Annotated in this window: 52 protein-coding genes (1 of these 52 running past the window's edge); 32 read left to right on the top strand and 20 right to left on the bottom strand. The window is 59.2% G+C overall.

Annotation, left to right across the window (positions count from 1 at the left end; all coding sequences use genetic code 11):
• Window positions 1–2,920, top strand: the 3' portion of a protein-coding gene (locus IE123_RS13830; RefSeq protein ID WP_189519275.1) for a multidrug efflux RND transporter permease subunit. Its footprint begins 203 nt before the window's first position; only the last 2,920 of its 3,123 coding nucleotides appear in the window; its start codon lies off the left edge, out of view; its stop codon occupies window positions 2,918–2,920.
• Window positions 2,917–5,979, top strand: coding sequence for an efflux RND transporter permease subunit (locus tag IE123_RS13825; protein ID WP_189519273.1), 3,063 nt, complete (start codon window positions 2,917–2,919; stop codon window positions 5,977–5,979). Before IE123_RS13830 ends, IE123_RS13825 begins: the two co-directional genes overlap by 4 nt.
• A 69-nt stretch (window positions 5,980–6,048) precedes the next feature.
• Here IE123_RS13825 and IE123_RS13820 read toward each other — a convergent pair whose 3' ends face one another.
• A complete protein-coding gene (locus tag IE123_RS13820) occupies window positions 6,049–6,621 on the bottom strand; it encodes a hypothetical protein (RefSeq protein WP_189519271.1) in 573 nt (190 codons plus the stop codon).
• 205 nt (window positions 6,622–6,826) lie between these two features.
• On the opposite strand from IE123_RS13820, the gene ugpB reads away from it, so the two are divergent.
• The 5 genes from ugpB (at window position 6,827) to IE123_RS13795 (ending at window position 11,864) form a co-directional block, all read left to right on the top strand.
• Window positions 6,827–8,158 carry a sn-glycerol-3-phosphate ABC transporter substrate-binding protein UgpB gene (gene ugpB / locus IE123_RS13815; protein WP_189519269.1) on the top strand — a complete coding sequence of 444 codons (1,332 nt, stop codon included), beginning with the start codon at window positions 6,827–6,829 and terminating at the stop codon, window positions 8,156–8,158.
• Window positions 8,159–8,234: 76 nt separating this feature from the next.
• Window positions 8,235–9,113 (top strand): sn-glycerol-3-phosphate ABC transporter permease UgpA, encoded by an 879-nt coding sequence (ugpA, locus tag IE123_RS13810; RefSeq protein ID WP_189519267.1) that lies wholly within the window; start codon window positions 8,235–8,237, stop codon window positions 9,111–9,113.
• Between the two features lie 41 nt (window positions 9,114–9,154).
• Complete coding sequence (ugpE, locus tag IE123_RS13805; RefSeq protein ID WP_189519265.1) at window positions 9,155–10,000, top strand: sn-glycerol-3-phosphate ABC transporter permease UgpE; 846 nt, start codon at window positions 9,155–9,157, stop codon at window positions 9,998–10,000.
• Window position 10,001: 1 nt separating this feature from the next.
• Window positions 10,002–11,096, top strand: a complete 1,095-nt coding sequence (locus IE123_RS13800) for an ABC transporter ATP-binding protein (RefSeq protein WP_189519263.1) — start codon at window positions 10,002–10,004, stop codon at window positions 11,094–11,096.
• Between the two features lie 3 nt (window positions 11,097–11,099).
• Window positions 11,100–11,864, top strand: a complete 765-nt coding sequence (locus IE123_RS13795) for a glycerophosphodiester phosphodiesterase family protein (RefSeq protein WP_189519262.1) — start codon at window positions 11,100–11,102, stop codon at window positions 11,862–11,864.
• A gap of 92 nt (window positions 11,865–11,956) precedes the next feature.
• On the opposite strand, the gene trpC is transcribed toward IE123_RS13795, so the two are convergent.
• The 5 genes from trpC to IE123_RS13770 form a co-directional block, all read right to left on the bottom strand.
• Entirely contained in the window at window positions 11,957–12,757 is an 801-nt protein-coding gene (gene trpC / locus IE123_RS13790; protein ID WP_189519260.1) for an indole-3-glycerol phosphate synthase TrpC, read from the bottom strand.
• A gap of 64 nt (window positions 12,758–12,821) precedes the next feature.
• A complete protein-coding gene (gene trpD, locus IE123_RS13785; protein ID WP_189519258.1) occupies window positions 12,822–13,850 on the bottom strand; it encodes an anthranilate phosphoribosyltransferase in 1,029 nt (342 codons plus the stop codon).
• A 77-nt stretch (window positions 13,851–13,927) separates the two neighbouring features.
• Window positions 13,928–14,548: an anthranilate synthase component II gene (locus IE123_RS13780; protein WP_189519257.1), complete on the bottom strand. Its 621-nt coding sequence runs from the start codon at window positions 14,546–14,548 to the stop codon at window positions 13,928–13,930.
• A gap of 102 nt (window positions 14,549–14,650) precedes the next feature.
• Window positions 14,651–16,138 carry an anthranilate synthase component I gene (trpE, locus tag IE123_RS13775; protein ID WP_189519802.1) on the bottom strand — a complete coding sequence of 496 codons (1,488 nt, stop codon included), beginning with the start codon at window positions 16,136–16,138 and terminating at the stop codon, window positions 14,651–14,653.
• 194 nt (window positions 16,139–16,332) lie between these two features.
• Window positions 16,333–17,001 (bottom strand): phosphoglycolate phosphatase, encoded by a 669-nt coding sequence (locus tag IE123_RS13770; protein WP_308430229.1) that lies wholly within the window; start codon window positions 16,999–17,001, stop codon window positions 16,333–16,335.
• A gap of 224 nt (window positions 17,002–17,225) precedes the next feature.
• Between IE123_RS13770 and IE123_RS13765 the strand changes: the two genes are divergently transcribed.
• The 3 genes from IE123_RS13765 to IE123_RS13755 all read left to right on the top strand — a co-directional run bounded on the left by IE123_RS13765 (window position 17,226) and on the right by IE123_RS13755 (window position 20,578).
• Window positions 17,226–18,524 carry an NAD(P)/FAD-dependent oxidoreductase gene (locus IE123_RS13765; RefSeq protein WP_189519255.1) on the top strand — a complete coding sequence of 433 codons (1,299 nt, stop codon included), beginning with the start codon at window positions 17,226–17,228 and terminating at the stop codon, window positions 18,522–18,524.
• Between the two features lie 260 nt (window positions 18,525–18,784).
• On the top strand, window positions 18,785–19,537 hold the full coding sequence (locus IE123_RS13760; RefSeq protein ID WP_189519253.1) for a sugar phosphate isomerase/epimerase family protein: 753 nt from the start codon (window positions 18,785–18,787) through the stop codon (window positions 19,535–19,537).
• Between the two features lie 51 nt (window positions 19,538–19,588).
• A complete protein-coding gene (locus IE123_RS13755) occupies window positions 19,589–20,578 on the top strand; it encodes a 2-hydroxyacid dehydrogenase (protein WP_189519251.1) in 990 nt (329 codons plus the stop codon).
• A gap of 124 nt (window positions 20,579–20,702) precedes the next feature.
• Here the strand turns inward: IE123_RS13755 and IE123_RS13750 are convergent, their stop codons facing one another.
• The 6 genes from IE123_RS13750 to IE123_RS13725 form a co-directional block, all read right to left on the bottom strand.
• Window positions 20,703–22,469, bottom strand: coding sequence for a GMC family oxidoreductase (locus IE123_RS13750; protein WP_189519249.1), 1,767 nt, complete (start codon window positions 22,467–22,469; stop codon window positions 20,703–20,705).
• Window positions 22,470–22,553: 84 nt separating this feature from the next.
• Window positions 22,554–23,933 (bottom strand): c-type cytochrome, encoded by a 1,380-nt coding sequence (locus tag IE123_RS13745; RefSeq protein ID WP_229819777.1) that lies wholly within the window; start codon window positions 23,931–23,933, stop codon window positions 22,554–22,556.
• 44 nt (window positions 23,934–23,977) lie between these two features.
• Window positions 23,978–24,700 carry a gluconate 2-dehydrogenase subunit 3 family protein gene (locus IE123_RS13740; protein ID WP_189519247.1) on the bottom strand — a complete coding sequence of 241 codons (723 nt, stop codon included), beginning with the start codon at window positions 24,698–24,700 and terminating at the stop codon, window positions 23,978–23,980.
• Between the two features lie 240 nt (window positions 24,701–24,940).
• Complete coding sequence (locus IE123_RS13735; RefSeq protein ID WP_189519245.1) at window positions 24,941–25,252, bottom strand: GIY-YIG nuclease family protein; 312 nt, start codon at window positions 25,250–25,252, stop codon at window positions 24,941–24,943.
• Window positions 25,236–25,931 carry a ribulose-phosphate 3-epimerase gene (rpe, locus tag IE123_RS13730; protein ID WP_189519243.1) on the bottom strand — a complete coding sequence of 232 codons (696 nt, stop codon included), beginning with the start codon at window positions 25,929–25,931 and terminating at the stop codon, window positions 25,236–25,238. The genes IE123_RS13735 and rpe overlap by 17 nt, the downstream gene beginning before the upstream one ends.
• 144 nt (window positions 25,932–26,075) lie before the next feature.
• Entirely contained in the window at window positions 26,076–26,252 is a 177-nt protein-coding gene (locus tag IE123_RS13725) for a hypothetical protein (RefSeq protein WP_115853517.1), read from the bottom strand.
• Window positions 26,253–26,430: 178 nt separating this feature from the next.
• Between IE123_RS13725 and ggt the strand changes: the two genes are divergently transcribed.
• From ggt to IE123_RS13700, 5 genes are all read left to right on the top strand, one after another.
• Window positions 26,431–28,158: a gamma-glutamyltransferase gene (gene ggt / locus IE123_RS13720; protein ID WP_189519241.1), complete on the top strand. Its 1,728-nt coding sequence runs from the start codon at window positions 26,431–26,433 to the stop codon at window positions 28,156–28,158.
• A gap of 180 nt (window positions 28,159–28,338) precedes the next feature.
• Window positions 28,339–29,358: a thiosulfate ABC transporter substrate-binding protein CysP gene (cysP, locus tag IE123_RS13715; RefSeq protein WP_189519239.1), complete on the top strand. Its 1,020-nt coding sequence runs from the start codon at window positions 28,339–28,341 to the stop codon at window positions 29,356–29,358.
• Window positions 29,358–30,194 (top strand): sulfate ABC transporter permease subunit CysT, encoded by an 837-nt coding sequence (gene cysT / locus IE123_RS13710; RefSeq protein WP_189519237.1) that lies wholly within the window; start codon window positions 29,358–29,360, stop codon window positions 30,192–30,194. Before cysP ends, cysT begins: the two co-directional genes overlap by 1 nt.
• Before the next feature lies 1 nt (window position 30,195).
• On the top strand, window positions 30,196–31,023 hold the full coding sequence (gene cysW, locus IE123_RS13705; protein WP_189519235.1) for a sulfate ABC transporter permease subunit CysW: 828 nt from the start codon (window positions 30,196–30,198) through the stop codon (window positions 31,021–31,023).
• A complete protein-coding gene (locus IE123_RS13700; protein ID WP_189519233.1) occupies window positions 31,020–32,078 on the top strand; it encodes a sulfate/molybdate ABC transporter ATP-binding protein in 1,059 nt (352 codons plus the stop codon). Before cysW ends, IE123_RS13700 begins: the two co-directional genes overlap by 4 nt.
• A gap of 101 nt (window positions 32,079–32,179) precedes the next feature.
• Here the strand turns inward: IE123_RS13700 and IE123_RS13695 are convergent, their stop codons facing one another.
• From IE123_RS13695 to IE123_RS13685, 3 genes are all read right to left on the bottom strand, one after another.
• On the bottom strand, window positions 32,180–32,854 hold the full coding sequence (locus IE123_RS13695; RefSeq protein WP_189519232.1) for a class I SAM-dependent methyltransferase: 675 nt from the start codon (window positions 32,852–32,854) through the stop codon (window positions 32,180–32,182).
• Window positions 32,855–32,856: 2 nt separating this feature from the next.
• Window positions 32,857–33,468 carry a TIGR04211 family SH3 domain-containing protein gene (locus tag IE123_RS13690; RefSeq protein ID WP_189519230.1) on the bottom strand — a complete coding sequence of 204 codons (612 nt, stop codon included), beginning with the start codon at window positions 33,466–33,468 and terminating at the stop codon, window positions 32,857–32,859.
• A 198-nt stretch (window positions 33,469–33,666) separates the two neighbouring features.
• Window positions 33,667–33,993 (bottom strand): DUF1820 family protein, encoded by a 327-nt coding sequence (locus tag IE123_RS13685; RefSeq protein WP_189519228.1) that lies wholly within the window; start codon window positions 33,991–33,993, stop codon window positions 33,667–33,669.
• 333 nt (window positions 33,994–34,326) lie between these two features.
• Here IE123_RS13685 and miaB point away from each other — a divergent pair, with 333 nt between their 5' ends.
• From miaB to IE123_RS13650, 7 genes are all read left to right on the top strand, one after another.
• Window positions 34,327–35,676 carry a tRNA (N6-isopentenyl adenosine(37)-C2)-methylthiotransferase MiaB gene (miaB, locus tag IE123_RS13680; protein WP_189519226.1) on the top strand — a complete coding sequence of 450 codons (1,350 nt, stop codon included), beginning with the start codon at window positions 34,327–34,329 and terminating at the stop codon, window positions 35,674–35,676.
• Window positions 35,677–35,821: 145 nt separating this feature from the next.
• A complete protein-coding gene (locus IE123_RS13675) occupies window positions 35,822–36,847 on the top strand; it encodes a PhoH family protein (protein ID WP_373295805.1) in 1,026 nt (341 codons plus the stop codon).
• Window positions 36,844–37,371 (top strand): rRNA maturation RNase YbeY, encoded by a 528-nt coding sequence (gene ybeY / locus IE123_RS13670; protein ID WP_189519222.1) that lies wholly within the window; start codon window positions 36,844–36,846, stop codon window positions 37,369–37,371. Before IE123_RS13675 ends, ybeY begins: the two co-directional genes overlap by 4 nt.
• Window positions 37,368–38,261, top strand: coding sequence for a CorC family transporter (locus tag IE123_RS13665; RefSeq protein WP_189519220.1), 894 nt, complete (start codon window positions 37,368–37,370; stop codon window positions 38,259–38,261). Before ybeY ends, IE123_RS13665 begins: the two co-directional genes overlap by 4 nt.
• 94 nt (window positions 38,262–38,355) lie before the next feature.
• Window positions 38,356–39,843 carry an apolipoprotein N-acyltransferase gene (gene lnt, locus IE123_RS13660; protein WP_189519218.1) on the top strand — a complete coding sequence of 496 codons (1,488 nt, stop codon included), beginning with the start codon at window positions 38,356–38,358 and terminating at the stop codon, window positions 39,841–39,843.
• A gap of 29 nt (window positions 39,844–39,872) precedes the next feature.
• Window positions 39,873–40,616 carry a YdcF family protein gene (locus tag IE123_RS13655; RefSeq protein WP_189519216.1) on the top strand — a complete coding sequence of 248 codons (744 nt, stop codon included), beginning with the start codon at window positions 39,873–39,875 and terminating at the stop codon, window positions 40,614–40,616.
• Window positions 40,617–40,761: 145 nt separating this feature from the next.
• Window positions 40,762–42,171, top strand: coding sequence for an MFS transporter (locus IE123_RS13650; RefSeq protein ID WP_189519213.1), 1,410 nt, complete (start codon window positions 40,762–40,764; stop codon window positions 42,169–42,171).
• A gap of 4 nt (window positions 42,172–42,175) precedes the next feature.
• Here IE123_RS13650 and IE123_RS13645 read toward each other — a convergent pair whose 3' ends face one another.
• Window positions 42,176–42,766, bottom strand: a complete 591-nt coding sequence (locus IE123_RS13645) for a zinc ribbon-containing protein (protein WP_189519211.1) — start codon at window positions 42,764–42,766, stop codon at window positions 42,176–42,178.
• Between the two features lie 260 nt (window positions 42,767–43,026).
• Between IE123_RS13645 and leuS the strand changes: the two genes are divergently transcribed.
• From leuS to IE123_RS13615, 6 genes are all read left to right on the top strand, one after another.
• Window positions 43,027–45,618 carry a leucine--tRNA ligase gene (leuS, locus tag IE123_RS13640; RefSeq protein WP_189519210.1) on the top strand — a complete coding sequence of 864 codons (2,592 nt, stop codon included), beginning with the start codon at window positions 43,027–43,029 and terminating at the stop codon, window positions 45,616–45,618.
• Between the two features lie 89 nt (window positions 45,619–45,707).
• Entirely contained in the window at window positions 45,708–46,253 is a 546-nt protein-coding gene (locus tag IE123_RS13635) for an LPS-assembly lipoprotein LptE (RefSeq protein ID WP_189519208.1), read from the top strand.
• 13 nt (window positions 46,254–46,266) lie between these two features.
• A complete protein-coding gene (gene holA, locus IE123_RS13630; RefSeq protein WP_189519207.1) occupies window positions 46,267–47,340 on the top strand; it encodes a DNA polymerase III subunit delta in 1,074 nt (357 codons plus the stop codon).
• 5 nt (window positions 47,341–47,345) lie between these two features.
• A complete protein-coding gene (locus IE123_RS13625) occupies window positions 47,346–48,449 on the top strand; it encodes a DUF5924 family protein (protein ID WP_189519206.1) in 1,104 nt (367 codons plus the stop codon).
• Window positions 48,450–48,538: 89 nt separating this feature from the next.
• Window positions 48,539–48,991 carry a transcriptional regulator SlyA gene (slyA, locus tag IE123_RS13620; protein ID WP_189519205.1) on the top strand — a complete coding sequence of 151 codons (453 nt, stop codon included), beginning with the start codon at window positions 48,539–48,541 and terminating at the stop codon, window positions 48,989–48,991.
• 144 nt (window positions 48,992–49,135) lie between these two features.
• A complete protein-coding gene (locus IE123_RS13615) occupies window positions 49,136–49,594 on the top strand; it encodes a universal stress protein (RefSeq protein WP_189519204.1) in 459 nt (152 codons plus the stop codon).
• Window positions 49,595–49,685: 91 nt separating this feature from the next.
• On the opposite strand, the gene IE123_RS13610 is transcribed toward IE123_RS13615, so the two are convergent.
• Window positions 49,686–51,599 (bottom strand): ATP-binding cassette domain-containing protein, encoded by a 1,914-nt coding sequence (locus IE123_RS13610; RefSeq protein ID WP_189519203.1) that lies wholly within the window; start codon window positions 51,597–51,599, stop codon window positions 49,686–49,688.
• A gap of 141 nt (window positions 51,600–51,740) precedes the next feature.
• Here IE123_RS13610 and IE123_RS13605 point away from each other — a divergent pair, with 141 nt between their 5' ends.
• Window positions 51,741–52,574, top strand: coding sequence for a TatD family hydrolase (locus tag IE123_RS13605; RefSeq protein WP_189519202.1), 834 nt, complete (start codon window positions 51,741–51,743; stop codon window positions 52,572–52,574).
• A gap of 22 nt (window positions 52,575–52,596) precedes the next feature.
• Entirely contained in the window at window positions 52,597–53,127 is a 531-nt protein-coding gene (locus IE123_RS13600; protein ID WP_189519200.1) for a hypothetical protein, read from the top strand.
• Window positions 53,128–53,145: 18 nt separating this feature from the next.
• Here the strand turns inward: IE123_RS13600 and IE123_RS13595 are convergent, their stop codons facing one another.
• Window positions 53,146–53,727: an elongation factor P hydroxylase gene (locus IE123_RS13595; RefSeq protein WP_229819776.1), complete on the bottom strand. Its 582-nt coding sequence runs from the start codon at window positions 53,725–53,727 to the stop codon at window positions 53,146–53,148.
• Window positions 53,728–53,876: 149 nt separating this feature from the next.
• Between IE123_RS13595 and IE123_RS13590 the strand changes: the two genes are divergently transcribed.
• The gene (locus IE123_RS13590) at window positions 53,877–55,253 is read left to right on the top strand and encodes an MATE family efflux transporter (RefSeq protein WP_189519795.1); all 1,377 of its coding nucleotides are present in this window, start codon (window positions 53,877–53,879) and stop codon (window positions 55,251–55,253) included.
• A 185-nt stretch (window positions 55,254–55,438) separates the two neighbouring features.
• Entirely contained in the window at window positions 55,439–56,131 is a 693-nt protein-coding gene (locus IE123_RS13585; protein ID WP_189519198.1) for a hypothetical protein, read from the top strand.
• Here IE123_RS13585 and tusA read toward each other — a convergent pair.
• Window positions 56,128–56,385 (bottom strand): sulfurtransferase TusA, encoded by a 258-nt coding sequence (tusA, locus tag IE123_RS13580; RefSeq protein ID WP_229819775.1) that lies wholly within the window; start codon window positions 56,383–56,385, stop codon window positions 56,128–56,130. The two genes, IE123_RS13585 and tusA, sit on opposite strands and share 4 nt — an antisense overlap.
• A 47-nt stretch (window positions 56,386–56,432) precedes the next feature.
• A complete protein-coding gene (rlmM, locus tag IE123_RS13575; RefSeq protein WP_189519189.1) occupies window positions 56,433–57,515 on the bottom strand; it encodes a 23S rRNA (cytidine(2498)-2'-O)-methyltransferase RlmM in 1,083 nt (360 codons plus the stop codon).
• Between the last annotated feature and the right edge of the window lie 156 nt (window positions 57,516–57,671).

Below are 57,671 nucleotides of genomic sequence, written 5' to 3'. Positions count from 1 at the left end.
GGACCAGCTCGGACAGATATCGGGGCTTGAGGACATGCGCTCCACCAGCACCGGTGGCGCGTCACTGATTACGCTGCGTTTCGGCCTCGACAGCAATCTGGGCGTGGCCGAACAGGATGTGCAGGCGGCTCTCAACCAGGCCAGCAACCTGCTGCCGGGTGATCTGCCCATGCCGCCCAGCTACAGCAAGGTCAATCCGGCAGACACTCCCGTCATGACACTGGCCGTGCGCTCGGGCAATCTGCCGCTGACGCGCGTCTATGATCTGGTCGATACCCGACTGGCACAGCGGCTGTCCCAGATCAGCGGTGTGGGGCTGGTGTCATTGTCAGGCGGTCATGAACCCGCCATTCGCATCGACGGCGACGCCCGCCGCATGGCGGCCCACGGTCTGGACATGGAAGCCGTGCGCAATGCCATTACGGCGGCCAACGTCAATCAGCCCAAGGGCACCCTGTACGGCCCCTACCGCGCGCTGACCATCGATGCCAACGATCAGCTCACCTCACCCGAGCAGTACCGTGACCTGATCGTCAAGTACGACAACGACATGCCGCTGCGCCTGCGTGATATCGCAATGGTGCACGAGGGCTCGGAAAATGCCTGGCTGACTGCCTGGGCCGACCGCGACCCGGCGCTGATCATCAGCGTTCAGCGCCAGCCCGGTGCCAACGTCACCAGCGTGGTCGACGCCATTCGACAACAGCTGCCCGAGCTGCAGGCGAGCCTGCCCGAGAGCGTGGATATTTCGATTCTAAGCGATCGTACCCAGACCATTCGCGCCTCGGTCGAGGATACCCAGTTCGAACTGGTGCTGGCCGTCGGGCTGGTCATCCTCATTACCTTTCTTTTTCTGCGCAACATCCCGGCCACCATCATCCCGAGTCTGGCCGTGCCCATGTCGCTGATCGGTACCTTCGGCGTCATGCATCTGGCAGGCTTCAGCCTCAACAACCTCACCTTGATGGCCCTGACCATTGCGACCGGCTTTGTCATCGATGACGCCATCGTGGTGCTGGAAAATATCATCCGCCATCTGGAAAAGGGCGAGAAACCAGTCGAGGCGGCCCTCAAGGGCGCCAAACAGATCTTTTTCACCATCATCTCCCTGACCGTGTCGCTGGTGGCAGTGCTGATTCCGCTGCTGTTCATGCAGGACGTGGTCGGGCGTCTGTTCCGCGAGTTCGCCATCACGCTGGCCGTGGCGATCGTGATTTCGGCGTTCATTTCACTGACGCTCACACCCATGCTGTGCGCCAAAATGCTCAAGGCACGCGCGCCTGAAAAAGGTGCCGACAGCGATGATACCCAGGCCCATGCCGAGAGCTACGCCGGACTTTTCGGCCGACTCCTGCGTCTTTATGACCGCGGACTTCAGTGGGTGCTGGCCCATCAGGGCCTGACACTTGGGGTGGCCGTCATTACCTTTGGCGTTACGGCACTTTTGTATCTGGCCATTCCCAAGGGGCTTTTTCCGCAGCAGGATACCGGCGCCATTCGTGGCATCAGCGAGGCGGATCAATCGATCTCCTTTGAGGCGATGGCCCGTCATCAGCAGGCGCTGGCAGAGATCATCCTGAACGACCCGGCGGTGGAGAGTCTCTCCTCGACCATCGGTGTGAATGAAGACAACAGCACGCTCAACACCGGACGCTTTCAGATCAACCTCAAGCCACTGGGTGAGCGCGATGGCGCCCAGGAGGTCATTGCGCGCCTCAATGGAAAGACCCGGGCCGTGGCCGGCATGCAACTTTACCTGCAGCCGCTGCAGGACCTGACGCTGGATGACAACGTCAGCCGCTATCAGTATCAGATGTCGGTAACCAACAACAATGCTGATCTCCTGGCGCACGACGTGGATGCCCTGCTCCATCAGATAGGTCAGTCACCGGCCATTTCGGGTGTGGCCTCGGATCTGCAAAATCGCGGTCTGCAGCTTTACCTGGATATCGATCGCGACCGTGCCAGCCGGCTGGGCATCAGCGTCAGCGATATCGATGCCACGCTCTACAACGCTTTTGGCCAGCGTCTGATCTCGACCATCTTCACCCAGTCCAACCAGTACCGGGTGGTGATGAATGTTGCCGATGAAGCGCAGCGCGGCCCCTCGGCGCTGGACCGTCTCTATATCGCCACCGACAGCGGTGACATGGTGCCCCTGACCTCGCTGGTCAGCGTCGAGCAGCGCTACACGGACTTGTCGCTCTCCCGCCAGAACCGGATTGCCGCGGCCAATGTCTCCTTTGATGTGGCACCGGGCTACTCGCTGTCACAGGCCTTTGATGCCATTGATGAGGCCAGTGAACAGGCAGGACTGGATCAGGATACGCAGCGCGCCTATCAGGGCGCCGCGCTGGGCTTTGCCGGCTCCACGGCCAACACGCTGTTGCTGATTCTGGCCGCCGTGGTGGTGATGTATATCGTGCTGGGCGTGCTCTATGAGAGCTACATCCATCCGCTGACCATCCTTTCCACCCTGCCCTCGGCGGCCATCGGCGCGCTGCTGGCGCTGATGATCACCGGCAATGACCTGGGCATGGTGGGCATCATCGGCATTATTTTGCTGATCGGGATCGTCAAGAAAAACGCCATCATGATGATCGACTTTGCCCTCGACGGTCAGCGCCATATGGGGCTCACCCCTTATGAGGCGATCTATCGAGCGGCACTGTTGCGCTTTCGACCCATCATGATGACCACCTTTGCCGCACTCTTTGGTGCCATTCCGCTGATGCTCGCCAGCGGCTTCGGCTCGGAGCTGCGCCAGCCGCTGGGGCTGGCCATGGTCGGCGGGCTGCTGGTCAGTCAGCTTCTGACGCTCTTTACCACACCGGTCATCTATCTGTTCTTTGATCGCCTGTCCGGCCGGTTCGGTCTTCGATCCGACGACGCCACCGTCGCCGATGGGCACGCGTCATGAGTCTGTCCTCGCCCTTTATTCAGCGCCCGATCGCCACCTCGCTTCTGACCCTGGCGATCATTCTGGGCGGGCTGCTCTCCTACGCGCGCCTGCCGGTAGCGCCGCTGCCGGCGGTGTCGTTCCCGACCATTCTCGTCACGGCCAGTCTGTCAGGCGCCAACCCGGAGACCATGGCCTCAACGGTGGCGACGCCGCTGGAGCGCTCGCTGGGCCAGATTGCCGGGATCACCCAGATGACCTCGTCAAGCTCGGAGAGCTCGACCAGTGTCATCATCCAGTTCGAGCTGGAAAAGGACATCAACGAGGCCGCCCGGGAGGTACAGGCGGCCATCAACCGGGCCGAGGCGTTATTGCCCAGCGCCATGACCAGCTCGCCCCGGCTTCGAAAGCTCAACCCGGCCGACTCGCCGATCATGCTGCTGTCGCTGACCAGTGCCGAGATCGACAAAGGCACGCTCTACAACCTGGCCGATCAGGACATTGCCCCGCGTATTGCGCAGGTCGAGGGCGTCTCGCGCGTCAGCGTCGGCGGCAGTTCATCGCCAGCGGTACGTATCACCCTCAACCCGCGCAAGCTTGAAAATGCCGGCATCGGACTGAACCAGGTCCGCGATGCCATCAATGCTGCCAACAGCAATCAGCCAACCGGCTTTACCGAAGACGACCGCTATCGATGGAGCCTTTATACCGACTCGCAGATGTTCGAGGCGCAGGGCTATCGCGACCTGATCATCGCTCGTGACGGTGATCACGTCATGCGGCTGGGCGATGTGGCTCTGGTGGAAAAAAGCGTCGAGGACATCTACAACGTCGGCTTTTATAACCGCCAGCCGGCAGTAGTCATCGTGGTCAGCCCGGCCAGCAACGCCAACGTGATCGAGACCATCGCGCGTATCAAGGAGCGCCTGCCCGGTATCCATGCGGCACTGCCCGCCAGCGCCGATCTGCACACGGTGCTTGACCGCTCTCCGGGTATCAGCGCCTCGCTGCATGAAACCCAGATTACCCTGATCCTGGCCGTGATTCTGGTGGTGATGGTCGTGTTTGTCTTTCTGCGCAATCCACGCGCCACGCTGATCCCGAGCGCCGTCATCCCGGTGTCGCTGCTGGGTACCTTCATGGTGATGTATCTGCTGGGCTACTCGCTCAACACGCTGTCGCTGATGGCGCTGATCATTGCCATCGGCTTTGTGGTCGATGACGCCATCGTGGTGGTGGAAAACATCGCCAGACACATTGAAGCCGGCATGAATGTACGCCAGGCCGCCCTGCTGGGCGCACGGGAAGTGGGCTTCACGGTGCTCTCGATGAGCGTGTCGCTGGTTGCCGTGTTCGTGCCGCTGCTGTTTCTGGGCGGATTTATCGGGCGGCTCTTTCACGAGTTTGCCGTCACGCTGGCCACGGCCGTCATGGTATCGCTGCTGGTATCGCTGACGCTGACACCGATGCTGTGTTCGCGCTGGCTAAAGGGTGCCCTGCATGAGCGAGCGCCGGGCAGGCTTCAGCGCCTTGTCGAGCGCGGTGGTCAGCGCATTCTGACCGGCTATGAACGCACGCTGGACATCGCCCTGCGCCATCGGCGCCTGACGCTTTTGTCACTGGTGGCGGTGATCGTGCTCAACGGTTTTTTGTATGTGCACATCGACAAGGGACTCGTGCCCGATCAGGATACCGGGCGGCTGATCGGTGCCGTGCGCGGTGATCAAAGCATCTCGTTTGACGCCATGTCAGCCAAGCTGGAAACCGCACGGGATCGTCTGCTGGCCGATGACGCCGTGGACAGCGTACTGGGCTTTCTGGGCGGCAGCGGCCCGGGCGGTGGCGGTGCGAATTCGGCCACCCTCTTTGTATCGTTGAAGCCGGACCGCCAGGGCGATACCAATGCCAACGGTAACCGCCTGTCTGCCCTGATGAGCGATATCCCCGGGGTCCAGGTGTTCATGCGCGGGCTACAGGATCTGCGCATGGGCGGTCGCTCCTCAAGCAACAGCCAGTACGAGCTGACGCTGAAAAGCGATGATCTCTCGCTACTGCGTGAATGGTCACCGCGCGTGGCCGAGGTTATGCGTGATATTCCCGAGATTACCGGCGTGGACACCGACAGTCGCAGTGGCGGACAGGCCATCAGGCTGGTGGTGGATCGCGATACGGCCGCACGCCTTGGCGTGAGCATGCGCGATATCGATACCCTTCTGGGCAACGCCTTTGCCCAGGGGCAGATTTCAAGCGTCTATGAAGGCACGAACCAGTACTACGTGGTACTGGAAGTCGCCCAGCAGTGGCAGCGCTCGGCCAGAGCGCTGGAGATGATGCATATCGTCAACAATGACGGCAGTCCGGTGCCACTATCGGCCTTCAGTCATTACGAGCGCAGCACCAGCCCGGTCAGCGTCAGCCACCAGGGACAGTTTGCTGCCACCACGGTATCGTTCAATTTAAGCGACGGGGTCTCGCTTTCCGAGGCCACCGATATCATCAGTGACCGACTGGATCGTCTGCACCTGCCCACCGATGTGCAAGCCGATTTCGAAGGCAGTGCTGCCAGCTTTCAAAGCGGCGTCGAAGCCATGCCCTGGCTGATACTCGCTGCACTGGTGACGGTCTATCTGGTGCTGGGGATTTTATATGAAAGCTACATCCATCCGCTGACGATTCTCTCCACCCTGCCCTCCGGCGGTATCGGGGCCCTGCTGGCGCTGATGTGGCTGGACAAGCCGTTCACCCTGATTGCCCTGATCGGCATCATCCTGCTGATTGGCGTGGTCAAGAAAAACGCCATCATGCTGGTGGATTTCGCCCTGAGTGCCGAGCGTGAGCGCGGTCTTTCCTCGCAGGCCGCCATCCGCGAGGCGGCGCTGGTACGCTTTCGCCCCATCATGATGACCACCATTGCCGCCATTCTGGGCGCCCTGCCGCTGATGTTCGGCACGGATGAAAACGCCGCACTGCGCGCACCGCTGGGCATTTCCATCGTGGGCGGCCTGATCGTCAGTCAGATCCTGACGCTCTACACCACCCCGGTGGTCTATCTCTATCTGGATCGCCTGCGGCGACGCTGACCATCAAAGCCCCTGTCACCACAAAAAACCCCGACCAGTGTCGGGTTTTTTGATGGTGGCCGTATCTCATCAGGTCAGGGTATTGAAGTGCTCAAGCCCTTCGGCAAAGCGTGTCTTGTAGCGCTCGAAAAGTCTGGGGTCACGCTTGAAGGCACGCAGTACGGCGTCCTTCTGAAAATCCACCACTTCCGGCGCCTCATCCAGCGAGGCAACGCCGGAGCGGGCATTAAAGCCGGTGCGCAGGTCACTATCCACGTGGCGATACCAGCGCTCAAGGCCGAACGTGGTGAAAAAGGCTTCAAGTCTTGGGTCGGCCGTGCTGGTACGCATCGCGGTCGACTCACCCAGACGGGTCACCAGCCGACGACCAAACCCGCGTCCACGCTTTTTCTCCGGCGTGGCCAGAAGCCTGAGTTCAACGCCCCGACCCTCTACTTCGAGCGTCAACAGCGCCACCGAGCAGAGCCTTTTGTTGTCATCAAAAAGGGCCACGATACGCGCTGATTCCTGCTCCAGCAGTCGACTGATGCCGGCAAACTCCACCAGCGGTGTCAGTCCTGCCTCCCGCCCGAATACGCTGGCACAGAGCATGGCCAGACAGGCATCCCTGTCCTGTAATCCGGTGATATATGAAATCTTCAAAGCTGCGTCTGCCCGCCGTTCAAAAGCGCCATGATGCCATGTGCCTTTCCCTTCTGGCTAACCTCTTTGGTCAGCATGGCGGCCTTCGACCCTTGCCTGTCTGTCCTGTCACATGACTGACACATGTTCGCCACATGATTGCCATGCCCGACTTTCAGCATGTCGGCGCAGCAGAGCCTTCCATAACGAAAATACGGAGCACAACATGGTCAAGGGTTACAGGGGCATTGCAGGGGTGGCAGCACTGTCCACGCTGGCGCTGGGCGCAACATCGGCCAGCGCTGCTACCGATATTGTCTGGTGGCATGCCATGGAGGGCGGGCTGGGTGACAAGGTCAACGAGATCGCTGAAGGCTTTAATCAATCGCAGTCCGACTATGTGGTCAAACCCGTTTACAAGGGTACCTACAGCGAAAACATGACCTCGACCATTGCCGCTTTCCGTGCCGGTAATGCCCCTGCCATTACCCAGGTCTATGAAGTCGGCACGGCCACCATGATGAACGCCCGTGGCGCCATCTATCCGGTGTACGAGCTCATGGCCGACACCGACCAGCCCTTTGATCCCGCCAGCTACCTACCAGCCGTTACCGGCTATTACAGCACCACCGATGGCGAGATGCTGTCGCTGCCGTTCAACTCCTCGACCCCGGTGGTCTACTACAACCGCGATCTGTTTGAAAAGGCAGGGCTTGATCCCGACGCCCCGCCCACTACCTGGGAAGAGGTGGCCCAGGCAGGCAAAAGGATCGTCGACAGCGGTGCGGCCAGCTGTGGCTTTACCACCACCTGGCCCAGCTGGATTCAGCTTGAAAACTTCGCCGCCCGTCATGACATCCCCTTTGCCAGCGAACAAAACGGCTTTGGCGGGCCGGCCGCGCGGCTGACCTTCAACGACAGCAAGGCCGTGGTCGCACACGTACAGGATCTGATCGACTGGCAGAAAAACGGCGTGTTTGGCTATGGCGGTCGTGAAGACCAGGCCTCACCACGCTTTTTCTCCGGGCGCTGCGCCATGCTGATGGCGTCCTCGGCCAGCTATGCCAGCGTGCGCGACAACACGGAAAACTTTGAATTCGGTGTGGCGCCCCTGCCCTGGGACCCCGAGGTCATCGATCAGCCGAAGAACTCGATCATCGGGGGTGCCTCGCTGTGGGTCCTCAAGGGTCAGGATGATGACGTCTATCAGGGCGTTGCCAGGTTCTTCAACTATCTCTCCTCACCGGAAGTGCAGGCTGACTGGCATCAATTCACCGGCTATCTGCCCATTACCGACAAGGCCTATGCCCTGACCCGCGAACAGCACTTCTACGAGGAAAATCCCGGCACCGAGATTGCCCTCAAACAGATGACCGAAGGCGAGCCGAGCGATAATTCACGCGGACTGCGCCTGGGCAACATGCCCCAGATTCGGGAAGTCATCGAAGAGGAGCTCGAGCGGGCCTTCAGCGGCGACAAGAGCGCCCAGCAGGCACTTGATAGCGCCGCCAAACGCGGTAACGAGCTGCTCGAGCAGTTCGAGCGCAGCGTGCGTTGACCTCTCTGCCCCGGCGACAGCGTCGTCGGGGCAGGCCTTTCTCTTTCCTGTGCCCTTCGGATAACCCTGTCACCCCATGTCCACGTTTCAACGTCATCGCGTCACGCCATGGGTGCTCATGGCGCCTCAGCTCATCATCGTACTGGTGTTCTTTTTCTGGCCGGCCATCACGGCCCTGCGACAGTCCTTTTATGTGCAGGATGCCTTCGGGCTGGGAGAAACCTTCGCCGGTCTTGCCAACTTTACGCGAGTACTCAGCTCTCAGAGCTACCACGAGGCCCTTTTCAATACAGCGATCTTCAGCGTCAGCGTGGCGCTGGGCGCGATGGCCATCGCGCTGTTGCTGGCCACCATGGCCGATCGCGTCCTGCGGGCCAGCCGCGCCTACCGCACACTGCTGATCTGGCCCTACGCCGTGGCACCGGCCGCCGCCGGGGTGCTGTGGATGTTCATGCTCGATCCGACCCTGGGCGTATTAAGCCGGGCACTGGAAGCACTGGGCGTTCACTGGGATTACAGGCTCAACGGCCACCAGGCCATGGCGCTGGTGATCATTGCCGCCATCTGGCAACAGATGAGCTACAACTTCGTGTTCTTTCTGGCCGGCCTGCAGGGCATCCCGGCCAGTCTGCTGGAGGCCGCCACCATTGATGGCGCCGGCCCCTGGCGGCGCTTCTGGACCATTACCTTTCCACTGCTCTCGCCTACCAGCTTCTTTTTGCTGGTCATGAACACGATCTACGCCTTTTTCGAAACCTTCGGCACCATCGACACTACCACCAGCGGTGGGCCGGGCGGCGCCACCCGCACGCTGGTCTACAAGCTTTATCAGGACGGCATCGTGGGGCTGGATCTGGGCGGCTCGGCAGCCCAGTCGGTACTGTTGATGCTGATGGTCGGCCTTTTGACTCTGGTGCAGTTTCGCTATGTCGAACGCCGCGTGCAGTACCACTGATTCCCTTTCCACCGCATTGATACCCGTCAGGAAGCCTTGCCATGCGCTATCACCGCCCGGGCCTTGATGTACTGGCTCATACCATCCTGATCATCGGGGCGCTGGTGTTCATGCTGCCCGTCATTCTGGCTGTGCTAGCCTCTACCCAGACGCCTGGCGCGCTTTTTTCCGGAACGCTGCCGCTCTGGTTCGGTGCCAGTGGTCTGGATCATTACCTCACGCTGTTAAGCGAGCCGGTGCGCGGCATCGGCGTGCCGGCCTGGCAGTTGATGCTCAACTCGCTGTTAATGGCGCTTGGCATTGCCATCGGCAAGCTGACCATTGCGATCCTTGCCGCCTACGCGCTGGTCTTTTTCCGCTTTCCGTTTCGTCGCTGCTGCTTCTGGCTGATCTTCATCACCCTGATGCTGCCCATCGAGGTGCGTATCGTGCCGACCTACGGCGTGGTCGCCGATCTCGGCCTGCTCAACAGCTACCCGGGGCTGGTACTGCCGCTGATCGCCAGCGCCACGGCGACCTTTCTCTTTCGTCAGTTTTTCATGACGCTGCCACCTGAGCTCATGGAAGCCGCACGAGTGGATGGCGCCGGGCCATGGCGCTTTTTTATCGACATTTTACTGCCGCTGTCCAAAACCAATATCGCGGCACTGTTTGTCATCATGTTCATCTACGGCTGGAACCAGTACCTGTGGCCGCTGGTAGCCATGAGCAGTGCCGATAACGCCACGCTGGTCATGAGCCTCAAGCGACTGACGATTTCCCAGGACGGCACGCCCCCCTGGCATCTGGCCACGGCCATGACGGTGCTGTCACTGCTGCCGCCGGTCGTGGTGATCGTGATCATGCAACGCTGGTTCATCAAGGGCCTGGTGGATACGGAGAAATAACATGGCAAGACTGGAACTCAGGCGTTTGCAAAAGCGCTACGCAGGTGGCGCCAATGTGCTTCATGACATTGAGCTGAGTATCAATGATGGCGAGATGATCGTGGTCGTGGGCCCGTCAGGCTGCGGCAAGTCGACACTTTTGCGCATGGTGGCAGGGCTTGAATCAATCAGCAGCGGTGAGCTTTTCATCGACGGTGACTGCGTCAACGGCCAGGAGCCGGCCGAGCGTGATATTGCCATGGTATTTCAAAACTATGCGCTCTACCCCCACATGAGCGTGTTCGACAACCTGGCCTACAGTCTTAAAAACCGCGGCACGCCGAAGGATGAGATCGCGCGGCGCGTTGACGAGACATCAAGGCTTCTGGGCATTGCGTCGCTGCTGGATCGCAAACCCCGCCAGCTCTCGGGCGGACAACGCCAGCGCGTGGCGATGGGCCGAGCCGTGATTCGAGAGCCGCGCGTCTTTTTGTTTGATGAGCCACTTTCCAACCTGGATGCCAGCCTGCGCGTGCAGATGCGCCAGGAAATTCGCGCCCTGCAGCAGCGCTTGAACATCACCTCGCTGTATGTGACCCATGATCAGACCGAAGCCATGACCATGGCCGACCGGCTGGTGGTCATGAATGCCGGACGCATCGAACAGATCGGTACGCCCATGGCACTGTTTCGAAAGCCTGCCACCCGCTTTGTTGCGGGCTTCATCGGCTCACCGGCCATGAACTTTCTGACCCTTGCCATCAATGCGCTGCCCGGCTGGCTGACCAAAGTGCCGGCAGAGACCACGGAGCCACTCAAGGGCGAACTGAGTGTGGGTATCAGACCCGAGCACATCATGCTCACGTCTTCAGGTAGCGGACACATGGATGCCCGGATCGAACTGGTAGAACCGCTGGGCTCGGAGAGTCTGGTCCATGTGCGTCCAAACGGACACGAGACGCGACTGGTGGTGCGACACGCCGGTACCGAGCTGCCTACGGCAGGCCAGCTGACCGGCCTGAACCTTCAGGGACCGTTTCATCTGTTTGATCGTCATGGACAACGACTGGCCACCCGGCCCAGACTTGCCGACACTACCTGTCCCATGGAGTCCTGATGCATGCAACTACCACGCTATATTGCCCACCGTGGCCTCTCAAAACACGCCCCTGAAAATACCCTGGCCGCCATTCAGGCCGCCGCCGATGCCGGCTGTGAGTGGATCGAACTTGACGTCCAGTGTCTGGGCGATGGCACCCCGGTCATCTGGCACGACGAAAGCGTCGATCGCTGCAGCGATGGCAAAGGGGCACTTGTCGACATGACGCGCGATCAGATCCGCCCGCTGGATGTCGGCAGCTGGTTCTCTTCCGAGTTTCGTGGTGAGCGCATGGCGCTGCTTGATGAAGCGCTATCGCTGGTCAGTGCGCTGGAGCTGGGTCTGAATCTGGAGCTCAAGCTCAATCCCGGTCATGACCCGGTCGAGCTTGCCAACATCGCGGTCCACCGCGCCCGTCAGGTACTGCCGCTTGATCGGCTTCTGGTATCCAGCTTTGACATGACCGCCCTTGAAAGCGCTCGGGCGCAGGATGAAGAACTGGCGCTGGGGCTTTTATATGAAGCCGTCCCGCGGCGCTGGGCCAGCGATGCCGAGCGGCTTCGCCCGGTCAGCATCCATGCCGACTGGACGCAGCTTGATCAGGAGCGTCTTATCGAGATCCAGCGCGCGGGGCTTGCCATGCTTTGCTACACGGTCAACGACCCCGAGCGCTTTGCCTCCTGGTGGGATCATGGCGTCAACGGTGTGTTTACCGACGACCCGGGGCTTTTTGATCCGCGCTATCAGCGCCAGGCACGCGGCGATAGACGCCGCAAGCCGCGCTGAAGGTCTGAAAGCCAGTATCTGAAAAAGGCCCTGAATGAATACTGCCAGCGCGTGGCTGGCAGTATTCAGTACCCCTGGTCGAGGGGTCTGGCTCAGGTGAAAAAGAGCTGGCGCAGGGCATCACCCGGATCCGGTTCGCGCATGAAGCGCTCACCGACCAGAAAGGCGTTGACATTACCCCGACGCATGCGCGCCACATCCTCGCGGGTGGCGATCCCTGACTCGGTGACCACGCGCACCCCTTCCGGCACCTTTTCCAGCAGCTCGAATGTGGTATCCAGCCGGGTCTCGAAGGTATGCAGATCCCGGTTGTTGATGCCCACCAGCGCCAGATCCAGCTTCAGGGCACGCTCAAGCTCTTCCTGGTTGTGCACCTCCACCAGTACATCCATGCCAAGCTCGATGGCGAGCGTGTTGAGTGTCTTCATCTGGCGATCATCGAGTGCGGCCACGATCAGCAGGATCGCATCCGCGCCCATGCTGCGCGCCTCATAGACCTGGTAGGGGGCGACAATAAAATCCTTGCGCAGCACCGGCAGCTGGCAGGCACCGCGGGCGGCGATCAGAAAGCGCTCGCTGCCCTGGAAATAGTCGGCATCCGTCAGCACGGACAGACACGCCGCGCCGCCGGCTTCATAGCGCTGGGCGATGGCGACCGGATCAAAGTCGGCGCGGATGATGCCCTTTGAAGGCGAGGCCTTCTTGATCTCGGCGATGACAGCCGGGTCACCATTGGTCAGGCGCTGATTGAGTGCAGCGGCAAACCCGCGGGTGGGCGGCGCCTGCTCGGCGCGAGCGCGCAACGTGTTTTCGCTGATACTGGCCGAGCGTTCGGCGATCTCTTCATGCTTGCGGGCAATGATTTGCGTCAGAATGGTAGGCAGCGTACTCATGCGATGTTCCCTGAAAATCGACCGGGCACGATGTTGTCTCATGCCCGGTCGTTATTATGATGATTCAGTCGTCGGCCTGAGCCAGTTGCGCAGAAAACTCTGCCAGTGCGTCCAGTTTTGCAAGACCGTGGCCCTTGTTGAGCGCGTCACGTACGGTCTGCACACCTTCCTTGATGGAGCTCGCCACATCGGCCACATAAAGGGCCGCGCCAGCGTTGTAGGCCACCATGTCAGCAGCCGCGCCTTCACCGCGCAATGCTGCCTTGACCAGTACCAGACTGGCCTCACTGCTGTCGGCACGAATCGCGTCCAGCGGCTGGCGCTCAAGCCCTGCATCCTCGGGCGTCACCACATACTCGTGGATCTCGCCATGATGCAGCTCGGCCACTTGAGTGGGTGAGGCAATGGAGAACTCATCAAGACCATCCTCGGCATGCACGACCAGCACGTGCTGGCTGCCCAGACGCCTGAGTACCGTGGCCATGGGGACCAGCAGGTCAGGACTGTAGACCCCGATGACCTGGCGTGTGGCGCCGGTCGGGTTGGTCAGGGGCCCGAGGATGTTGAACATGGTGCGTACGCCGAGTGCCTTGCGTACGGCCACGGCGTGGCGCATGGCCGTATGATGATTGGGGGCAAACATGAAACCGACCCCGATCTCCTCGATGCAGCGGGCAATCTGCTCGGAGGACAGCGCCAGCGATACGCCGGCCAGCGACAGCAGATCGGCGCTGCCGGAACTGCTGGAGACACCTCGCCCGCCGTGCTTGGCCACGCGCGCACCGCAGGCCGCGGCGGCAAAGCTTGCCGCGGTCGAGACATTGAAAAGCCCCGCGCCGTCGCCCCCGGTACCCACGATATCAACCACATGATCGGCATCGACGTGCACCGGATGCATCAGCTCGCGCATGACCATGACGGCGGCCGTAATTTCATCGACGGCCTCCCCCTTCATGGCAAGGCCGACCAGAAAGCCGCCCATCTGCACCGGATCTGCCTCACCGCACATGATGGTCGACATGACCGTTCGCATCTCGTCCAGACTGAGATCCTCACGGCGTGTAACGCGCGAAATGGCTTCCTTGAGCTCCATGAGTCTCTCTCCATGCCACAGGCAGCGGGCGCCACCTGCAAGGGTTTATCCCCTCAGGGGGACAACACGTTCAATGCTCAGGCCTCGACGGCTGCCCCCTGCGGGGCGTCCAGCGGCTGGCGCTTGAGGAAGTTGGCCAGCAGTTCATGACCCTGACGCGACAGAATCGACTCCGGGTGAAAGAGCACGCCTTCCATGTCCAGCTCCCGGTGGCGAATGCCCATGACGATACCGGGCGTCACGTCATCACTCACGGTTGTGGACGTAATCTCAAAACAATCAGGCAGCGTGTCACGCTCAAGAATCAGCGAATGATACCGCGTGACCTCCAGCGGATTTTCAAGCCCTTCAAACGCTCCCCGACCGTCGTGGTCGACCATGGACGTCTTGCCGTGCATGACCATGGGCGCCCGGACCACCTTGCCGCCATAGGCCTGGCCGATGGCCTGAAAGCCCAGACAGATACCAAAGATCGGCACCCGGCCGGCAAAATGGCGAATCAGCGCCAGCGAAATGCCGGCTTCACTGGGGCTGCAGGGCCCCGGTGAAATCATCAGATGGGTGAAGTCACGCTGCTCGATCTCTTCAATGGTCAGCGTGTCGTTGCGAACCGTCTCAACCACGGCCCCCAGCTCGCCCAGATACTGCACGATGTTGAAGGTGAAGCTGTCGTAGTTATCAATCATCAATACTTTCATGGCTTTCCATCCTCACGATGACCGGACTGTCGATACATCGACACAAAAATGATCCGGCCCTTATTCGGTGTTGACCTGTTGATTCCGAAGCGGAATCCGGCGCTATTCGAGGTTGTCCAGCCCGCGTTCTGCCATGGCAACGGCGCGGAACATGGCACGACGCTTGTTGAGCGTCTCCTGCCATTCATTGTCCGGATCGGAGTCGGCAACAATCCCGCCACCGGCCTGGACGTGAAGCTCTCCATTCTTGATCACGGCCGTGCGGATGGCGATGGCCATGTCCATGTTGTCCTGCCAGGAGAGATAGCCCACGGCGCCGGAATAGATGCCACGCTTGACCGGCTCGAGCTCATCGATGACTTCAAGTGCCCGCACCTTGGGCGCGCCGGACAGTGTGCCGGCCGGAAAAGTGGCACGCAGCACATCCATTGGCCCCATCGACGGGCGGATACGCCCGGTCACGTTGGAGACGATATGCATGACATGCGAGTAGCGCTCGATGGTCATCTTATCGGTCAGTTCGACCGTGCCGGGCTCGCTGATACGCCCCACGTCGTTACGGCCCAGATCGATCAGCATGACGTGTTCGGCAATTTCCTTGGGATCGGACAGCAGTTCCTGCTCGAGCGCCTGATCCTCCTCCTCGGTAGCGCCGCGATGGCGGGTGCCGGCAATCGGGCGCAGCGTGATCTCGTCATGATCCAGGCGTGCCAGAATCTCGGGCGAAGCCCCCACGACGTGATGATCGTCGAGATTGAAAAAGAACATGTAGGGGGAAGGGTTGAGACTTCGCAGCGCGCGATACAGATCCAGCGGCGGCGCCTGGTAGGCGATCGTCATGCGCTGGGAAGGCACACACTGCATCAGATCGCCGGCCGCGACGTACTCGCGGATGCGTGCCACGGCGTCCTTGTAGCCCTGCTCGGAGAAACTGGCAAAAAAGTCTTCCTCGGCAACGGCGTCGCGTCCGGTGCCGGGACTTGCGTTGGTGATCGGAGCGTGACGAAGCTGGTGCTCAAGCGTTGCCAGCCGCTCCTGCGCCTGCTCAAGTGCACGCGCCTCACCGGGATTGGCATGGACCAGCAGCGTGAGGCGTCCGGAAAGGTTGTCAAAGACCACCAGCTCGTCGGCCACCATCAGCAGAATATCGGGAACGTCGATCGGGTCGGGCTTTTCCACGCCGCGCAGACGCGGTTCGATCAGACGAATGGTGTCATAGCCAAAATAGCCGACCAGCCCGCCATCAAAGCGCATGGCACCGGAATTCTCCGGGGCTCGAAAGCGCTTTCGAAACTGTTCGATCCATTCAAGCGGGTCATCGACTTCGGTGGCGCCCTGAAGATAGTCGTCCACATAGTGGCGCACGGTGAAACCGCTGACCTCGATCCGCTCGCGACAGGGCAGGCCGATAATCGAGTAGCGTCCCCACTTCTCGCCACCGGTGACCGACTCGAGCAAAAAGCTCCAGGGCGCATCGGCAAGCTTGAGATAGGTCGACAGCGGGGTTTCAAGGTCAGCCAGTACTTCACGGGTGACCGGGATACGGTTATAGCCTTCGGCGGCGAGTTCGGCGAAGCGCTCGGATGTCATCATGTCGCAGATTCCTGTAGAGGGAGAAACGTTAATTCATTGCAGGGGGCTGGTATCACCAGCGCCAGCGCTTGACGTTTCTCATCAGTCCGCAGGCCTTTGCACTCAGTGACATGATTGTATCTCGCAAGCTGAAAATTCCTTCACACGAAGGGAGAAAAAGGGCGAGCAGCGCGCCGTGGCGCGCTTCAACCCTAAACGAGTTCTTCAAGTGAATCAAGAAGATGGTCGGGGTTCAGCGCCGCAATGGGCTCACCATGGTTGTAGCCATAGGTGACGGCCAGGCAACGAAATCCGGCCGCTCTGGCCGCCTGCACATCACTGCGTGAATCGCCGATCATCATGGCCCGTTCGGGCGCGATATCCAGCGCCCGGGCGATATGCAAAAGAGGCGCCGGATCAGGCTTTTTCTGCGCTAGGGCATCCCCGCCCAGCGTATGGGAGAAAAAGCCCTCAAGCCCCGTGGCTTCAAGAAGCGGCGCAATGAAGCGCGAAGGCTTGTTGGTGACCAGTGCCTGAGCGATGCCCCGCTCGCGCTGGGCCTCAAGACATGCCATGACGCCCGGGTAGCAGCGGGTATTTGACACCAGATGCCTTGCATAGAACTGCATGAAAAGCGCCAGCGCCTCATCGAGCTGTGCACTGTCAGGCCCTCGCGCGCCGGCGTGCACCAGAGCACGTTCGACCAGACGCCTTGAACCATTGCCGACCCACTCGCGCACCCGATCAATGCCGGCCGGCGCAAGCGCCATGGCTCTGAGCATGTCATCGATGGCCAGCGCCAGATCCGGCGCCGAATCAAGCAGGGTGCCGTCAAGGTCATAAGTAATCAGGTCAATATTGTGAAGTGCGTCATGCATCATCAGGACATCACCACGGGTGAATTCAGGTCACAATGACCCCATGTATAACGAAGCGCGGCAGACGAACATTGCCAGGATCGAAAACGGTGCAGCGCTGTCAGAGTATCGATGCCCAATAAGGGCATGTCACGGTCCGATGTGACCGGAAGCCTTCAGGCCGTGGTCCGGACAAAGGGCCCCGCCCTGAACGTTTCCCTTTTCATTTTATTTCCATGGAGCACTCAATGGCGATCCCTCGCATTGTTGTGGTCGGCGGTGGCGCCGGCGGTTTCGAGCTGATCACGCGTCTTGGGCGCAAGCTGGGCAAGTCAGGCAAGGCCGAGATCATTCTGGTCGATCGCAACCCCACGCACATCTGGAAGCCGCTACTGCACGAAGTGGCTGTCGGTGTCATGGACTCAAGCCTTGACGAGGTGTCCTATCAGGGGCATTCGGCCAATGCCGGCTATCGTTATCAGATCGGCACGCTGTGTGGCCTCGACCGTGAACACCGCCAGATTCGTCTGGCAGCCATTCACGATGACAAGGAACGTATCGTGCTGCCCGAGCGGCGACTGGATTATGACTACCTGGTGCTTTCGGTCGGCAGCGTGTCCAATGATTTCGGCACGCCGGGCGTGGCCGATCACTGCTACTTCCTGGACAGCGTCAGCCAGGCAGAGGCCTTTCGCAAGCAGATGCTCAATACCTTTCTGCGCTGCAGCAACCGCGAGGAACCGGACAAATCCGGCATGTCAGTGGCCATCGTGGGTGGTGGCGCCACAGGGGTGGAGCTTTCGGCAGAGCTTTTGAATGCCACGCAGATGCTCCATGGCTACGGCTTTAGCCGCATCAGCCGCCAGCAGCTCAAGATCCACCTGCTGGAAGCCGCGCCGCGTGTACTGCCCGCCCTGCCCGAGCGTATCAGCCGCTCGGTGCATCGCGAGCTTGAACGTCTCGGCGTGGAAATCCACACCGACACCCGCGTCACTCAGGCCGATGAGCAGGGCTTCGAGATTGCCGATGGATCACGTATTGATGCCGACCTGACGGTCTGGGCGGCCGGCGTTCGTGCGCCTTCCGTGCTGTCGGAGCTGGGGCTTTCCACCCAGCGCAATCATCAGATCATCGTCAAACAGAACATGCAGAGCGTGGATGACGAGCGCATATTCGCCCTCGGTGACTGCGCGGCCTGCCCGCAGCCGGGTGACAAGATGGTCCCACCGCGGGCGCAGGCCGCCCACCAGCAGGCCAGCACGCTTTACAAGAACCTGCGTGCCGCCATGGCCGGGCGCGAGCTGGCTGACTTCCACTACAAGGATATGGGATCACTGATCTCGCTGGCGCACTTTGACGCCGTGGGTAATCTGATGCGTGGTGCTTCTGCCCGTGGCGTGCTGGTCGAGGGCTGGCTGGCCAAGATCTTCTACGCCTCGCTGTATCGCATGCATCAGGCCGCCATCCATGGCTATACGCGCACCGGCGTTCGCATGCTGGTTGATCGCATCAATACGATCATTCGTCCCCGCCTCAAACTGCACTGACCCTCCTTTTCTGCCTCAGGGCCGCTTTTTACAGCGGCCCTTTTTATTGCCTGTTTTTACAGCAGTCCTTTTTGCCACCATCCTTTTGATGCGCCGATCAAAGGCACAGCAAGCCGCCTGCCAGCCACCACCTTCCCGGCGACCCCGTCTTCGCGCGACTCCACTACACTAAAAGGGGATGTGAGTATTTCCCCTACAGTGGTTTCCGGGGCCAGGCCCGCCGGGACCGTTTCCACACCAGGTGATGCAAGGAGCCTTTCATGGGCCCGGTAATGATCTGCACTTCTGCCTTTGGCGCCGATCTGGTCAAACGCCTTGGTCAGGCGGGTGTCCTTCAACACATCAGAGATGCTGGCGCACAGGGCGTCGAAATCCGTGAAGAGCTCCTGAGTGAGCACGACCTGCCGCTGAGTCAATTGCGGGTGGCCATCGAGCAGGCATCGCTGATTTGTGTCTACTCTGCCGCCACGCCGCTTTTTGATACTCAAAGCAGACTCAATGCCGCGGACACAGCCCAGGCGCTGACGCGCGCCAGTGAACTGGGGGCACAGTGGATCAAGTTCGGCCTTGGCCAGCTATGTGCTGAATGCATTGATGACGGCGCCGCCGCGCTCAAGTCTCGGCTGGCCGATAGTGCGATGCCGATTCTGATCGAAAACGATCAGACCTCCTGCGGTGGCGACCCGCTGATTCATGCGGCCCTGCATCGGGCGCTCGCGTCTTCCCTGTTCGGGACGACGCTGGATCTGGGCAACGGCTACTGGACGGATCATGACCTTTCCCAGGCCGCCAGCCGCCTGGGAGCAAAGGTACGTTATGTCCACTGCAAGGCCGTCGCGCATACCAATGGTGCCCCTCGGGCCTGCCCGCCGGATGAGACCACGCGCGCACACTGGGCCGCACTCTGGCATCATTTTCCGGCGTCCGTGCCTCGTGCGATCGAGTTTCCGCTTGATCATGACGACCCAAACGCTACTGCGCGCCATGTTGAACTTCTGCGCTCGCTTGCCTGAACTTGCGCGTGGCATCTTTAAACGGCACTACACCCCCGTACAGGAGAAATCATGTCCACGAAGAAAACGGTCATTGTCTATCAGCGCGCCCTGAAGCCTGACCTGCGAGAGAAGCTCGAGCGTGACTGCCACGTACTGGATTTTTCGCAGACGCAGAACCTGACCGAGGATGGCGAATTCAAAAAGGCGCTTTCTCAGGCACACGGCCTGATCGGCTCCAGCGTCAATCTCACTCCCGAACTGCTCGATCAGGCGCCGAATCTTGAAGTGGTCTCGAGCATTTCGGTCGGCGTGGACAACTACGACATCGACTATCTCAGCAAGCGTGGCATCGTACTATGCCATACGCCGGATGTGCTGACCGAGACCACCGCCGACACGGCTTTTCTGCTGATCTTGGCCAGCGCCCGACGCGCCGTGGAACTGGCGGAAATGGTGAAAAGGGGCGAATGGACCGGTGGGATTGCCGAGCCTCAGTTCGGGGTCGATGTACAGGGCAAGAAGCTCGGTATTGTCGGCATGGGTCGCATCGGTGCTGCCATTGCCCGGCGCGGGAAGTTCGGCTTCAACATGTCGGTGAGCTATCACAACCGCTCACGCCATGAGGATTTCGAACGCGAGCTGGATGCTGACTGGAAGGAGCTTGATGATCTGCTGCGTGACTCGGATTTTGTCTGCGTAACCGTACCGCTTTCCGATGCCACCCGTCAGATGTTTGGTCAGCGTGAGTTCGAACTGATGGGCAAGGACACCATCTTCGTCAATATTGCCCGCGGTGGTGTGGTGGATGAGCCGGCCATGATCGAGGCGCTGCAAAAGGGCACGATTCGCGCGGCAGGCCTGGATGTATTTACCACCGAGCCCCTGCCCAATGAGTCCCCGCTGGCGCACATGGACAATGTGGTCGCCCTGCCCCACATTGGCTCGGCCACCCATGAAACGCGCTATGCCATGGCAGAGCTTGCAGTGGATAATGCCCTGGCGGTACTCGAGGGAGACAAGCCGAAAGCCCCCTATAACTGGGACGCGCTTGATCGCTAAACGTCACGCGAGCTGTTATCAGCCATTACCGTGGCAGCGATAGCAACAGCCATAAAAAATCGCCGGCCATAAGGCCGGCGATTTTTTTCATCTCTTCATGCGAAGGATGCTGCTGTCATCCGTATCAGGCCGACATCAAAGGTCCCGGATTTTTCAGGTAATCCTCGCGGATCTTTTTGGCACACCAGTAGGTCAGTGCCCCGATCAGATCCGTCGGGTTGGCCTGGAAGTTCTGCGGGAAGGCGCTGCCGCTGGGCACAAACACGTTATGCACATCCCAGCTTTGCAGGTAGCGGTTGACCGCCGAGGTCGACGGGTCCGTACCCATGACCGCGCCGCCCACGTTGTGGGTCGAGACGTAGCTGGTGACCTTGAAGTGACTGCCTTCGAGCTGAAAGCTCTCATCCCGGTAGTCGGGCTTGAGAATGTCGGCAATCTCCCTGAGGCGGTCACGCATGAACATGGAAAGCTTCTGCTCGTTTTCCTTCCAGTCAAACGTCATGCGCAGCAGCGGCATGCCGTAGGGGTCCTTCCAGGTCGGATCGAGATCCAGCATGTTGGTGCGATAGGACATGACGCTGCCGGTCATCGACAGTTTCATGTGATGACCATAGTGCTTTTGCAGCGCCTCCTTGTACCCTACGCCCCACTTCGGCGTATTTTTGGGCAGCGGCATGCTGATCGGCGTACCGGTCGCCTGCGAGGAGTGCATCTTGGCGCCGCCAATGAAGCCGTGTTTGGCACTGTCAAAGTTGCCCGGCGAGAAGTCATTGAACATGCGCCCGGTAGCACCGGCCGTGGCAAACGGATTGAACTCGATGTCATCAAAATACATGCTGATGCCACCGCCGACCTGATAGGCGTAGTTACGCCCTACCACACCGGTACGAGAGATCGGGTCATAGGGCTTGCCGATCTTCGAGTTCAGCATCAAGCGCACGTTGTTGAGTGAGTAGGACGCCAGCACCACGATATCGGCCGGCTGGAATACCTCGTTGCCGTCACCATCGACATAGGTCACGCCAGTGGCTGTCTTGCCATCGGGAGCCAGTTCAACACGCGTCACGTTGGCATGGGTGCGATATTCAAAATTGCTGCGCCGCTTCAGGGCATCCAGAATGCAGGTCTGGGGCGACGCCTTGGAGTAGTTCAGGCAGCCATACTTCGAGCAGAAGCCGCAGTAGTTACACGGGCCCAGCTGCATGCCATACGGGTTGGTCCATGCCCGTGACACGTTGGCCGACGGGTTGGGAAACGGGTGATATCCCAGCTGACGAGCCGCCTTGTCGAACATGACAGTGTTCTGGGTATCCTGCAGTGCCGGCAGCGGATAGGGTTCGCTGCGCGGCCCCTCAAACGGATCGCCCCCTTCCTGAATCTCGCCGTTGAGATTGCCCGTGGTGCCGGACTGACCGCATACCTTCTCGAAAAAGGTGAAGTGCGGCTCCAGCTCGTCCCAGCTGACCCCGAAGTCCTGAATCTGCATGTCTTCCTGCAGCACGCCGGGCTCAAAGTTTTCATCAGCGAAGCTCTTGAGCGCCAGATCCGTCGGTGTCGGGCGGATCAACACGCCCGTCCAGTGCGCACCGGCACCGCCGACGCCATCACCAGGCAAGAACGCGCCCAGCTTACGCTGCGGCAGGGCCCGCTCATCAAGACCACGACGAATCGTGACCGCCGACTGCTTCGGCTTTTGCATCATCTTGTGACGATAGCCGTAGGCCAGCTCATCGGCCGGTTTGGGATAGGCAAAATCTTCATGCGTGCGGTCAGCGCCCCTTTCGAGCGCCAGAACGTTGAGACCGGCATCGGTCAGCTCCATCCCCATGATGGAACCACTCCAGCCCAAACCCACGATCACCGCATCGACAGGCGCTTTTTGAATCGCCATGTGTACTCCTGAAACCTTGAAACAGGAGATGGCCGCCCCGGGCGTATCACGCCCGCCGGACCATCTCCGTCATATTAAAATGATTTACTGATTGTGCTCGGGGCGGGTGCCGTTGCCATCGCCGCTGCGCTTTTTGAACTCTTCGCCGTCAATCACCGACGCGGGAGCCGTGCTGAAGCTACGCTCGTGGAGCTCATCACGTACCCTTGAGACTTCATCGGCCGTGACTTTACCCCCCTGGTTGCTCCAGCCCTGGCGTACAAAGGTCGCCAGATCAGCGACTTCTTCATCCGACAGACGCCAGGCAAAACCGGGCATGACCAGCTTCGACGGCATTTTCTCGGTCGAGGGCATTTCGGCGCCGGCCAGAATGGTATGAATAAGGCCGGTGGGATTGTCGGCATTGGCCAGCGAGTTGCCATCCAGCGCCGGGAACACGCGCGGCGCGCCCATGCCATCATTGAAGTGGCAGGCACTGCAGTTATCGAGATAGAGACGCTCGGCCGAACTCAGATCCTTTGCGGCATCCAGATGGGCCCGGGTATTGTCTTCTTCGCCCGTTTGCGCCACGTCAGCGTTGCTGCTCTCATTGGCCGGCAGGCTCTTGAGATAGACCGCAATGGCACGCAGATCCTCTTCACTCATGTGCGAGGTGCTGTTTTCAATGACGTCGGTCATTTCGCCGGACACCACGTTGCGCTCGTTACGACCGGTGGCCAGATATTCGACGATATCGTCTTCACTCCAGGTCACCATCCCGTGCGGACCATCACCCTTGCCACGCAGTGAGGGCGCCAGCCAGTCGTTGAGATCGGCACCGGAGAGGTAGTCATCACCGCTGTCATCAAGCGCCTTTTCCTGCTGGAAAATGCCGCGCGGAGTATGACAGCTGCCACAGTGCCCCAGCCCTTCGACCAGGTAAGCGCCACGGTTGATCTGTTCGCTGCGATCCGCCTTCGGCTCAAATACCTCGCCACCGGCAAACAGCCAGTTCCAGGCGGAAATGCCCCAGCGCTGATTGAAGGGGAAGGAAAGGCTCGTCTCTTCAGGCTGGTGCTGAACCGGCTCAACCCCTTTCATGAAGTAGACGTAAAGGGCGTGGATATCCTCATCGGATACCCTGGCGTAAGAGGGATAAGGCATGGCCGGATAGAGGTTGGCACCATCGGCGCGCTTGCCGTCGCGCAGCGCCGCGGCAAATTCCTCTTCGCTCCAGTCGCCAATACCGGTCTTTTTATCCGGCGTGATATTGGTGGAGTAGATCGTGCCGAATGGGCTTTCGATACCCAGCCCGCCTGCAAAGTCTTCACCATCGGGCGCGGTATGACAGGCTACGCAATCGCCTGCCCGGGCCAGATACGCGCCTCGCTCAATGGTCTCATCGTTATCGGCTGCGCTGCTGGTGGTGGCCATCATCAGCGTCCCGATGCCCGCCAGCACTGCCATCATTTCTTTTCTATTCACTTGCCTGTTCCTGTAGCGAATCAATACTGCAGCGACTCTGGGATTTAGCCGCGCTCACCGCTGAGACTGACGGGGCCAAGCGGATATTCAACGTCATGCTGATCCACCCAGTCACGGAAGCTGCCACGCGCACCGGGGAAGCCCACCATCTTCCAGGGTCCCATGTGACGGTTGCCGCCATAGATGGGATCGGCGAAATAACCTTCGTGCGTGTTCTGCAAAAGCCCGGAGAAGAAATCAGCGGCGGGCAGCCACTCTTCATCCATCGCTGCAAAATCGATATTGCCCTTTTCCAGATCGCTCAGTACCTGATCACGCGTTTGGGCATCAAGGGCGTCAAAGGATGCCCCGTGCGTCTGCTGGCACCAGCGCTGCGTCAGCGCGATACCGCGCTGATAGACTTCCCGGGGCGTATAGGGATACTGAAATCCCAGATCCGGAGAGCCGGCAACAAAGGGCCCTTCCATGTACCAGTCGGTGGCGTGACCGTAATCACCATCCAGCTGACGATCGATGAAGACAGGAACGTGGGCCTCAAGTGCGCCCGGTCCATTGCCTTGTGAAGGGATCAGGCGGTCACAGGCGGCCAGTATGAAGGCCCACTCGTCGTCGTTGAAAAACAGGGGGGAATAGTCGCTCAGCGCCGGCGCCTGTTCGGCGGCCTGGGCAGTCAGCGTTACGCCGCTGCCAAGGGTAATGGCGGGAATCATCGTCAGCGAACCACGAATGAAATCGCGGCGCTGTCTGTTCTGTATCCGGGAAGACATGTCAGGTTCCTACAGGGATTCTTGTCGCAATGGCGGCCTTGAGTATCAGACCCTTGTTTAAATTTGTTTACGGGTCATGTCTGGCTCACGGCTGAATGCGGTGATGTGTCGCAGCGCGCGCCACATTATCATTAATACGACAATAGTTTAAGTTTCGTTTCAATGACGATGTCGGTGAGCAGGGAACGGGGTCAGCTATCCGTTTGCCGCAAATACCCGGGGCAATGCCCTGTCGGGCTGTTACTCAATGGGGAGCCGGCCCTTTTCAATAATGGCCAGGCGCTGATGGCGGGAGAGTTTCTTGATACGGCGCTCAAGGCTGAGCGCACGGCCCTGGTCACCTACCTGACAGGAAAAACGCAGCTGCAGTGGCCCCTTGCCCCGCAGGGCTCTGGCACAGCGGGTGCCACCGCGCTGATGCTCGTTGAAACGGCGTGCCACATCGGTGGTCACGCCGGTATAAAGATGCCCCAGCCGGTTTTCAATGATGTACAGCGACCAGACTGGCGCCTCCACGTCGTCCGGCCCCTCCTGATCAGCGAGACAGGCCATCCAGTGGTTCCCTGAAGGCGCGCAGGATCGAGTCATAGTGATTCGGATCACTATCACTGCGCCTGGCAAAGATGGAAGAACCGGAGACGAAGGTATCGGCGCCGGCTTCGGCAATTTCGCCGATGTTGTCCGCATTGATACCGCCATCCACCTGCAGGCGAATGGGTTTGCCGGTGGCATTGATCATCGCGCGGGCCAGACGCAGCTTGTCCATCATGGCGGGAATGAAGGACTGCCCACCAAAACCTGGATTGACCGTCATCACCAGCAGCATCGACAGCTTGTCGAGCACGTGATCCAGCGTGGACAGCGGGGTGGCCGGATTAAGCGCCAGGCCTGCTGTCGCCCCGCCATCAATGATCAGCTGCAGCGAGCGGTCGATATGCAGACTGGCCTCGGGATGAAAGGTAATGTGATTGGCCCCGGCATCCAGAAAGGCACGAATCAGATCGTCTACCGGCGACACCATCAGGTGAACATCGATCTCCGCGGTCACGCCGTAATTGCGCAGCGCATGACACACGCCGGGCCCGAAGCTCAGGTTGGGCACATAGTGATTGTCCATGACATCGAAGTGGATCATGTCGGCGCCGCTGGCCAGCACATCGTCTACTTCCTGCCCCAGACGGGCGAAATCCGCCGATAGAATGGAAGGCGCAATCCTGAAGGGTTGTTGCACTGTAAACACCTCGTCAAACAAATTCGATATCCATCAGCGTACACCCCGATCACGTGGGGTAACAGAGTCGTGCCGAGTGATCGTTGAAGTCGTGGCACAAAAAAGGGCCGCATCATGGCGGCCCCGGATCAGGACGCTAAAAAATCAGTTTTCACACTCATAGCGTTTGACGGCGTCCAGCGCCTCTTCCTCGGTTTCATATTCACTGAGCAGGGTATCCTTATCAGGATTGACGCCGCGAACTTCATATACGGTTGTACCGCCGCCCTTGTCGACCTTCTTTACGCAGGCTGTGCGGGGGGTAGGCGTTTGATCAGGCATGGCAATAACCTCTGAGTGAACGTGCAGGAATCACTATAGTGCATGCCCGCCGCTAAGCGAGCCCTCTGCTGATTTACCGTCACTGACTGACTTTCGGAGACGACGCAGATCCTTTATTTCGCCATACTCATTCATCAGCACTAATGTAAAACCATAAACAATATAAAAGGGAATTCAAATGTCTGCACGCAAACCACCCATGCTGGCCGGGCTGCTGTGCCTGCTTTTGATGCTGACCTCACTGAGCGCCGCTGCTCAGGCGCCCATCATTGAAGGTGAGCGCTTCCATCCCGAGCCCGGACAGCGCGCCATGGTCGTTACCAGCCATACGCTGGCAAGCCGCGTGGGTCGCGACATTCTGCGTGAGGGTGGCAACGCCGTGGATGCTGCTGTCGCCATCGGCTTTGCACTCGCCGTGGTACAGCCACGCTCGGGCAATATTGGCGGCGGCGGTTTCATGGTGATCTCCGATGAGAAAAGCGGTGATGTGACGTCGATCGACTATCGGGAGACCGCCCCCGCCGGCGCCTTTGAAACCATGTTTCAGGATGACGAGGGCAATGTGATCGAAAAGGCCTCGCGCTTTTCGGCCAACGCCTCGGGGGTGCCCGGAACAGTCGCCGGCATGGCGATGGCGCTTGAGCGCTACGGTTCCATGCCGCTTGAACAGGTCATGGCACCGGCCATTCGTCTGGCCCATGACGGCTTTGCCATCCCGCAGCGCTTTGCCGACGGCCTCAACGACAGCCGCGAACAGCTGGAAAAAAACGACGGCACACGTCGATTGTTCTACAAGGCCGACGGCAGCGACTGGCGCGCAGGAGAGGTCTTCAAACAGCCCGAACTGGCAGCCACGCTGACCCGTATTGCCCAAAACGGGCCGCGCGAGTTTTACGAGGGTGAAACCGCTGACCACCTGATCGATACCATCCGGGCCTTTGATGGCATCATGACCCGGGAAGATTTGAAGAATTATCGGGCCGTTGAGCGCGCGCCGGTTCACGGTACCTATCGGGGTTACGACGTCTATGCGATGGCCCCGCCCTCTTCCGGCGGCGTGCATATCGTGCAGATTCTGAACATGCTGGAAAACGATGACCTGACCCGCATGGGCTTTGGCTCTGCCGCCACCATGCATCTAATGAGCGAGGCGATGCGTCGCGCCTACGCGGATCGCTCAAAGTACCTGGGTGATCCAGACTTCCTTGATGTACCGGTCGAGGCACTGACCTCAAAGGCGTATGCCCGCGAGCTTCGCGCGCAGATTTCAGCCGGTCGGGCGACACCGTCAGAGGCCATTGGCCCGGGAAACATCACCCCTTATGAGTCCAACGAGACCACCCACTATTCGGTGGCCGACGATTCGGGGCTGGCCGTCTCCAATACCTATACGCTCAATTTCAGTTATGGCTCCGGCATTGCCGTGGACAAGGCAGGCTTTCTGCTCAACAACGAAATGGATGACTTTTCGGCCAAGCCCGGCGTTCCCAATGCCTTTGGCCTGATCGGTGGCCAGGCCAATGCGGTAGGGCCCGGCAAGCGTATGCTCTCCTCCATGACACCCACCATCGTCAAGCGTGATGGTAAAAACCTTCTGGTCACCGGCAGCCCCGGCGGCTCACGTATTATCACCACCACCCTTGGTGTGATCAGCAACGTGATCGATCACGGCATGAACATCCAGTCGGCCGTCAGCGCGCCGCGTTTTCACGATCAGTGGCTGCCCGATGAGCTTCGCATCGAGGATGGCTTCAGTCCGGACACCCTGCGCCTGCTGGAAGGCATGGGCCACCACGTGGTTCAGCAATCGGCCATGGGCGCCAGCCAGTCGATACTGATCAACGAGGACGGCTTTCAGGGCGGCGCCGACCCGCGCCGGGAAACCTCCTCGGCAATGGGCCTCTGACTCGCTCGGCAGGAGAGGCATGGCCTCTCCTGCCGGCGTAATCCTGGCTCAGGTTTAAAGAACAAAATGGCATAACCAGCCTGATTGTCATTCCCACGAGTTTTGTTTAGCCTCTGCTCATTGCCAGACTCACTGGCTACAGATAAAAAATCCTGCCGATCAGATGCCGGGGAACACGATATGTTTTTACGCACGACCCTTTTGCGCCGTGTGGTGGCGACAGCTGCGCTAAGCATGGCACTGGGCAGCACACAGGCCTTCAGCGCCGATCGCGAGCTGCTCAACGCCTCCTACGATATCGCGCGCGAACTCTTTGCCGAGCTCAATCCGCAGTTCGTTGAGCACTGGCAGGAGGAACATGGGGAATCCGTTGAGGTCAAGCAGACCCACGCCGGCTCTTCGACCCAGGCACGCGCGATCCTGCAGGGACTGCGCGCAGATGTTGTCACCTTCAATCAGGTGACCGACGTCGACGTACTGGCACAGAAGGGGCAATTGATTCCCGACGACTGGCAGTCTCGCCTGCCCAATTACAGCTCGCCCTACTATTCGACCATGGCCTTTCTGGTCAGAAAGGACAATCCGAAGGATATCCACACCTGGGCGGATCTGGCCGGCGATGACGTGGCGCTGGTATTCCCCAACCCCAAGACCTCCGGCAACGGACGCTATACCTATCTGGCAGCCTGGGCCGCCAGCAATCACGACAACGGCAATGATGATGCCGCCACGCGTGATTACATGAAAAGGATGCTGGCCAATGTCGAAGTCTTCGACACCGGCGGTCGCGGTGCCACGACCACCTTTGCCGAGCGCGGCATCGGCGATGTGCTGATCACGTTTGAATCGGAAGCCAACAACATCCGCAACCAGTACGGCCCGGACGACTATGAGGTCGTCGTGCCGCCGGTGGATATCATGGCCGAGTTCCCGGTGACCTGGGTGGACAAAAACACTGCGCGCAACGGTACCGAGGATCTGGCGAAGGGCTATCTGGAGTACCTCTATTCGCCTGAAGCACAGCGCACGCTGGCGCAGTACTACTACCGCGTCAACGATGACGAGATCAGCAAGGAGTTTGCCGAGCGCTTCCCGCAGACCACGCTACTGCGTGTCGAAGACGCACTGGGGAGCTGGGAAGATGTGATGCAGACACATTTTGCCAACGGTGGTGAACTCGACCAGTTGCAGCGCCGTTAATGAGCACGCGTTCTGCCAGAGTACTGCCAGGGTTTTCGCTGTCACTTGGCGTGACCCTGCTGTTCGTCTCTCTGATCCTGCTGTTGCCGATGACCAGTCTCATCGGCCAGCTCTCTACGCTGTCATGGTCACAGTACTGGGCAGCCATTACCGACCCTCGCCTGATCGCAAGCTATAAGGTGACGCTGCTGGCAGCGCTGGCAGCCTCGCTTTTCAACGCGCTGTTCGGGCTTTTGATGGCCTGGGTGCTGGCACGCTACACGTTTCCCGGCAAGCGTATTCTCGATGCGCTGATGGATCTGCCCTTTGCCCTGCCCACGGCGGTGGCTGGCATTACGCTGGCCACGCTTTATTCACGCAATGGTGCGGTTGGCAGCCTGCTGGACCCGCTGGGGATCGAGGTGGCCTATACCTGGCTGGGCATTGCGCTGGCCATGGCCTTTACCAGCGTGCCCTTTGTCGTGCGCACCGTACAGCCGGTCCTTGAAGACCTGCCAGCGCAGGCCGATGAAGCAGCGCTCACGCTGGGGGCCAGCAATCTGTACGCCTTTCGACGGGTCATCCTGCCGCATATCTGGCCGGCCGTGGTCACCGGTACCGGGCTTTCCTTCGCCCGCTCGCTGGGCGAATTTGGCGCCGTCATATTCATTGCCGGCAACATGCCCTACCGCACCGAAGTGGTCTCCCTGATGATGGCCACACGTCTGGAAGAGTATGACTACGCAGGCGCCGCGGCCATTGCGTCGCTGGTGATGCTGGTGTCGCTATTGCTGCTGCTGGCCATCAATCTCTGGCAGGGACGTTTCTATCGCCGTCTGCATGGTGGGAGGCACTGACATGAAGCGCATTGGCGACGGTACCGGCACACGTCTGGGGCTGATCACGCTGGCCGTAATACTGACAACGCTGTTTCTGGTCATCCCGCTGGCCGGCATTTTCTATCAGGCCTTTGCCGAAGGTCTTGCGCCATTCTGGCAGAACCTGACCAGCAACTTCACTCGGGAAGCGATCGGCCTGACGCTGCTGATTGCACTGATGACCGTGCCGGTCAATCTGATATTTGGCATCTTTCTGGCCTGGCTGGTGACCCGCTTCACCTTCCCTGGTCGGCGCATTCTGCAGACATTGATCGATATACCCTTTGCGGTCTCGCCGGTAGTGGCCGGTCTGCTCTACCTGCTGCTGTATGGCCGCACCGGATGGCTGGGCAGCATCCTCTCCGAGCAGGACGTGCAGCTGATGTTTGCCTGGCCGGGCATGGTGCTGGTCACCATTTTCGTCACCTGTCCGTTTGTGGCGCGCGAGCTGATCCCGCTCATGCAGGCCCAGGGCAGTGCCGAGGAAGAGGCCGGTGTGACACTGGGCGCCAGCGGCTGGATGCTTTTTCGACGCATTACCCTGCCCAATATCCGCTGGGCGCTGGTCTACGGCGTGATTCTGACCAACGCCCGAGCCATCGGCGAGTTTGGCGCCGTCTCGGTCGTTTCGGGCAGCATTCGTGGCGAGACCATCAATCTGCCGCTGCAGGTGGAGCTTTTGTATCAGGATTACAACACGGTGGGCGCCTTCACCAGCGCGGCATTGCTGGCAGCTCTTGCCATCGTGACGCTGATGATCAAGGCCCTGCTTGAGTGGCATACCCATCGTCGGGAGAAAACAGCATGAGTATCAGCGTGACCGGTGTCTCCAGACGCTTTGGCAACACGACCGCCCTGCATCCGCTGTCGTTGGAGATTGCCAAGGGAGAGATGGTGGGGCTGCTGGGACCATCAGGCTCTGGCAAGACCACGCTTTTGCGCATCATTGCAGGTCTTGAGACACCCAACAGTGGCTCGATCCATTTTGGCGACCGCGACGTGACCCACGTGCACGTTCGAAAGCGCCGGGTCGGATTCGTCTTTCAGCACTACGCGCTTTTTCGGCACATGAGCGTATTTGAGAATGTGGCCTTTGGATTGCGCGCAAGGCCTTCCAGCGAACGCCTGTCCAACGCCGAGATTCATGACCGGGTGCATCATCTGCTTGAGCGTGTACGTCTTGAAGCACTGGCCAAACGTCTGCCGGCGCAGCTTTCCGGTGGACAGCAGCAGCGCGTGGCGCTGGCGCGCGCCCTGGCGGTCGAGCCCGAGGTGCTGCTGCTGGATGAACCCTTCGGGGCGCTGGATGCCAAGGTACGACTGGAACTGCGGCGCTGGCTCAGGCATCTGCACGAGGAATTCAACTTTACCAGCGTGTTTGTGACGCACGATCAGGAGGAGGCCCTTGAGCTTTCCGATCGGGTGGTGGTCATGAGCAACGGCCGCATCGAGCAGATCGACACGCCGCAGACGCTGTATCGCGCACCCGCCAACCGCTTTGTATTCTCGTTTCTGGGCGAAACCAACCGCTTTGCCGGTGAGTATCGTGAAGGTCGACTGCATCGGGATCAGGCATGGATACAGCTGGACAAGGCAGGCGCTCCGACCAGTGAGGTACTGTTACGCCCGCATGAGCTGATACTGACCACCGCACCGGATGCGCGGGCGCATTTGCCGGTGACCGTTGATGCGGTCTCGCCGGTAGGCAGCGATGTACGTATCGAACTGACTGCCGACTGGATGGATACACCCTGGCTTGCCAGCATCACCCATCACGACTTTGATCGACTCAGGCCCGAGCGCGGAGGCGCCTTCTTTGTCATTCCCGCCCGCTGGCACCAGTTCGCACCGGAAAACGCCTGAGCACTTTTGTTGCACGAAAGATCAACTCACCGGTCAGTCCATGCAAGGCCAACGCGCTTGTCGGCCTTGCATGCGTGGTCATGATCGATCGTTCGGGTAGATCAACATGACAGCGGGGTCTTGCGCCGCAGTCGCCAGGCAATATCGGTCATGCCGCGATCATCCGGCTGCTCGCCCAGCCTCTCCAGCACGAAGTTGGGGGCAAAAAGGCGCTGTATCTCCTCATCGGTGACCACATAGGGCGGCCCCTGATCACGGCGTTCATCACGCACCACCGAAATCAGGAGCCCTTCCACGCCAGGGCGACACAGCTCGGCCAGCCTGAGCGCATAGCGCTGACGAGCGGTCTCGGGTAGTGCAATCAGCGCAGCCCGGTCATAAAAGGCATCGATGGCTTCTCCCTGGTCTGCTTCCAGATGAAAGAAGTTGCCCACGTCGAGCGTTACCTCGGCACGTTTGGTCTGCGCCGGGCTCACGAATCGTTCAAACCCGGGTCGAGGGTCAGCCTGCGGCCGGGCCTCACCCTGTGCCTCAAACCAGCCCTGGACGGCCGCCTCTACCAGCTCGACGCCCAGTACGGGATGGCCGCGCTGAGCCAGCCAGTGAATATCGCCACTTTTCCCGCACAGCGGGAGCAGCACGCGAGCGTGGGATGCTATACCCAAAAGTGGCCAGTAACGTGCCAGCATGGGCTGGACGCTGTCGCTGTGAAAGCCGATGCGCCCTTCCCGCCAGCGGTCAAACCACTGCTCGCTACCCTGATCGGAAGAAGCCATGATCAGAACCAGCGATCACGCTTCTTGCGACGTCTTGGCAGATGCGGCACCAGCAATCCCAGCACCAGCCCGGCACCTGCCACGCTGCCACCGTAGACGAAGTAGCGCATCAAAAGATCTTCACGCTCGGTGTCGAGCCTTGCCTGGTACTCGCGCATTTTGGACTGCGCCTGAGTGAGCTGGGCATTGAGGTCATCATTGCTGGTCTGAAGTTCATTGACACGGGCCTGACTGCTTTCCAGCGATGTCTTCATGTCGGCCACCCGGCTGTTCCACTCATCATCAATGCCTTCAAGCCGCTGCGTCAGGGACTGCACGCGCTCCTGCATTTCAGGCACCTGTTCCTGCACGCTCTGCTCTGCCTGCAGGTCATCGCTGGGAATCCAGACACTGTCACCGCTTTCGGTACGAATACGGCTGTATTTGCCCTGGGTTTCAAGCTGTGTCACCCGCTGACCGGCATCCACCGTGCCCACGATACGATAACTGTCGGTGGGGCCACTTCGGACATAGGTCGACAGCGAATCGCTGACCCAGCGGGCTTCGTCAGCGTAAGCGGTGCTGACCCCGACACCCAGTAAAATACCGACGCAAAGTTTTCCAATTGTTTTCATGGGAAGTCATTGTTCGTTAAAAATTGATCGTCACATCATGGTGGCTGCGCCGGACGTACCCATTACCTGATCCCGATGAAATCGCTCATCCACAGTTTCTGTGGATAACCTACGGGACAACCTGATCACATGACGCATAAAGCGCCCGGCAGACAGGCCATGACACCATTTTGCTCAAAAAATGTTCAGCCAGAGACCCTACTCTTCGCGCGGCGGCCAGTGCATGGCGCCCGGAAAGGCAGTGACATTGCCTTCTGCCTTGACCGCTCTTGGAGCCCCTTCGTGCTCCACTTCGTCGATGCGGACAATGGCATTCATCGGCAGATAGCTGCGCGAGACGCCTTCAAAGGTACGACGCAGCTTTTCAGCACCGGGGTCGACCACCATTCTGGCGTCATCGCCAAACACCACGCCCTCGATCTCGATAAAGCCCCACAGCTCGCTCTGGAAGATATCGCGCGCGTAAAGCTCCCAGAGCTCGCCCTGCTGCAGAAAACTGATTCTATAAAGTGGCCTTGCCGCCATGTACGCTGAACCCTCATTCTATTGCGCCAGACCAAAGAAAGATCGCCGCGCCGCCGTCATGGGCCGCGACAAGCGCGGGAGTCTATCATAGGCTTTTGCACCGATGGCGCCCGTCATGACCGCGCTCACGCGTTGATACACAAAGACTATTTTTCACTACACAAGCGCATGCTGGCCTGTACCTGCGCCCTTGCGTATAATTTCGCCATCTCATGTCGCAGTGCGACACTTCACGGCACTCCTCTCGATGGTAGGGCGAAAGCACGGCAGGTTTTGTGCTGTCATCGCTGGATCATCGTCTGACACCCACTTTTTTATATGTACCCAAGGCCCATGACGAAGAAACTCTTCATCAAGACCCACGGCTGCCAGATGAACGAGTATGACTCGGCTCGCATGGCCGACCTGCTGGGCGAGTCCCATCAGATGGAACTGACGGACAACGAGCACGAGGCGGATGTCATCCTGCTCAATACCTGCTCGATTCGCGAGAAGGCGCAGGAAAAGGTGTTTCATCAGCTTGGCCGCTGGAAAAAGCTCAAGGCGGCCAACCCGAATCTGGTGATTGGCGTCGGTGGCTGCGTGGCGAGCCAGGAAGGCGACAACATTCAAAAGCGCGCCCCCCATGTTGACATGGTTTTTGGCCCGCAGACCCTGCATCGCCTGCCGGACATGATGGATAACCGCAACGAAAGCGGAAATCTGATTTCGGTGGTGGATGTCACCTTCCCCGAAATCGAGAAGTTCGACCGTCTGCCGGCGCCCAACTCCGATGGTGCCTCGTCGTTTGTGTCGATCATGGAAGGCTGCTCGAAGTATTGCAGCTTCTGCGTGGTGCCCTACACTCGTGGCGAGGAGATCTCACGCCCGTTCGAGGACGTGCTTGATGAAGTCGTCCACCTGGCCGAACAGGGTGTGCGCGAAATCAATCTGCTGGGCCAGAACGTCAATGCCTATCGCGGCATGGATGACAGCGGCGAAGAGATCGATCTGGCCGAAATGATTGCGGCCGTGGCCGCTGTGGATGGCATCGACCGTATCCGCTTTACCACGTCACACCCGGTGGAGTTTACCGACAGCCTGATCGAGGCCTTCGGCGAGATTCCCGAGCTGGTCAGCCATCTGCACCTGCCGGTGCAGTCGGGTTCCGATGCCATTCTCAAGGCGATGAAACGCGGTCACGGTCGCGAAGAGTATATTGCCAAGATGGAGCGCATTCGTGAAAAGCGCCCGGACATCAGTTTTTCCTCTGACTTCATTATCGGCTTTCCGGGTGAGACCGAGCAGGACTTTCTGGACACGATGGATCTGATCGAGCGCATCGGTTTTGATCATTCCTTCTCGTTTGTCTATTCCAAACGCCCCGGCACACCGGCTTCTGATCTGCCCGACGATACCCCGGAACTGGTCAAGAAACAGCGCCTGAAGATTCTTCAGGATCGCATCACCCAGAATGCGATCGGTATCTCGCGGCGCATGGTGGGTACGACCCAGCGCATTCTGGTCTCGGGCTTTTCACCCAGGGACCCGGGTGAGCTTTCCGGCCGCACCGAAAATAACCGCGTGGTCAACTTCCGCGCCGCCAATCCGATCGATCTGATTGGATACTTCGTCGATGTTGAAATCGTCGAAGCCTTCCCCAACTCTCTGCGTGGTGAGCTTGTCTCTTCACAGAAATACTGATGGGCAGATGCGCGTCTGATGTCATATCGCATGTACCGGACGGGCGCGCCATCGCGAGCACCATGACGCGATGGCGACTCTTCCTTTTCGATCGAACAATTGATGCTATTGTTCCCCTAAAGGATCAGATTCAGACTGCCTTCCAATGACGCAACGACCGGACCTAACATTGACCCAGAAAACCGCCAACGCGCATCGTATTCTTCAGCTGTCGCTGGAACCCAATGACCCCATGCGGCTGGCCAATCTCAGCGGTCAGCAGGATGAACATCTTCATCTGATCGAGCAGCGCCTTGAAGTCACGGTACGCAATCGTGGCAACGAGTTTCAGCTGGCCGGCAACGCAGCACGCGTCAAGGCCACTGCCAACGTGCTGGAGCATCTGTACCGCGAAACCCAGACGCAGACCCTGTCGCCGGAAATCGTGCATCTTTATCTGCAGGAATCGGGCCTTGAATCGATTGCCGAGGATGAAGAAGACGATCTGCCCCGCGAGGGCGTCATCCTGCGTACGCCGCGCGCCGTCATCAAGCCCCGCGGGCAGAATCAGCAGCAGTACGTTGAACACATCCGAAATCATGACATCAACTTCGGCATCGGTCCTGCCGGTACAGGCAAGACCTATCTGGCCGTTGCCGCCGCGGTTGAAGCGCTCAATCAGCAGGAGGTGCGCCGCATTCTGCTGGTGCGCCCGGCCGTTGAAGCCGGCGAAAAACTCGGATTTTTGCCGGGCGATCTGGCCCAGAAGATCGATCCCTATCTGCGTCCGCTGTACGACGCCCTTTACGAGATGCTCGGCTTTGAACAGGTCAACAAGCTGATCGAAAAGCAGGTGATCGAGATTGCGCCGCTGGCCTACATGCGCGGACGCACGCTCAACAACGCCTTTGTCATCCTCGATGAGAGCCAGAACACCACGCGCGAGCAGATGAAGATGTTTTTGACGCGTATTGGCTTTGGCTCCACCGCCGTGATTACCGGCGATGTAACGCAGGTCGATCTGCCGCGTGGCACGAATTCAGGTCTGATTCACGTGCTCAACGTGCTCAAGGATGTCAACGGCATCAGCATGACCCGTTTTGCCTCCAAGGATGTGGTTCGTCACCCGCTGGTCGCACGCATCATCGATGCCTACGAGGCGCACGAATCCGAAGAGGATCGCCACTCATGAGCGATGCTGTCTACGTCGACCGTCAGGTAGCGGTCGACTTTGACGCACTTCCCGAAGCACAGGCACTCGAGCACTGGTTTACTACAGTGCTTGAGCATTTTCCGGGAGAGTCCCGTCGCGAGATGACGGTACGTTTTGCCAGTGAAGCAGAAAGCCGTACGCTCAATCATGATTACCGCGGTCGCGACAAATCGACCAACGTGCTTTCCTTTCCCTTTGAGGCACCGCCGGGTGTTGCCCTTCCCCTGCTGGGTGATCTGGTGATCAGTCCTCACGTGGTCGAACGCGAGGCGCTTGAGCAACACAAGCGCCTCGAGGATCACTTCGTCCACATGATCGTGCATGGTACGCTGCATCTATTGGGTCTTGACCACATCGATGACGATGAGGCCGAGGCCATGGAACAGCTCGAGCGGGACATCCTGTCCACGCTGGGCATTTCTGATCCCTATGCTGTTATTTTTGAAGATGACACAAGGCATGACAGCCATCAGGTATCCGAGGAGAAGAGAACCGACGCATGAGCGATGACCGACCGGCAAGTCAGCCATCCCGATCCTGGCTTGACAGAATAATCGGCGCTTTTTCCGGCGATAACGAAGAGCCCAGCAGTCGCGATGAGCTGATCAGCTTTCTCAAGGAAGCTTCCACGCGATTGAGCCTCGATCAGGATGGTCTGACCATCATTGAAGGGGCCTTTGATATCAGCACCATGCAGGCACGTGAAGCCATGGTGCCCCGCTCCCAGATCGTGGCCATTCAGGCCGATCACTCTCCCGATCAATGCCTGCCCATCATTCGCGAGACCGCCCATTCACGCTATCCCGTCATTGATGACAATCTTGATGAGGTGGCGGGCGTATTGCTGGTCAAGGATATGCTGCCGCTCATTCTCCAGGACAGCGAGGAGCGACAGCGCTTCAAACTGCGCGATGTATTAAGACCGGCCCTGTTCATCCCTGAATCCAAGCGGCTCAACAATCTGCTGCGCGAGTTTCGCGATACGCGTAATCACATGGCCATTGTCGTTGACGAATACGGTGGCACGGCCGGCATCATCACCATCGAGGATATTCTCGAGCAGATCGTCGGTGATATCGAGGATGAGCACGATATCGATGAAGAAGACGATATTCGTGATCTGGGCAACGGCACCTATGCCGTCAAGGCCCTGACCCCCATTGATGATTTCAACGAGCGCTTTGAAACCAGCTTTTCCGACGAGGAGTTTGATACCGTTGGCGGTCTGGTCATGCAGCGCTTTGGGCATCTGCCGGCACGCAATGAATCCACCGAGCTTGATCACTGGCGCTTTACGGTCATGAATGCCGACAGCCGCCGCATTCGCTGGCTTCAGGCTGCGAGAACCGATACCAGGGCCGCCACGGCCGATGCCCATCAGCCTGATAACTGATACGTTTTTTCGGCAGGTCTGAACGGCCCCCTGCCTTGTGAACCCCGTCCCGGGCAGGCATGATCGCCTGCCCGTTTTTGTCAGAGGATGCAGCATGGCCTCCCTTCTACAGCGTCGCGGCGTCAGCTCGCTTCTGGCCCTGCTGGCCGGCGCACTCACTACACTGACCTTTGCCCCCTTTGGCCTCTGGTGGCTTGGCCCCGTGGCGCTGGCAGTGTTTTATGCCGTGCTACAGCAGACCAGCCTGCGTCAGGCGTTATGGCGTGGCTGGCTGTTCGGTGCTGGCATGTTTGGCAGCGGTGCCTCATGGGTCTATGTGTCGATTCATGACTATGGCAATACCGGCGGACCACTGGCTATCGTGCTGACGGTGCTTTTTATCGTGGCCATGGCGCTTTTCATGATGTTGCCTGCGCTGCTGTATCGCCTCTGCGCTGCTTCAAGGCTCGATGTTGTAGCCTTTGCCGGCGCCTGGGTGCTGGGTGAAGCCTTTCGCAGCTGGGCCTTTACCGGTTTTCCCTGGCTTTTTCTGGGCAGCGCCCATGTTGAGTCGCCGCTGGCCAGTCTGGCGCCGCTGGGCGGCGTCTATCTTGTGACACTGGCGGTGGCCCTGAGCGGCGCTCTGCTGGCAAAAATTCTTCTGGCTCGTGTCTGGTGGCTGCTCGCACCACTGGCAGCCGTGTGGTTGATTCCGCTGGCCCTGCCGACCCAGTGGGCCGGCCCTTCAGGCGATGAGGTGACAGTCTCGCTGGTGCAGGGCGACCTGGCCCAGCTCAGCAAGTGGACACCCGAGGGCCAGCGTGATGCTGCCAACACCTATTTTCGCCTGACTCGCGAGCAGGCGCTGGACAGTGATCTTGTCATTTGGCCGGAAACCGCGCTGCCCATGCTGGAGCAGCAGGCCATGCCCTTTTTACAGCGTGTACAGTCCACGCTGCCGGCAGATAGCACCCTGATGACGGGAATCATGCAGCGAGATCGTAACGGCATGTTCTACAACAGCATGATTTCGCTGGGCGAGCAGCCGGGGCAATATCGCAAGGCGCACCTGGTGCCCTTTGGCGAGTACCTGCCACTTGAATCACTACTGGGCGGGTTGCTGCAGATCTTCAATATTCCGATGGGCAACATCGGTGCCGGCGGTGATGACCAGCCACCGCTGCAGGCCCACGGTCTGCGTCTGGGTGTCGCCATCTGCTATGAAATCGTCTATCCCGAACTGGTGCGCGCGCGCGCCGAACAGGCCAACGCCCTGGTCACCATTTCCAACGATACCTGGTTTGGCCACTCCATCGGTCCCCTGCAGCACATGCAGATGGCACAGCTCAGGGCACTGGAGAATAACCGCTATCTGCTCCGGGCAACCAATAACGGCATGACGGCCATCGTCGCACCGGACGGGCACATCATGCGTCAGGCACCGCGCTTTGAACCGGCCGTTCTCAACGGCACCATCCGCCCGATGGAAGGCCTCACGCCCTTTACGCGCATGGGAAGCTGGCCGACGCTGCTCCTGGCACTGTTAATGTTGCTTCCCGGTGGTATCTTGCGCCTTCGCAGGCGTGATCCACACGCCCATTGATCCTTGATGCCCTGGCAGAGACCACGACCATGCTGACCCTTGTAAAGATGTACCTTCTGCCACCGGGCATCATTATTGTGGCGCTATTGTTTGCGCTCGTCGTCGTATGGCACTGGCGCCGACGCTGGGGACGACGCCTGGGCATCGGCGTGGTACTGGTTTTCTGGGCGCTCTCAACCTCACGCGTTGCCACCCTGCTGATGGATCCGCTGGAAAGCGAAGTGCCGATTGCCACGCAGGAGCAATGGCAGCAGGCGCAGGCCATCGTCATTCTCAGCGGCGGGCGTCTTTTCGGACAATCCCAGCTGGAAGGCTTTGATGACGTTACTCCCATGGCCATGCAGCGGCTGGTGGATGGGGCGCGAATCAAGCGCCAGATTGATCTGCCGGTATTGATGACGGGCGGCGGCGGACGGCGTGGTACACGACATTTGCCCGAGGCCGACCTGATGGCGCATCGCTTTGAAGAAAGCTTTGCCCTGCCCGTGAAATGGCGGGAAGTGCAAAGCCACAATACAGAACAGAACGCACTTTATAGCGCCCGAATACTACGCGAAGAAAACATCGATACCATTATTCTGGTGACCAGCGCCTGGCATATGCCCCGTGCTCGTCGTGCCTTTGAAAACGAAGGCCTTACCGTACTGGCCGCACCCACCGGGTTTACCGCCCGCGCAGGCTTTGGCCCACGCAGCTTCTCGCCTGACATGACCGCACTGGGTAACAGCTACTGGGCACTGCATGAATATATCGGACTGATCGTTGGTCGCTAGTCCCCTCTCCCGATAATGCTCAAGCCTCCCGGAGTCGCCCCTGACAATGTCGATGGCGCTCTGGTGAGGCGGGCCGACAAGGCTGATGGCAGACTGAATAGGCAGGTATTCTGCCCATGTTGATCCTCTGTTCAGGAACGCGATCATGTCCAATAACAATCATGTCGGCCCATCAAACAGCGGCGACCACCGCGCTTCGCTCTCGGCCCCCCTGTCGCCTGAAAGACGCAAGGCCATGCATCAGGTCATCATTGCGTCAGCCATCGGCAACTTCGTGGAATGGTTCGATTTTGCCGTCTACGGCTTTCTCGCCATCATCATTGCCCAGCATTTCTTTCCGCCGGGCGAGCCGGCGCTTGCCCTGCTACAGACCTTCGCGGTATTTGCCGTCTCCTTTGCGCTACGACCGATCGGCGGCCTATTTTTCGGCAAACTGGGGGATCGAATCGGGCGCAAGCGGGTGCTGGCCATCACCATCCTCATGATGGCCGGGGCCACGGCACTGATCGGGGTGCTGCCGACCTATGGCGCCATCGGATTTGCCGCACCGCTGCTGCTGGCGCTGGCACGCTGCATTCAGGGCTTCTCGGCAGGTGGCGAGTACGCCGGCGCCTGTACCTATGTACTCGAACATTCTCCTACCCATCAAAAGGCGCGCTATGGCAGCCTGATTCCGGTCTCTACCTTCCTGGCCTTTGCTTCGGCGGCCGGGCTGACCCTGCTGCTGGGCAGCATCATGTCGGAGGGCGCCATGCAGGCCTGGGGCTGGCGCATTCCGTTTCTGCTCGCAGCACCGCTGGGCCTGATCGGTCTATACATGCGCCTGCATCTGGAAGAGTCGCCCGCCTTCAAAACGCTGCAAAAGGCGCCCGAGACGCCGCATGCGACGGTCAGCGAAACGGTGAAGGCGCATGGTGCCACCATTGTCTGCCTCAGCGCCTTTATCTCCGCTACGGCGCTGTCGTTTTACATGTTCACGACCTATCTGGTGACCTATATGCAGGTCGCAGGCAACGCCACCATCACGACTGCCCTGCTGGCCAGCCTGGGGGCGCTGGTCTTTGCAGGGCTGTTTTGCCCGGTCATCGGGCGGCTATCGGATCGGATCGGGCGACGCAACACCATACGCGGTGCCTGTCTGTCCCTGATGGTGGCAGTCTTTCCGGCGTATTATCTGGCCGGCAGCGGTGAGCTGTGGCTTGCCATGCTGGGCGCGTCACTGCTGGCAGTCGGTGCGGTCATGTGTGGTGTGGTAACGGCGGTTCTGATGGCCGAGCAGTTCCCTACCCGGGTGCGCTATACGGCGTCGGCGCTGTGCTACAACGTGGCCTATACCATTTTTGGCGGTACCGCACCGCTGATCGCCACATGGCTGATCGATCTCACCGGCTACTCGCTGGCCCCCGCCTTCTATCTGATCGCCATCGCGGTACTGGCCTTCATTGGCGGTTCGCGCCTGCCGGAATCCGCTCATCGGGCACTGGATGATGATGAAGCAGGCTGGCATGACCAGGCCGTTGTCTCAAACCCAAAGGCAACGGCCATGCCGTCCTGAAAAATCAGTACCCCGCGCGCTGAAAATAACGATGGCCACACTGGTGGCAGGGCTCCAGCAGTTGGCGATAGTGCAGGATAACGGGATGCTCACAGTGAACGCATGCCATGCGTCCCGGTGCCACCACTTCGCCTTCGGTATAGTCAGCGCGCGCGGCTTCAAGCTCTTCCTCGAAACGCCGCTGATCAAGCGCAGTGCGATCAGCGACCGACAAAAGCCCCTGACGCAAACGGTCGGATAACATGCTCAGGTCAATGCCCAGAAAACCTGCCAGACTCTCCCCACCACTGACCAGATAGCGTCGAAAATCGCTGACATCGCGCTCCACCCAGGCGCGCAGAATGGCCAGCTCATCACGCGTGAACTCCTCGACTTCGGCTTCGAAGCTCAACGCTTCATCAAGCTCCTGCTGCATCCCCTCACGGGACAGTGAATCGCTGCGCTCATTAAACCGTGCCACGATGCGTTCATAAGCCTCTGACAAACGACCGGTGCCGTGTTCGTCAGGCGCCTGGCGGGAGGCCTCGGGTGTATCCCCTGAAAGGGTTGAAGACGAAGGATCGTTGTCCCTTGCGGGTTTGTCATGCTCTGTCATGGCCCAGCTCCTTGCGTGTGCGCCCGATGGTATAAACGTCACGGCTCGGGCCTACCTGTCACTGGCCGAGTCGGGTATCCTTGATCACCACCAGCGGCCGGATCGATGTCGTCATTTCAAGCATTGACGGCTCAGGGCGCGCTGTCCAGAACGGTGTTCATGCATCATGACGCGGTTCTGTTGCCTCGACTACCGGTCATTCGGCCCGCACACATTTTCAGGGCGTCGCTGCCCAACGCCAAGGCTTCAAGACGAACACGATGGACGCACAATACAACCCCTTCGAAATCGAACGCGCCGCCCAGCAATTCTGGGACAAAAACCGCTGCTTCAAGGCGGTTGAAGATGCCAACCGCGAAAAATATTACAGCCTGTGCATGTTTCCCTACCCCAGCGGTAAACTGCATATGGGGCATGTGCGCAACTACACCATCGGGGACGTCGTCTCCCGTTTTCAGCGTATGCAGGGCAAGAACGTTCTGCAGCCGATGGGCTGGGATGCCTTTGGCATGCCGGCTGAAAATGCCGCGATCAAGAATCATGTCGCGCCCGGTGACTGGACGTATCAGAACATTGACTACATGCGTGATCAGCTCAAGGCACTGGGATTTGCCTATGACTGGGACCGCGAGTTTGCGACCTGCGACAGCGACTATTACCGCTGGGAGCAATGGTTTTTTGCACGCCTGGTCGAGAAGGGGCTGGTGTACAAGAAAAGCTCCACGGTCAACTGGGACCCGGTCGACCAGACGGTCCTTGCCAACGAACAGGTCATCGACGGTCGTGGCTGGCGCTCGGGCGCGCTGGTGGAGCGTCGCGATATTCCGCTGTGGTTCTTGAAGATTACCGACTACGCCGAAGAGCTGCTGGCTGATCTTGAGCATGTTGACTGGCCCGAGCAGGTCAAGACCATGCAGCGCAACTGGATCGGCAAGTCGCGCGGTCTCGAACTGAGCTTTGATGTGGCAGACGACGGCCCTGACCTGCCGGCGAACAGCGAGAAGCTGACGGTGTTCACGACCCGTCCGGATACCCTGATGGGCGTCACCTATCTGGCCGTGGCCGCGGATCACCCGCTGGCCGAGGCGGCAAGTGCAAATGTTGAAGGCATGACGGCCTTTCGTCAGGAGTGTCGCCAAGGCGGTACTTCGGAGGCCGACATGGCGACCATGGAGAAAAAGGGGCTGGCCACCGGCTTTGAAGCGGTGCACCCCATCAGCGGCGATCGCCTGCCCATCTTCGTGGCCAACTTTGTCCTCATGGAGTACGGCACCGGCGCCGTCATGGCCGTACCCGGGCATGACCAGCGTGACTGGGAATTTGCAACAAAATACGACCTGCCGATCGTACCGGTGATCGCCAACGCTGAAGGCAACACACCCGACCTGTCCGAGGGCGCCTTTACCGAACATGGCACGCTGATCAATTCCGGTGAGTATGACGGGCTGGACTTCGACACCGCTTTTTCGACCATTTCCAGCCGACTCGAAGAGCAAGGCCGTGGCACGGTCAGGACCAACTTCCGTCTGCGTGACTGGGGTGTCGCCCGCCAGCGCTACTGGGGCGCGCCGATCCCGGTCAAGTATGGCCCCGAAGGGCAGACCGTACCGCTGACCGACGACGAACTGCCGGTCGAACTGCCCCGGGAAGTCGAGTTTGACGCCACCGGTTCACCGCTGAAAAAGATGGCGTCCTTTTATGATCTGGGCGATGGCTGGGTGCGCGAAACCGATACCTTCGATACCTTCATGGAATCTTCCTGGTACTACGCACGTTTTTGCTGCGCCGACAACAAGGAAGCCATGCTGGACGCGCGTGCCAATTACTGGCTGCCGGTGGACATCTACATTGGCGGGATCGAGCACGCCATCCTGCACCTGCTCTATGCGCGCTTTTTCCACAAGCTGATGCGCGACTTCGGGCTCGTCGACAGCGACGAGCCTTTCAAGCGCCTGCTCACCCAGGGCATGGTGGTGGCTGAAACCTACTATCGCGAATTGCCAAACGGTGGACGCGACTGGTTCAACCCGCTGGAAGTCACGGTGGATCGTGATGAACGCGGACGGCCGCTGGCAGCGCGCCTGATCAGCGACGGCGAGCCGGTCACCCCCGGTGGCATCGAGAAGATGTCGAAGTCGAAAAACAATGGCGTTGATCCGCAGTCCATGATCGATCGCTTTGGTGCTGACACGGTACGCCTTTTCATGATGTTTGCTGCCCCGCCCGAACAGTCACTCGAGTGGTCCGATTCCGGCGTGGAAGGCGCCCATCGCTTCCTCAAACGGCTCTGGCGGCAGGTGGTCGAGCATATTGATGCCGGTACACCGGCGTCGCTCGATACCGGCGCCCTGGATGACGATCAGCGGACACTTCGGCGCAAGACACACGAGACCATTGCCAAGGCCAGCGATGATATCGGCCGACGCATTACGTTTAATACCGCCATTGCCGCTGTGATGGAGCTTTCCAACGCTGTCTCGCGCTTTGACGACACAAGCCCACAGGGGCTGGCCGTGGTTCGTGAAGCGCTGGAAGCCTGTGTCCTGCTGCTTGCCCCCATCACACCGCACGCCATGCATGCCCTCTGGCAGCATCTGGGACATGAAACGCCTGTCATTGATGCCGGCTGGCCGCAGGCCGATGATCAGGCGCTCACGCGCGACAGCGTCGAGCTTGCCGTACAGGTCAATGGCAAGCTGCGGGGGCGCATCAGTATGCCAAGCAACGCCGAGCGTGATGACATCGAGCAGGCCGCCATGGCGGATGCCAACGTGCAGCGTCATATTGAGGGCAAAAGCGTGCGCAAGGTAATCGTGGTGCCCGGTAAATTGATCAATATTGTGGTCGGCTGAGGCGAACCTTCCAGAAGGCTCCCGCCAGGGGCTGGCGGGAAAACAGGATAACCCCCTGCGCTGTCGTCATGGCGCACAAGGAGTTCAAGGTGAAAAGACGCGCGTTTCTTGCAGGCCTGGCAGGTGCAGGCCTTGTATTGATGCTGGCAGGCTGTGGTTTTCAGCTTCGCGGTACCGGCCCCGGCAGCACCCTCACGCTCGGTGAACTGGCGCTGGAAAGTGCCGGCGGTCCGACCAGCGAACTGACCCGCGAGATCACCCAGGAGCTTAATAGCGCTGGCGTGACCCTCAACGATCAGGCGCCCCTGCGCCTCAACCTGAGCTCGGAAGCGTTTCGCGAGCGGGAGCTGACCTACGGTGATGCGGGCACCCAAGAGCGTCAGCTGACCCTGACCGTGCCCTGGTCGTTGCAACGTGTCGCCGACGGCGCCTATCTGGCCAGTCAGGAAGAAGTGGTCGTATCGGGGACCTTCTATACCAGCAGTGATCAGTTGCTGACGCGCGACGATGCGCGAGAGGCGCTGAAAAGCCAGCTGTATCAGAATGCTGCACGCCGCCTGATCGATCGGCTGCAGACCTTTCAGCCCGATAGCACCAGGACGGTTCAGCCCTCTTCGGCTGCGCCATCATCCTGAAGGACCGGCCTGAATGAGGGTATACCCTGACAAGCTGTCCGAGCAGCTCGCCCGCAAGCTCGCGCCCATTTATATCGTGGCCGGTGAAGAGCCGCTGCTGCATATGGAGGCCTGCGATGCGATACGAAGCCGCGCGCGTGAATCGGGTATCGAGGAGCGCGAGATTCTGCAGGTAGAGCAGGGATTCGGCTGGCATCAGCTGATGGAAAGCGCCAACAGCCTGTCATTGTTTGCCACATCCAGACTGATAGAGCTGCGTCTGGGCTCCCAGTCACCGGGACAGGAAGGCGCACGCGCACTGGAAGCCTACGCGCAGCAGGCCGATGACAGCAGCGATATCCTGTTGATCAGCGCCGGACGCATGGAACGGCGCCTGTTGCAAAGCAAATGGTTCAAGACGCTCGAAAGCAAGGGGGTACATGTTCCGGTATGGCCCGTTGATCATCAGCGCCTGCACTTCTGGGTCCGCGATCGTGCCGGGCGTCATGGGCTGGAACTTGATCAGGAAGCCGCAAGGCTTCTGGCCGAGCGTACCGAAGGCAACCTGCTGGCTGCAGATCAGGCGCTGATTCGACTGGCGCTGGTACACCCGGCCGGGGCGCGGCTCAATGCACAGGCCGTGGCTGCCGATACAGAAGACAGTGCCCGCTTTGATGTCTTCAACCTGACGGATGCCTGCCTGCGCGGTGAGCGTGACCGAGCAGTAAGAATCGTGTCAGGACTGAGAGAAGAAGGCATCGAGGCGCCCGTGGTGTTGTGGGCACTGACTCGTGAGCTGCGCACGCTGCTCTCCGTTCGGCAACACATGGATCAGGGCCAGAGCCTTGAACATGCCTGCAAGGCACAAAGACCCATGATTCCGGAAAAACGACGGCCCCAGTATCAGCAGGCTCTGAAGAGGCTTCCTCTGAAGCGTCTGCACAAGCTGTTGCTGCTGTCACAGCGTATTGACCAGGCCATCAAGGGCACGGCGCCATTGCCCACATGGGCAAGTCTTGCCGACCTTGCACTGACGCTGGCCGGAGGCCGGGGCATGCTGGCAGAGATGCCCGATAGCTACCGCATCACCCTGCCCGGACGCGTATAGCTCCCATGGCAAGCGTATCCAATCTTGTTCCTGCACGCCTTGAGCGGCTCTATCACTGGCTGCGCCGCTACTACTGGCTATGGCCGCTGATCAGCTTTGGCAGCGGCATTTTCAGTTTTTTCCTGATCAGTCGTCAGCAGAGTCTCGGTGCATGGCTGGCACTGGCCCTGATGCTCACCTGGCTTCTGCTATCGCTTGAAAGCCTCTGGAGCTGGTGGCATCGTCATCGTGAGCACTCTTCCCTGCCACGGCTGCTGGCAACCTTTTGTGCCCAGCTGACCCATCAGGAAACCCTGTTCTTTTGCCTGCCCTTTTTCCTGATCACCACCGTATGGGACAGCGGCCAGGCCATTTTTACGGGGCTTCTGGTCGCCTGCGCGATTATTTCCATTGTTGATCCGCTCTATTTTCGCATTGCCGAAAAACGCCGATGGCTCTATTTCAGTTATCACGCCCTGTGCGTGTTTGCCGTGCTGCTGGTGGTCGGCCCGCTGCTGCTTCGTCTTTCCACCGGTACAAGCCTGCTGCTGGCCGCCATTGTCTTTCCCATGGTCGCGCTGCCCAGTCTGATCAGCATCCTGCGCCCGGACAGGGCCTGGCGATGGCTGGCGCTGATCGTACTGGCGATAAGTATCAGTGGCGGCGCCTGGGCCCTTCGCAGCTTTATTCCGCCAGCCACGCTCTGGATCGAGGCCAGTGCCCTTTCGCCGAAGTTTGATCCCGGCGCTCGAGCGCCTCGCGGCAGCATGGCGCTGACGCCTGACGCTCTTCGCGCCCAGGGGCTTTATGCCTTTACGGCCATACATGCACCGCTGGGGCTCAACGAGCATATCCGCCATGTGTGGCGTCATGAAGGTCGGGTGGTCGACGAGATCGATCTGACCATTCAGGGCGGCCGGGGTCGAGGCTACCGTGCCTGGTCACGCAAGCAACATTTTGGCGCTGATGTGACGGGTGACTGGCAGGTGGATGTCGTAACAGATGCCGGGCAGCGTCTGGGCGTGATACGCTTTAACGTTGTCGACGATATCGACCAGGCCCGCAAGGCCGATGGCCATCTTGAAAGGACACCAGGCATCGGCTGGTTGCGCAGATATCAAAAGGATTGATGTCTGCCCTCTCGGACAAAAGTTAACTTGTATCGGTGCGCAATAATTCGCAAGAATCGGCGCCCGATCAATCATGACCTACGGACAACATGCACGAATCTCTCTGCCTCAAGGTTTCGCGTGTACCGCGCCTGTGGCGCGCCGTTATTGATAAACGACTGGCGCCGCTGGGCATGACGCATACGCGCTGGGTCACGCTTTACCATCTATGGCGCTATGGAGACGGCCAGGCCCAGTGTGATCTGGCACGTACCATCGGCGTTGAAGCGCCTTCCCTGGTGCGTACGCTTGATCAACTGAGTCAGCAGGGGCTGATCGAGCGCCGTGCCAGCGAGGAAGATCGCCGCACCAAGCTGGTATATCTCACCACGCAGGCAACCCCGCTGCTTGAAGAGATTGAAAAGGCGGTCAACGATGCCCGTGGCGACATGCTCAGGGATATCAGCGAGGAAGACCTTGAGCAGTTCGAGCGTATTCTGACGCTGATTGAAAGCAACGGTAGCCATGAGCTGTCGCTGCGCGACAGCGAACCGTCCCCCTGAACCGGTTTTTCCTTTCCGATATTGTCACCTCTTCCCTCCCTTCCCTTCAGCGGCTAAATTAGGCTCATTGCCGCTGACAGGGCATCCCGACTGGCTATATCACACGGCCACTCGCCTCGGATCAATTGATGGGAGAACAGGGACATGAGCGAACACTATCAGCACGTACTGGTAGCCGTTGATCTGACACGTGATTCGGGCCTAGTGCTGGCGCGTGCCATTCGTATCGCAAGGCGAAACCAGAATGCACGGGTCTCCATCATTCATACGCTTGAGCCGCTGGGATTTGCCTACGGGGGCGATATCCCAATGGACCTTACCAGTATTCAGGATCAGCTTGATGGTCATGCCAGGGATCGTCTGGCAGAAATTGCGGACGCTCATGGTATCCCGCGCGAGGATCAGCATGTTGTCGTGGGTATGCCCGACGCTGAAATTCATCGCTTTGCCGCCGAACGCAAGGTGGATCTGATCGTGGTCGGATCTCACGGCAGAACCGGCTTTGCACTGCTGCTGGGCTCCACGTCTACCGGGGTATTGCATGGCGCCAAATGTGATGTGCTGGCCGTGCGTGTGGGTGCCGAAGGTGAAGCCACCGAATAATCACCGCTGGTGCTGATAAAAAAGGGGCCCCGCTGTTAACGGGGCCCCTTTTTTCATGGCTGGACGACAGCCTTTCACCTCATCTCAGCGCTTAGCCATTGTCACTTTCAAGCTCCATCCAGCGTTCCATGGCCTGCTCCAGCGCCTGCTGGGCATTTTCATGCTCGGCCAGGGTAGCATTGATGGTGGCACTGTCCTGCTGATAAAACTCGGCCGAGCCAATAGTGGTTTCCAGCTCGGCAATACGTGCTTCGAGCTGTTCAATCTGGCCGGGCAACTGATCAAGCTCACGCTGCAGCTTGTAGCTGAGCTTCTTTTTGGCAGGCGCTGAAGGTGCGCTTTTCTCTTTGCTCGTCCCTCTGGTCGTCGTTTTCTCGACGGTATCTTTTGCCCGCTCACGCATTTCCCCGGGTGCCGGGGGCAGCCTGCCACCCTGTCGAACCCAGTCGGTATAGCCGCCAACATAGTCGCGAATAACGCCATCGCCTTCAAAGGCCAGTACGCTGGTCACCACGTTATCCATGAAGGCACGATCGTGGCTGACCAGTAGCAGCGTTCCCTCGAAATTGATCAGAAGCTCTTCGAGCAGCTCCAGCGTTTCCACATCCAGATCATTGGTCGGCTCATCGAGTACCAGCACGTTGGCCGGCTGGGTAAACAGCTTGGCCAGCAGCAGTCGGTTGGCTTCCCCACCGGACAGGGCCCGGACAGGCTGTCGCGCTCTATCGGGTGCAAACAGGAAATCCTGCAGATAGCTCATGACATGACGGTCGCGCCCATTAATGGTGACCTGATCACGCCCGCCGGCCACGTTATCCAGCACGGTAGCGTCAAGGTCGAGACCGGCGCGCAGCTGATCAAAGTAGGCCACCTTCAGATTGGTGCCTTCACGAACGCTGCCTTCCTGGGGTTCGAGCTCACCCAGCAGGATTTTCAAAAGCGTTGTCTTGCCTGCGCCGTTGCGTCCAATGAAGCCAATGCGATCGCCGCGCTGTATCTCGATGGACAGGTCACGCACTACCCAGTCCTGACCGAACCTGTGGCTGACATTCTCGAGTTCCACGACGCGCTTGCCGCTTCGCTCGCCGCTATCGACGTTGATATTGGCATTGCCCTGGCGCTCACGACGTTCTGCCCGCTCGGCGCGCAGCTTTTCAAGGGCACGGACGCGTCCTTCATTACGGGTGCGGCGTGCCTTGACCCCCTGACGGATCCAGCGTTCTTCTGCGGCCAGTTTCTTGTCGAACTCCTCTCGTTCTCGCGATTCGACCTCAAGCTCATGCTGTTTCTGGGCCTGATACTTCTCATAATCTCCCGGATAGCGTCCGAGACGACCGCGATCAAGCTCCAGAGTGCCAGTGGCCAGGCGCTTCAAAAAGGCGCGGTCATGGGTAATGAACAGTACCGAGCCGTTGAACTGTAAAAGCTGATCTTCCAGCCAGCTGATGGTATCCAGATCCAGGTGGTTGGTCGGCTCATCCAGTAGCAGAACGTCGGGATCAACCACCAGTGCACGCGCCAGTGCCACACGCCGCCGCCAGCCACCTGAAAGTCCTTCCATCATGGTGGTGGCTGGCAGCCCCAAACGAGTCAACACGGTATCGATGCGCTGATGATACGACCAGCCATCCCGTGCTTCGATGGCCGTCTGCAGCGTAGCCAGACGATTCATGTCCGGATCGGCAGAATCGATCAGATGCTGATACTGGCTGAGAAGTTCACCGGTTTCGGGCAGTCCCTCGGCGACCACATCGAAAATGGTGCGCCCTTCTGCCGGGGGTAGATGCTGTAGCAGCGTGCCGATGCGAAGCCCCGGCATGCGCCAGATATTGCCGCCATCGGGCAATGCACGCCCCTCGATCAGGGACATCAGGGTGGACTTGCCGGTGCCGTTGCGCCCTACCAGGGCCAGGCGCTCACCCTTTTCCAGCACGAGGTCGGCACCGTCGAGCAGCACATGAGTGCCATAGGCCAGTTGAAGCTGTTCCAGTCGTAAAAGCGTCATGGAGCTCTGCAATTAGTGAAAGCGTTTCCGAAGGCATCATTGTACCTCATGCATTCGGGTTCTGACTGCCACGCGATGGGACACCAATGGACCCGCTGTCCTACAATGGCCGCCGAACACCTCATGACCCACGGAGATGGCATGCTGCCTGACGCCCTGTGCTTTCAATCGCCGGACCCCCTGATCGATATTGGGGCCAACCTGACACATGAAAGCTTTCAAAACGATCTGGACGCCGTGCTCGAACGCGCTGCCCGGGCCAACGTGGCAGCAATGGTACTCACCGGGACGGATCGCGCCAGCATTGAAGCCGCCGCTGAACTGACCCAGCGCGAGAACCCCGTGGCACTTTATGCGACCGCCGGGCTACACCCGCATCACGCTGGCGAATTCGACAGCTCACTGCAGCGCTTTATCGAAGGCTATCTTGATCATCCACGCGTACTGGCCGTGGGAGAATGTGGACTGGACTATCATCGCGATTTTTCATCGCCTGCTGATCAGCGTCGTGCCTTCGAGGCCCATCTTGAAATGGCCGCGCGAACGAAAAAGCCCCTGTTTCTGCATGAGCGTGAGGCCGGCGGTGACATGCTGGACATGCTCAAACAGTGGCGCGATGACATCGGGCCGGCGGTCATTCACTGCTTTACGGGTGACAGACACACGCTTTATGGCTATCTGGACATGGATCTTTATATCGGGCAGACAGGCTGGCTGTGCGACGAACGTCGGGGTGAGCATCTGCGCGAACTGGTGAGCGACATCCCTGCCAATCGCCTGATGATCGAAACCGATTGCCCCTACCTGTTACCGCGCAACCTGCCGGCAAAACTCAAGGGCAGACGCCATGAGCCGGCCCTGCTGCCTTGGATTGCCCGGGAAATTGCCACTTGTCGAGGTGTCAGCGAGGCTGTTATTGCGCGTGAAACAACGGCCAATGCGCAGCGTTTTTTCGCTATCCCCGATCCGCTCTAACCATTTTCAGGACACCATGCATATGCAGGACGAATATGATTTCTCTTCCAATGATCCCTCTTCTGGTGAGGGTCTGACGCTTCCCGGTTTCATCGCACTGGAAAGCGGCGAAGGTAATGTGCCGGTCGCCATTGCCTGGTCACTGCCGGATGGTCAGATCAAGCATACGCTGATCCAGCCTGACGAGGCGTGGCTGGAAGATGAGGCGGCCAGTCTGGGCGATTATCACGCCGATGAACTGCTCACAATGGGGGTGAGTGTGAGCGATGTGGTACGCGAGCTGGAAGCCGACCATCACGGCAGCACCCTCTACAGTGCAAACCCTGATGAAGATGAAGCAGCCCTGTCTCGTATCTTCGAGGCGCTGGCCGGTAGCACGTTCGTGACGATCACGGATGCAGGCACGCTCTACAGTGACCGCGATGAGTGGTACCAGCAGCGCAGCGAGATGTTCAACGAGATGGGCCTTGAGCCAGGGCGCGCCGAGCATGATCTGGAAACACTGCTTAAACTGCATGTCCGCTGGATGGAAGATGACATGCTCGCTGACTGAGTTACTCTCGCGCCTGGATCAGCACACCGCCATCTGCTGATCAAGCCATTCGCCCGCGCAGCGAGCTGCCTGCTCGGGCGATTGCCCTTCACTGAAAAGCGCTTTCAACGACTGGCGAAAGGCTTCCGCCCGTGTCGGCAGTCCGTGGATCAGATAGTGCTGTCGCTTTGCTTCCACTCTGGCGGCAAAGGCGTCGCGATCCACCTCTGCACTGCCTTCAAGATTGTCCACGCTGACGTTGAAACGCCGACCACAGGCCAGAGTCAGTATTTTCTCGATTGCCTGAGGAGCGATCTCTGCAGCTTCAAAGGCCTCCTGAGCGCTATCATCGCGGCCGTCGGGCATATACCAGTAGCCGTAATCTTCCAGAAGACGCCGCCGAGCCCCGGCAATGCACCAGTGACTGACCTCATGCAGCGCACTGGCGAAGTAGCCATGGGCAAAGACCACGCGATGATAAGCGTTATGTTCATCGGCAGGTAGATAGATGGGTTCGTCGTCACCGCGTACCAGAAGGGTCTGGTAGCGTGACGAGAAGACCTGATTGAAAAGCGCCATCAGTTGCTCGAGCTGGCACTGTTCCTCTTGCTGAGACGTCACGTGTTTCTCCTGCAGATATGCTTTCGGCGCGCCACTTTATCATGAGACTCAGAATGTGAGCGCTTTGCTACAATAGCGCTTTCCTCTGGCTGGAGCCGGCCTTGTTGCGTATCGATCTTACTGCCTGTCGCCTTGAAACCTCTGCCCTGATGCGGCTGGCACTCCCCATCCTTGGTGCCCAGCTGGCGCAGGCTGCCATGAGCACCGTTGACGTCATGATGTCCGGTCACTCCAGCGCTACGGACCTAGCCGCCGTGTCAGTCGGTGCCAGTCTCTGGGTGCCCTTGATGCTGTTCATGACAGGCACGCTAATGGGATTGACGCCTATCGTTGCTCAGCACATGGGCGCCCGGCAGCAAAATGCCATTCGGCCCTCGGTGCATCAGGCGCTCTGGATCGCCCTTTTGCTGGGCATGACGGCATGCCTGCTGATCTGGCTGACAGCAGAGCCCATATTTACGTATATGTCAGTACCCGAGGCAGTAGCCACAACATCAACGCAGTATCTGCACGCCGTGGCTTTTGGCATGCCAGCTGTTGCGTTATATCAGGCCTTGCGGGCGTTTTCTGACGGCGTTAACCATACGCGACCGGCACTCTGGATCAGTCTGATTGGTCTGGCAGTCAATATTCCCTGTAATTACCTGCTGATTTTCGGCGGTGCAGGCGTTACCTCCCTGACCGGTATATCCATTCCCCTGCTTGAGTCAATGCCGGCCCTGGGAGCTACCGGATGTGGCATTGCCACGGCCATTGCCATGTGGGTCATGTGCACTTGCATGGCCTTTTATACCCGTCGCGCGCGGATATACGCACCCATCCAGCTATGGCAGGGATTTAGTCGGCCCAATCTGCAACTAAGTGCTGAGCTTTTGCGAATAGGCCTGCCAATTGGCGTGGCCATTTTTACCGAGGTGACCCTTTTTGCGCTGATCGCGCTTTTTGTGGCAAGCCTTGGCGAAATCGTGGTCGCAGCGCATCAGGTCGCACTCAACTTTACCTCGCTGCTGTTTATGCTTCCGCTGTCATTGGGCATGGCGCTTACCGTGCGCGTGGGTAATACCCTGGGCCAGGGAGATAGCCAACGAGCACGCTTTATTGCCTGGAATGGCGTGAGCATGGCCCTGATGGCAGCCCTTCTTATCGACGTCGTGCTGATTTTAGCCGCGCATCCCATCGTTGCTCTTTACTCCAGCAATATGGCTGTACGTGCGCTTGCTGCCAATCTGATCCTGCTGGCTGCCATCTATCAGATTTCCGACGCCCTTCAAGTGAGCATGGCGGGTGCCCTGCGAGGCTACAAGGACACGCGCATTATCATGCTCATTACTCTGGCGTCCTACTGGATCGTTGGCATGGGAGGCGGGCATCTGCTGGGAGGTGGAATACCGGCCGTCTTTTCGGGCTGGGGAGTATATGGCTACTGGCTGGGGCTGATTGCCGGTCTCAGCGTGGCTTCCATTCTGCTTGGGCTTCGACTGCATCATACGGCGAAGCAGCACAAAAGAGCAGTGGACAACGCATAGCGCCATGGGCGTGCCCCAGGATTGTTTTTGACGAACTGCCATGAAAGTATCACTTATGGTATGACATTCATTACTGCAGGTGTGCTAATAGTTAAAAGGCACCTGCAGCACGCGTCCTGATAACCAGGTCGCCAGCCTGAGCAAGGATAAGGGATATACCGGACAGATAACCGGAGGGGCAAGCAATGAACACGATGTCGACGCACCATCGTATGAAGGTTATCGATCTGGACACGGTACGTCAGCAGCGGCGCAAAAGGCATCGTATTGTGCGCCTGGCACCCGAGCTTGATGGCCTTGAAATGCTGTATCGACTGGCAAGTGATACCCAATCACTCTATGGCATGCCGGTATTGGCATGGGGGCTACAGGAGGACGGTCACGTTGTCGGTCTCGTCCCCTGGCTGGATTGTTTAACGCCCTGTCATACGCTGGAAGACCCGGATCAGGGATGCTTCGTGGGTTATCGCGATCCCGAATCGGATATGATCATGGATTCCCCACCGCTCCATAAGGTGGTCGAACTCGAGCATGCCGCAGCGTATTTCGAATATGAACATGACGATGAACCCTGCGTACTTCAGCACCTGCCCGATACCCAGGGTACCCATGCCCTGTGCCATGCCCACGATGACAGCTGGCAACTGAAGCTGGTACATGGATGGCATCTTTATAGTGACGGCAACATCGAAGCGCTGCTACAGGATGAAGATCAGGTTTGTCAGGAACCGATTCTGCCCGGCGATGACTGTCTTTATGCAGGCCACAGCCGACACGAATCGCTTTACCTGTTTCAGCGCCAGATCGCCAATCGTATTCGCAGTCAGGATCCCGCTACGCTCGAGGCGCTGTCCGTCATGATGGTCATCGAGAACTAATCCTGCTGATCAGAAGCGGCCAGACGGATATAGTAGCGCCACGTCCCCGCTTCTTCTTGCTGCTCAATCAGCTCATGACCGAGAAAGGTACAGAATTTGGGAACATCGCGTGTGGTGGCCGGGTCTGTTGCAATAATTTCAAGCACCTGACCCGGTGCCATTTCCCGAACGCGGTTGTGCATCATCATGATGGGCTCGGGGCAGTAAAGCCCGGACGTATCAAGGGTTTCGTGGCTTTCAGGTTGCCTGGACACTACCTTCTCCTGCATCGTTATCTGACTATGCATTAAAGAACCGTGTATCAAATAATAGCAACATGAACGGTGACTTCTTCCCGATCATGATAAAGATGACGGCATCTGATATGCGCTTTGAACCCGGCCTTTTCCACGCACTGATGCAACAGCTCAAGACAATGCTCAACCTCATGCCAGCGCTGCTTCATAGGCAGCTTGAGGTTGAAAATGGCGCGTCTTGTCCAGCCATTTTCGATCCATGTGCCCATGAGTTTGGCTACCCTGATGGGTTGATCGACCATATCGCATACCAGCCAGTCCAGCGTATGCGGGGGCTGCCAGGCATAGGCATCTTCACGCAGATGCTCCACCTGCCCGGTTTTTAAAAGCGAGGCCTGCATGGGACCGTTGTCGATGGCATATACGCTCATGCCACGCTTGACGAGTTGCCAGGTCCAGCCACCGGGAGCAGCGCCCAGATCGGCTGCCCACATGTTTTCGCCAAGCACTTCATCCCATTGCGACGGCGCAATAAAAGTATGCCAGGCCTCTTCAAGCTTGAGTGTCGAGCGACTGGGCGCATCATGAGGAAAACGGAGGTGGCGAATACCATTGGGGTATTCACTGCGATTGCCCGGAAAACTGATGGCGACCTGCACCTGATCACCGGCTGTCCAGAAAAGATGCAGCCATCGCTTGCCGGCCTTGCGGCGCAGTGCGCCACATTTACGACTGGCGCTTTCGACTGCCTTTTGAATTGATTTGCCAAGCCCTGTTAACGCCTTGCCATCATTGGTATCCGGTATTTCCTGACAGATACGTTCAAAGCTCCAGCCACTTTCGCGAATCAATGCCATGACAGGCGATATCCGGTCTTCACGATCCAGATTGGAAAGTGGCGAGAAAGCGACCAGGGTTTGCCTTGCAAACACCAGCGTCTCAAAGGAAAGCTGCCTCTGAAGCGTATGTACAGGCTGATTATCGGCCATTACGTAGCGCACAAATCCCGAGTTTGCGGAGGCAATCGGATAGCCATTAGCGCCAAACCCAGCAGCTTTGGCCGCTATTTCCGCAGCAAGATCCGCCTCAAAGCCGGCGCGGCAATAAAGCAGTATTTCGCTGGCAACACGATTGGCGTTTGCAGACATATAGGATGTTGTCCCGGAAAGGCAATGCATGGAAATACGTATTGTACATGGTCAGCAGTCAATGAGTGCTGAGGCCCCTGCCCGGCGGTCACGTCAGTGACCGCCGGGCGGGCCGGGCTGCGCCGCCGCTGTCGGTGGCGCACATAAAGGAACCCC

The sequence above is a fragment of the Kushneria pakistanensis genome, assembly GCF_014652795.1.
Taxonomy (GTDB): Bacteria; Pseudomonadota; Gammaproteobacteria; order Pseudomonadales; family Halomonadaceae; genus Kushneria; species Kushneria pakistanensis.
Note: the sequence above shows the minus strand (reverse complement) of the source record. Positions and strands in the feature narration are given on the sequence as shown.

Bases quoted from the DNA above. Each gene is read 5' to 3' on its own strand.
- IE123_RS13825 (WP_189519273.1), top strand. From the start codon at position 2,917: ATGAGTCTGTCCTCGCCCTTTATTCAGCGCCCGATCGCCACCTCGCTT.
- ugpB (WP_189519269.1), top strand. From the start codon at position 6,827: ATGGTCAAGGGTTACAGGGGCATTGCAGGGGTGGCAGCACTGTCCACG.
- ugpA (WP_189519267.1), top strand. From the start codon at position 8,235: ATGTCCACGTTTCAACGTCATCGCGTCACGCCATGGGTGCTCATGGCG.
- ugpE (WP_189519265.1), top strand. From the start codon at position 9,155: ATGCGCTATCACCGCCCGGGCCTTGATGTACTGGCTCATACCATCCTG.
- IE123_RS13800 (WP_189519263.1), top strand. From the start codon at position 10,002: ATGGCAAGACTGGAACTCAGGCGTTTGCAAAAGCGCTACGCAGGTGGC.
- IE123_RS13795 (WP_189519262.1), top strand. From the start codon at position 11,100: ATGCAACTACCACGCTATATTGCCCACCGTGGCCTCTCAAAACACGCC.
- trpC (WP_189519260.1), bottom strand. From the start codon at position 12,757: ATGAGTACGCTGCCTACCATTCTGACGCAAATCATTGCCCGCAAGCAT.
- trpD (WP_189519258.1), bottom strand. From the start codon at position 13,850: ATGGAGCTCAAGGAAGCCATTTCGCGCGTTACACGCCGTGAGGATCTC.
- IE123_RS13780 (WP_189519257.1), bottom strand. From the start codon at position 14,548: ATGAAAGTATTGATGATTGATAACTACGACAGCTTCACCTTCAACATC.
- trpE (WP_189519802.1), bottom strand. From the start codon at position 16,138: ATGACATCCGAGCGCTTCGCCGAACTCGCCGCCGAAGGCTATAACCGT.
- IE123_RS13770 (WP_308430229.1), bottom strand. From the start codon at position 17,001: ATGATGCATGACGCACTTCACAATATTGACCTGATTACTTATGACCTT.
- IE123_RS13765 (WP_189519255.1), top strand. From the start codon at position 17,226: ATGGCGATCCCTCGCATTGTTGTGGTCGGCGGTGGCGCCGGCGGTTTC.
- IE123_RS13760 (WP_189519253.1), top strand. From the start codon at position 18,785: ATGGGCCCGGTAATGATCTGCACTTCTGCCTTTGGCGCCGATCTGGTC.
- IE123_RS13755 (WP_189519251.1), top strand. From the start codon at position 19,589: ATGTCCACGAAGAAAACGGTCATTGTCTATCAGCGCGCCCTGAAGCCT.
- IE123_RS13750 (WP_189519249.1), bottom strand. From the start codon at position 22,469: ATGGCGATTCAAAAAGCGCCTGTCGATGCGGTGATCGTGGGTTTGGGC.
- IE123_RS13740 (WP_189519247.1), bottom strand. From the start codon at position 24,700: ATGTCTTCCCGGATACAGAACAGACAGCGCCGCGATTTCATTCGTGGT.
- IE123_RS13735 (WP_189519245.1), bottom strand. From the start codon at position 25,252: ATGGCCTGTCTCGCTGATCAGGAGGGGCCGGACGACGTGGAGGCGCCA.
- IE123_RS13725 (WP_115853517.1), bottom strand. From the start codon at position 26,252: ATGCCTGATCAAACGCCTACCCCCCGCACAGCCTGCGTAAAGAAGGTC.
- ggt (WP_189519241.1), top strand. From the start codon at position 26,431: ATGTCTGCACGCAAACCACCCATGCTGGCCGGGCTGCTGTGCCTGCTT.
- cysP (WP_189519239.1), top strand. From the start codon at position 28,339: ATGTTTTTACGCACGACCCTTTTGCGCCGTGTGGTGGCGACAGCTGCG.
- cysT (WP_189519237.1), top strand. From the start codon at position 29,358: ATGAGCACGCGTTCTGCCAGAGTACTGCCAGGGTTTTCGCTGTCACTT.
- cysW (WP_189519235.1), top strand. From the start codon at position 30,196: ATGAAGCGCATTGGCGACGGTACCGGCACACGTCTGGGGCTGATCACG.
- IE123_RS13700 (WP_189519233.1), top strand. From the start codon at position 31,020: ATGAGTATCAGCGTGACCGGTGTCTCCAGACGCTTTGGCAACACGACC.
- IE123_RS13695 (WP_189519232.1), bottom strand. From the start codon at position 32,854: ATGGCTTCTTCCGATCAGGGTAGCGAGCAGTGGTTTGACCGCTGGCGG.
- IE123_RS13690 (WP_189519230.1), bottom strand. From the start codon at position 33,468: ATGAAAACAATTGGAAAACTTTGCGTCGGTATTTTACTGGGTGTCGGG.
- IE123_RS13685 (WP_189519228.1), bottom strand. From the start codon at position 33,993: ATGGCGGCAAGGCCACTTTATAGAATCAGTTTTCTGCAGCAGGGCGAG.
- miaB (WP_189519226.1), top strand. From the start codon at position 34,327: ATGACGAAGAAACTCTTCATCAAGACCCACGGCTGCCAGATGAACGAG.
- IE123_RS13675 (WP_373295805.1), top strand. From the start codon at position 35,822: ATGACGCAACGACCGGACCTAACATTGACCCAGAAAACCGCCAACGCG.
- ybeY (WP_189519222.1), top strand. From the start codon at position 36,844: ATGAGCGATGCTGTCTACGTCGACCGTCAGGTAGCGGTCGACTTTGAC.
- IE123_RS13665 (WP_189519220.1), top strand. From the start codon at position 37,368: ATGAGCGATGACCGACCGGCAAGTCAGCCATCCCGATCCTGGCTTGAC.
- lnt (WP_189519218.1), top strand. From the start codon at position 38,356: ATGGCCTCCCTTCTACAGCGTCGCGGCGTCAGCTCGCTTCTGGCCCTG.
- IE123_RS13655 (WP_189519216.1), top strand. From the start codon at position 39,873: ATGCTGACCCTTGTAAAGATGTACCTTCTGCCACCGGGCATCATTATT.
- IE123_RS13650 (WP_189519213.1), top strand. From the start codon at position 40,762: ATGTCCAATAACAATCATGTCGGCCCATCAAACAGCGGCGACCACCGC.
- IE123_RS13645 (WP_189519211.1), bottom strand. From the start codon at position 42,766: ATGACAGAGCATGACAAACCCGCAAGGGACAACGATCCTTCGTCTTCA.
- leuS (WP_189519210.1), top strand. From the start codon at position 43,027: ATGGACGCACAATACAACCCCTTCGAAATCGAACGCGCCGCCCAGCAA.
- holA (WP_189519207.1), top strand. From the start codon at position 46,267: ATGAGGGTATACCCTGACAAGCTGTCCGAGCAGCTCGCCCGCAAGCTC.
- IE123_RS13625 (WP_189519206.1), top strand. From the start codon at position 47,346: ATGGCAAGCGTATCCAATCTTGTTCCTGCACGCCTTGAGCGGCTCTAT.
- slyA (WP_189519205.1), top strand. From the start codon at position 48,539: ATGCACGAATCTCTCTGCCTCAAGGTTTCGCGTGTACCGCGCCTGTGG.
- IE123_RS13615 (WP_189519204.1), top strand. From the start codon at position 49,136: ATGAGCGAACACTATCAGCACGTACTGGTAGCCGTTGATCTGACACGT.
- IE123_RS13610 (WP_189519203.1), bottom strand. From the start codon at position 51,599: ATGACGCTTTTACGACTGGAACAGCTTCAACTGGCCTATGGCACTCAT.
- IE123_RS13605 (WP_189519202.1), top strand. From the start codon at position 51,741: ATGCTGCCTGACGCCCTGTGCTTTCAATCGCCGGACCCCCTGATCGAT.
- IE123_RS13600 (WP_189519200.1), top strand. From the start codon at position 52,597: ATGCAGGACGAATATGATTTCTCTTCCAATGATCCCTCTTCTGGTGAG.
- IE123_RS13590 (WP_189519795.1), top strand. From the start codon at position 53,877: ATGCGGCTGGCACTCCCCATCCTTGGTGCCCAGCTGGCGCAGGCTGCC.
- IE123_RS13585 (WP_189519198.1), top strand. From the start codon at position 55,439: ATGAACACGATGTCGACGCACCATCGTATGAAGGTTATCGATCTGGAC.
- rlmM (WP_189519189.1), bottom strand. From the start codon at position 57,515: ATGTCTGCAAACGCCAATCGTGTTGCCAGCGAAATACTGCTTTATTGC.